Raw genomic sequence first — 57,671 nt, 5'->3', positions numbered from 1 at the left:
GCTCGCGCGATTCGGGATGTGCGTTGTGCCGCCCTGAAGCCATCAACGGAAAAGGAAGCTCATGGAAGTGTTTGTAGAGATCGGTGCCGTGGTTGCCGTGGTCGCGGCAGGCTATTGGTTTTACCGGCACAAGAAAGCCAAGGCCCTGCGCCTGAGCCCCCACGATGTCGCCCAGATCAATCGGGTCAATCTGGTGCTCAGGAGCGAACCGCTGCTGGCGCTGGACATCGCCCAACGCCTGGAAGGCCACGCACGGCAATTGGCGTTGCAGTATGTAGCGCCGGCACTGGTCAAGAATGGCCACCGCGAAGCCGGTTTCAAAGCCCTGGCCGAACTGGTCAAGCCCAACCACGCCGCCCCGCTGAAAACCATCCTCGAGATCCTTCTGGAACAAGGCGATCCCAAAGCCGCCCGGGAACTGCTGGATATCAAGGGGTCGCAACTGCCGATCGACGGGCATATCGTCGGCATCGACCTGGCCCTGGCCACCGACAACAAGGCCTCGGCGGTGCAACAACTCAAGGCCATCACCGAACTCCAGGAAGTCGCCGGAGCATTCGTCCTGTCGCGCGCCGACAGCCTGAAAATGGCGGCCCGCCAGCGCGCCATGCATATGAAGCAAGCCGCGTCCGTGAGCATCGCCTGGGCCTGGTCGACCCTGGGCGCCGATGGCACCCTGGACCGCCAGGAACTGCGCGCCATTCTCCAGGAGTTTTTTGCCCAGGACGGCGCCGCGCGGGTCATCGAACTCGCCGAGCAACTGCCCGAGGCCTACAAGGATTGCGCCGCCAGCGTGCTGTTTGAAGGTGGCGCACTGGAACCGGCCTTTATCCTGCTGGGCCAGGCCGGCGCGGAGCTGCCCTATGAAACCTACCCACAACTGCTGGCGCTGGCCCTCGCTGCCGAGCGCCTGGATGACGCCCTGCGCCTGATTGACGCGGATCCTGAGTACAACACCGACGATCTGCTGCTCACACTGCTGCAATGGCACGTGCAGCGCGGTGAAACCGCCGCCGCCGACGCCCTGATCCAGGCCCGCCTGAAAACACCCGAGCAGTACCTGACGCTGGGTCTGGAGCTGGCGACGTTCAGCCACGCCTACCAGCCGCAATGGAGCCTTGCCTTGCGCCAGCGCACCGAGCAACAGCTGGAGCATGTGCAGGGCGCGGAAAACGAGACGTGGTATCAGTTACTGGTGCTGGAAGGCCGGTTGCAGGCCCAGGCTCACCTGCCCGAAGCACGCCGCGATCAGGCGCTGATAGGCAACCTTCTGCAGCAGATCGCCGAGCTCAACGCCGCACTGGAAATGCCGGCCATCCAGGAGCGCTATGAAGCACAAGCCGCGCTGCTGCATGCCCTGGGCCAGGACGATGCTGCCAGCCAGCAGCTACAGATGCTCGCGCAGTACATCAAGGACCACCCGGACGAAGACGACGAGGACGAGGACGAGGACGAGGACGAGGACAAAGTCCCGGGCAGCTATGGCTTCAGCCAGAAACTGGACCTGGAATGCGTGGCCGAGGCCTACCTGCGTATCGACCAGCCGCTGCCCGCCATTGCTTTGCGCGATGAACTCGAACAGCAAGACTTTCCGTGCCGTGACGTGTCGCTGCAGATCGCGCTCAACCACATCCGCCACCAGCGCCTGGCACAAGCCATCGAGGCGATCGATGTGATCACCCTGACCGGCGGTGAAAACCTGCTGGCGCCGCTGCACCAGGCCATTGAACAGGTGCAGGCACAAGCCCCGACCCGCTATCGCGAGTTGCGGGAAAAGCTCCTCGACACCTTGATCAACGGCGATCTCGGCGCTCGGCCAACGCCATGACCCAGGCGCCCGCGCGTCGCTGACGGACGCGGGCGCCACCCGCCTTGCACAGGAACCCTCATGGACACACTCACAGGAACCGGGCTGGCCGTGGCCATTGCCGGCGTCGCGGCCTATAGCTTTTACCGCTACCGCAACGCCCTGGCCCTGCGCGTGACGGCGTCGCAGTGGGCGGTGATCAATCGGGCCCTGCTCCTGGCTCGCAGCAACCCCCTGGTCGGCCTTGAGATAGCCCGGCAGCTGGATGGCCATGCTCGGCAAATCGCCCTGCAAGGCCTGGCCCCGTTGCTGGTCGGTGCCGGCTACCGTCAGGAAGGCCTGCAAGCCCTGGGCGAGCTGGAAAAAAACAACCTGCCCCAGCCCCTCAAGGATGTGGTCGAGCTGCTGCTGGACCAGGGTGACCACCTGGCCGCACAGGCCCTGCTGGATCAGACCGGGGTACTGATGCCGGTCGACGGGCATATCGCGCTGATGAAGCTGCGGTTTGCCAAAGGCGACCAGGACGGCGCGCTGCAAATACTGAAGATGATCGGCAGCGTCCAGACCCAGTCAGGCGCGGACTTGATCTCGGCCCACGACAGCCTGCGCATCGCCCCGCTGCAACGCCAGTTCGGCCAGACCGAGTGCGCCGCCCTGAGCATCGCCTGGGCCTGGATCAACGCACGCGAGGCAGACGGCAGCCTGGCGCCGAAAAAACTGCGCGCCCTCTTGCACGAGTTCTACCTGCAGGACGGCGCTACGCGGGTGATTGAGCTGGCCCAGCAACTGCACGCAAGCGAGAAAGCCATCGCCGCCAGCGTGCTGTTCGAGTTCGGTGCTCTGGAAGCCGCCATGACTCTGTTGGGCGAAGCCGGCAAACACCTGGCTCACGACGCCTACGAGCAGTTGCAGCGCCAGGCCCTGGCTGCCGACGAGCTGGACAAGGCCGAACGTTTGATCGAACTCGCCCCCGCCTACGAACAACATGAATTGCTGCTGGGACTGATGAACTGGCACGCGAAACGCGGCGCCACCGCCCTCGCCGAGGAACTGCTGGAAACCCGTATCCACCCTGCCGAACAGCGCCTGGAGCTGCTGCTCAGGCTGGTAAAAATGAGCCATGCCAGCCAGCCGCAATGGAGTGCCGCACTACTGGATCGGGCCTCGGAGTTTCTGCCCGCGACGCCACACGGGGAGGCCGACAACTGGTATCGCCTGCTGATCCTGGAAGGCCAGTTGCAGGCCCAGGCCCGCCTGCCCGAGGCTCGTCGCGAGCAGAACCTGATCAGCCACAACCTGGCGCAACTGCAGGGGCTCAACCCGGACCTGAACCTGGAGGAAAAGCTCGATCGCTACTGCGCTCAGGCGCCACTGCTGCACCTGTTTGGCCAGACCGGATACGCTGTGCAGCTCCTCGATCACCTGGTGCAGCAACTTCGCGATAATCAGGAGGCGGATCCCATCGAGCAGCAGTTCGATCTGGAGCGAGTGGCGCAGGCCTATCTGAGCATCGACCAGGTCGAGCCGGCCATCGCGCTGCACGAGAGCCTGCGCACACTTGAGGCGCTCTACCGCCACGAACTGGCCCAGGGCATCGTGCTCAACCACGTCCAGCACCAGCGCTTTGCCGAAGCCATCGCCGCCATCGATTTCAGCATCCTGCTCGACCCGAACCGCGTGCTGACCGCCTTGCTCCAGGCCTTGCAGCACTTGCAGTTGCAGCAACCGGAGCAGGCCCGCGCCTTGCACCAGCATCTGCTCGACACCCTGATCCATAGCTCGCTGACCACAGGCACCCCGGACTGACATTCGCCTAGCCGCAACCCGGTGGTCCACGCCGGCCCTGACCCGTACCAGAGGAAAATCGAATCATGGAAGTGTTTATCATCCTGCTGCTCATCACCGGCGTGATCTCGCTGCTGGTGGTGTATGCCCACAAAAGCAGCAGCACCAGCCTGAGCCTGGGCATCACCGAGGGCGAGGCGGCGCAGATCAATCGCGCCGCCCACCTCAGCACCGTCGAACCCCAGGTGGCCTTGCAACTGGCCCAACGCCTGACGGGCAAAGCCCGGCAGTTGGGGCTGTTCCAGATACCCAGCGCGCTGTACAAGCAGGGAAATCAGGAACAGGCCCTGGAAGTACTGGCCGAACTCGATGAAACCTACCAGCCCATGGCGCTGAACCAACTGCTCGAAACCCTGCTCGACAAGGAGGGCCCCCAGGCGGTGCTGAGCCTGCTGGAGCGCCTGCAGCAACCCCTGCCGTCAGCGCCCCTGCTGCGCATCCCGCTGCTGGTGGCCATGGGTGAACACGAGCAGGCCCGCGCGCTGCTGGTGACCTTCGGCGTCGAGCAGTTGAGCCCGGACTCCCCCAGCGAGCACCGGCAGTTGGCTGCCCTGCAACGCAGCCTGGGCCTGGCGGATAAAGCCGCCATCAGCATCGGCCTGGCCTGGCAACTGCTGCTGAAACAGCCGGTCGACGAACTGGACGCCTATGAAGTGGAAGAGACCCTGCTCGAGTACCGTGCCCAGGGGCAGGATGCGCAGTTCCCGGCCATGGCCGCGCAGCTGCCCGAGGCAGTGCAGATCATCGTCGTGGTCCTGCTGATGCAGTCCGGGGAGTTCGACGCCGCGTTCGAGGTGCTGGCGCTGAATCCCGAGCCCGACGATTACTTGCGCTACCCGCCGCTGCTCAAGCTGACCCTGGACGCCAACCGCCCGGAACTGGCGCGACAGCTGATCGCCCAGGTGCCGGAAACCTGCGCCAGCGAGCTGCTGTTGAGCCTGTTGAACTGGCATGTCGCGCGCAATGAGATGGCCGAGGCCGAGGCGGCCTTGCAGGCCTGTGCCGTTTCGACCGGGCAGCGCATCTGGTGCCTGATCTGCCTGTGGGGCACCTACGTCGAGGAACACACGCAATGGTGCGCCCGCCTGCTGGAGCAAGCCTTGGCGGCACTGGAGACCTTGCGTGGCGATGAGCAATGGCCGTGGTTGCGCCTGCTGATCCTGGAAACCCAACTGCGGGTCCAGGCCGAGCTGCCGCGCCTGCGCCGCGACAGCTGGCTGATCCGCAACAACCTGGAAGAGATGGCCCGCCTCAACGCCCAGCTCGAATACGCCGACCGTCCGATGAAACAGGCCTTGCAGGCCAAACTGCTGCACGACCTGGAGCAGACCCGGCAAGCCGGCGAACTGCTGGACCAGGCCGTGCAGGCCCTCGACGACGACCGTCAGAATGGGGCGCTGGAACCTGGGGAAAAAAACTTGTATCTGGAACAGCTGGCGCTGAGCTACGTCTACATCGACGACCAGGCAAAAGCCGTCGCGCTGCAGACCCGCCTGGAACAACAGGCGGCCTTCACCCACCAGTTGAGCCAGGCCATGGTGCTGAACCATATCCGCCAGCAACGCTTCGAGGAGGCGATTGCCGGCCTGGAGCTGCGCAATCTGTTTATCGACGAAAACCCGGTGCAGCAGTTGCACCAGGCCCTGGAAACCCTGAGCCACAGTGCTCCGGAAAAAGCCCACGGGCTGCGCCAGAAACTGATCGACAGCCTGGCCGCCGAGAGCGCCTGGGGTTACCCGAACGCCGCCTGAGGCCTTGTGGGCGCCAGCCGCTGCACGCCTTAACGCGGCGCGTAGCGGCTCCAGAGTTCATTGAACTCCTTGAGATAACTGGCCACCAGTTGCGGATGGTCGATCACCAGCAGGTTTTCCTCGTTGCCGGTGGTGGCGCTGCGGGTCCAGTTGAAGCTGCCATTGAGCAAGGTTCGGCCATCGAACACGGCGAACTTGTGGTGCATGTGGAACGGTGTGTCGTCGATCCGCACCGGCACGCCGGCCTCGCGCAACGCGGCGATATCGCTGCCGACATCGAACTGCTTTTCACTGTCGCTGATCACCCGCACGGCCACGCCGCGCTGGTGGCAGGCGCGGATTTCGTCGCTCAATTGATCGTCGGAAATGGTGAACACGCAGATATCCACCGAGATTCGAGCCTGGCGACACAGATCGCGAATCTTGCGCCGGCAGTCTTCGCCAGGGCTGAAGTGGGCGCTCGCCATGTCCCGCACCGGGGCGTTGTTGGCGTCCAGGGTCTTGATCACCTGCTCCAGCCATTTCAATGCCGGCAGCACATTGGCGCTGTCGGCCAGGGCCAGCTCGCGCACCAGGTCAAAGGCGCGGTTACGCATGTAGCGCACCTGGTCCTGGCCCAGCTCACTGCCCAGCTGGCGCAGCTCGTCACGCTCTTCGTTGCTCAGCCGCAGGTCCTGCACGCTGTCGCGCAGCTGACGGTCCAGCCCTTCAAAATCCATGCAAACTCCCTGTTGTTCAGATCCACGCAAGTGGCGCCCGCAGCCTTGGCCCGGGCGCCTCGGTTCAAGGCTGCTTGTCGTCCAGGGTCGGCACCTGGCCATTGCCCAGCATCTGCCCCAGCTCATTGAGACGGTTGGAGATGTCGGTGATGCGGTGGTGGGTGTAGAGGTCGACGTCGATCTTCTTGTGCATGACCTTGATCAGCGGCAAGAAACTGCTCTCCAGGTTCACCGCCAGGCTTTCCAGAACCTCGCGCAGGCCCTTCTGCTCCGGCGCCAGCACTTCGACCTCGATGTTGGTCGGCTGGCGCCCCAACTGCTCCAGCCCGGCCAGCAGCTCGCGCCATGGCAAGCCGCCTTCGGCATGTTCGGCCGCAGGCTGACGCGCCAGGCCACGCACACCTTCCACCAGGTCGTTGAGCTGGGCCACCACGCGGCTGCCAACGTCGCTGTCGCTGCCGCCCATGGAGCGGTTGCGCTGGAAGTCGCGCTTGATCTGCGCCCAGCGCTGCACCTGCTCCGGGGTCTGGTTACCGCGCAGCTCGGCGAGCTTGAGCAGGTTTTCCTCGGCACCGGTGGTCAGCAGCTGGGACTCGCCCTGGTAGTGGTCGGCGAGCAGTTGCAAGAGCTCGGCGTCGTTCATCACCGCGGAAATCTTCTCCGCCATTTTGTTCATGTTGCGGTAGCTGCCCTGCAACTTGAACGGCGGTTCGGTGCGGTACTGGTCGGCCTGGGCCGCACTGGCGATGTACTGCTGGTTGACCTTGAGCACCACGTCGCGCACTTGCATCAGGCGCTGCAGGGTGGTGGTGATTTCGTTGATCTCGGCACCGCTGTAGCTGTGGCTCAACTCGTTGCTGGAGAACGGCTTGCCCTCGGCCTTGGCCACAAAACGATAGACGTCGGCCATGTCGCGGGTGGCCAGCGGCGCCAGCACCGGGTTGGAGGTCAGGCCGTTTTCGATGTAGCTCAGGGCGAAGGATTCCTGCATGCCGCCCAGGGTGTCGCCCAGGTTATAGATATCGGCCCGGTTGGCGAGCATGTCGGGGATCTTGAACACATCGCCGGACTCGGTGTACGGGTTGCCCGACATCACCACGCAGAACTTCTTGCCGCGCATGTCGTAGGTCTTGGTCCGCTCCTTCCATACGCCTTCGATGCGCCGAGTGCCGTCGCACAGCGAGATGAATTTCTGCAGGAACTCGGGATGGGTGTGCTGGATGTCGTCGACATACAGCATCACGTTGTTGCCCATCTCCAGGGCCAGGTTGAGTTTCTCCAGTTCCTGGCGCGAGGTGGCGTCCGGGGCCTGGGCCGGGTCCAGGGAACGCACGTCGTGGCCCAGGGCCGGGCCGTTGATCTTCATGAAGATCAGGCCCAGGCGGTGGGCGACGTATTCCATCAGGGTGGTCTTGCCGTAGCCCGGTGGCGAAATCAGCATCAACAGGCCCATGAGGTCAGTGCGCTTGTTCTCGCCGACCGTGCCCATCTGCTTGGCCAGGTTGTCGCCGATCACCCCCAGGTACACATCGTTGATCAGCTTGTTGCGCACGAAGGAGCTCAACGGACGCGGCTTGAATTCGCTCAGGCGCAAGGCCTCGCGCTCGCGGCCGATGATGCCCTGGCGCAATGCCTGGTAGCGTTGCAGGCCCGGCAGGAAGTGCTCGCGATGGCTGCGCAGGCGGGCGAAGAACTCGTCCACCGCCAGGGTCAGGCTGCGTTCCTTGATCCGTGGGTGTTCGCCCATCAGGTTGTCGACGCTGAAGCGCAGGTCGACTTCGGTAATGCGCTTGGCAAAATCCTGGGGCAGCAGCGACAGGGCCACGGCCTCGGGCACGTAGTCCGCCAATGCGGCCAGTTCCGCCTCCGAGCACAAACCATCGAGCCAGTTGCCGGCCAGTGCCCATTGCGCCGCCGGGCGATCCGCCAGCCGCGCCAGCGCCTGCTGGTAGTCGTCCCACATGCGCGCGCCCTGCAAGCGCACCTTGAGTGCTTCCTGCAGTTGCTTGGCGTACTTGCTGAAGGTGAATTCGATGCGTTCGGCGGCCAGTTCCTGGACCAGGTACTCGGCGGCCTCGGCCACTTGCGAGCCATTGAGCGCCAGGGGTTGTTCAAGCAAGAACTGCTGCATCGCCGTGGCGATTTCCGCCTGCAATTGGAGCAGCCCTTCGCGACGCCCGAACAGTTGCTGGATATGCCGGCTGGTGCGCGCCCGCTCCGGCCACTGCGCCGGGGCTTCGAGGCTGCGCTGCAGGTTCCAGAACACACTGGCGAACGCCCGTGGCAGCGGGCCATAGCGCAGCAGGCCGGCGCTTTCGCGCAGCGGCAGGAGCTGGATCAGAATCGCCGCCGCGTCGTGATCGTGGATGCCTTTTTCGTAGCCTTCCTTGTAGCGCGGCGCGGCGAAATCACGAATCACCCGTGCCAGTTCGTCCGGCTTTGCCAACAGCGGCTTGAGCAGCTCCAGGCTCAGGCCTTCCTGCCCGGCATCGGCCGCGTCCAGCACCTGGCCGGCGAGGTATTCGGCGCGGTACAGCTGGGCCGATTCGGACTCCAGCGCCACCTGCCAGAAGTCGCGCAGCGCTTCGAGTTCGGCATCGTGCAACGGCTCGAGGAAATCGGTGCCGGTCAGGTGCAGGTGCAGCGCGTCGCCCCGGGGCATCAGGGTCAGGTCGAGTTCCTGGGTGTTGACGCTGAAGCGATGGCGCGGGCCGAGCTTGATGACATTGCCGCCCTCCTCGAACAGCTCGGTCTTGTCGCGCAGGGCCCGTACCGCCTGGTCGCGGGCGCCTTTGAGGCGGGCCTCGACGTCGTCGGCCTTGACGCTGTCCTTGAGCTGGCGCAGGCGTTCGGCCAACTCGCGCAACTTGAGGATCAGCGGGTCGGCGGCGAAGAATGCATTGAGTTCTTCAGCTTGGGTGAACTTGGCGGTGCGCCGGGTCAGGCTGTCGAGAATCCGCCGCGCGGCGTCGAGCAGGCCCTGGGCCTTGCGCTGGCGTTCGTCGAGCAGGGATTGCTTGTGGGCTTCGAAGGTTTCCAGCAACTCCTCACGCTTAGTGAGGATGTCGCCCATGAATTGTTCGTGATCGCCGAAGCGGCTTTCCAGCTCCTCCAGCTGCACCAGCAGGCGCGACAATTGCTCGTCGCAACGCTCAGGGTCCTGGGCCTGGGCCAGGGCATTGGTGATGCCCTGGCTGAACAGTTTGAACTGGGCGCCGAACTGGGCCACGGTCTCGGTCGAGCCCAGGGCCTTGCGCCGCTGTTCGGCGCGGGCCTTGGCCTGGTTCAGGCGGGCGTAGATCTCGGAGATGGACTCGATGATCCGCGTGCGCTGGGTGGCGTCGTCGATCTGCAGCGACGCCATCAGCCCGGACAGCATGTCCAGGTCGGCGGCCATGGCCTGCAAGGCCTTCAGCGGCTCGGCCAACTGGGCCACGGTCTGGGCTTTCTGCGCCTCGCCGTCGAGGGCCTCCAGGCGCGTAACGAACGGCTGCAGCGCCTGCTCGCTGGCGAGGAAGGTCGCGGTGCCGGCGGCGGTGCGTTCCTGGGCCTGGAGCAGTTCGGCTTCCATGGCGTCGATGCGCACCACATCGATGTAGCGGTATTCGCGGATGGTCAGCAGCAGGCCACGCTGGGCGGTGATGGCGTTGAGCGCATCGACGAAGTTCTGCACCTGGTCCCAGCTGTCCACCAGCAGGCCGGCGAGCAGGGCTTTCTGCTTGTCTTCGGCGCTGAGCATGGCCTGGTCGGACTGGCGGCGAATGCCCTCGACCTTCTCGTACTCATCGAGCACCAGCTCCGAAGTGGCGGCCACTTCGCGCAGCAGCGGCGCCAGGCCGCCGACTTCTTCGCTGCCCAGCCAGTGGTAGACGTCGAACAGGCGACGGGTGTTCTGGCACAGCAGCGAATAACGCTGCACCGACACCGCCGGGGTGCCGATCTCGCGGCACAGGTCGTACAGGTCGGACACGCTGCGCACCAGCTCGGCATTGCCGATACGCCCCAGGAACCCGCTGCGCGCCGGCTGGCGGGCCGCGTACTCCTCGGTGAAAAACGGCGTCTGCCAGACCTGCATCGGGTGGATGCGGGTCGGCTCGTCGCCTTCAGCAGCAAAGATCACCATGCGCCCGTCTTCCAGGCGCGCGTAGCCGTGGCCGAACAAGGGGTTCTGCAACTGGCGGTTGATCATGTTGTAGGTGAGCAGTACCGAACGCCCCTGCTCGGGGTGATAGAAGATGTACTGCACGTCTTCGCCGTTGGGCGAGCGCACCGAGCGCTTGAAGCGCATGCCTTCCATCGATTGCTCGAAGGTCTTGTACTCGCCGCTCTGCAGGTAATAGCCACCGGGGAAGATGATGCCGTGGTCTTCCGGCAGCTGCACGCAGGCCAGGCCAATGGCGTCGATGCGCTCGACCTGGCGGGTCAGGCTGTTGAACACCAGGTAGCGCCACTGCTCTTCGCGGTACGGCAGGATCTTGAGCAGGATCAGGCTGCCCAGGCGGGCGAATTCGATCTGGCCGTCGTCCAGGGACTGGGTCTTGTCCAGCACCTCTTCGCGGTAGATGCCCAGGCCATCCTCGGTGTTGTTCTCGACCTTGACGGTGAGATCGCCGCCCATAGTTTCGACAAACACGGTGTCGAGGATGTTCATGTGCGGGAAACGGCCTTCGACGGCCATTTCCCGGGTTGCTTTACGCCACTCGAAATCGAACGGGGCCGGCAGCGCTATGTCGCGCTCGCCGCGGTTGTCGATGTAGCGCACGTCGCGCCCATCCAGGGAGATGGACCAACGGAACACCCGCACGTCGGTGATGCGTTCACCGATCTGGAAACTCGCCAGCAGCTTGCCGTCGCGAATCGCCAGTTGCAGCAGGCGGGTGTTCTTGTAATAGGTGTAGAGCTCGTTGAAGTCGTTGAGGAAGCCCTGGGCGGCAAGGAAAGTGCCTTCCAGCGGTACGGGTTCGGCCTCGTAGCCTTCGCCCTCTTCCACCAGCCGATAGAGGGAGAACACGTCGGCGACGCTGGTCTCCTTCTTCAGGCCGATAAACACGTTGTAGCCAAACAGCAGGCAGTCGCCGACCTGGACGATGTCCCGGGCGATGCAGTTGTTTTCGGTGCGGATGCGCACGCGCCCGACCACTTCCATGCGGCTGTTGCCGAACTCTTCCAGGCGGCGCTGGTTGAGGCCTTCGGCGGTTTTCCGCAGGCGTTGGCCCTGGTCCAGCAGGCGCTTTTGCAGCACCTCATAGGCGCCGCCTTCGGCGACGGCCTTGTCCAATACATCCTGTGCGGGAGTTGCGGCTTGTGCGTCCGACATCGTGGCCTTCCTGGATCTACGGCGGTGTACAAAAAAAGAAACTGAGCGCTGCTAGCTGATGCGATGGGCTGTAGTGGGCGTGGCGGCTGAAGGCTGAGAGCGCTGGCGCCTGACAAAGCGTTGATCTTCCGGAGTTACCCGGAGGGTTGTCAGGGCCAGCGCAGCCTCGCGGGCTCGGCAGCGACTACAGGTGCATCAGGCTTCAGCTGCCGGAGTGTCGAGCTTGCGCTCGGCAGCAGCGGCGGCCAGCTCGGCGGCTACGGCGGGAATGCCTTTGCCGTTGAGCAAGCGGGACAGGACGTCCTGGACCACCGGGCTCTTGCCGACCACGCCTTCGATGGCCTTGCCCACCGACAGCGACTTGGCGAAGGAGTTGAAGAAGTCGCCTTCGCCACCGACGATTTCGATCTTGGCCTTGCTGAGGGCGGCGGACAGCACTTGTGCCTGGTCCTTGGCGATGTCCTTGTTGGCGGCGATGGCAGCCATCGCTTCCTCGAAGTTCTTCTCCAGCTGCATGCGGAACTCTTCGTGCTGACGGGCGCTGTCGCTGAGGGAATCCAGGGCACCGAACTTCTTGCCCAGGCCTTCGGCTTCGGCGTTCAGGCGCTCCAGCAATACTTCGGCCTCGGCCGAACCCATGTCCTTGGTGGCCTGAGCCTTGGCCGCGCCCAACTGGGCTTCGCCACGGGCCTGGGCACCGAGCTTCTCTTCCATGACCTTGGCTTCGGCCAGGCCATCTTTCTCTTTGGCTTGCGCCTGGGCTTCCATGACGCGGGCGTCGGCCAGGCCTTTTTCCTGCTCGCCACGGGCTTCAGCGATCATCTGCTCCGCGCGAACCCGTGCCTGGGCCATGCCTTCCTTCTCTTGCGCGGCGACGGTGACTTCCAGAACCCGCGCATCGGCCAGGCCAGGTGCAGCGCGTTCGGCTTCCAGGCCTTCGGCCAGGCGTTTCTTGGCTTCGGACTGCTTGGATGCGGCTTCCAGATCGGCCTGGGCCAGGTTGTTGATTTCCACCGCGCGGTGCTTGGAGCGGGTTTCGTCGGCTTCGGCCTGTTTCACCTGGCGGACCATTTCCTGCTCGGCTTCGGCTTGCGCCTGGAGCACGACGACCTGCTTGGCACGTTCGGCCTGGGAGATCTCGCGCACTTCCTTGATCCGCTCTTCTTCCTGGGCCACGGTCTTCTCGACCGCTACGCGCTCACGAATCACCACGGCGATGTTCTTGCGCTGCTCTTCCAGGGCTTTTTCGCTGTCGATGCGTTGCAGCTCGACTTCACGCTCGCGCGAGACAATTTCCAGGTCTTTGGCGCGGGTGACTTTCTCCACCTCGATCACCACCGCACGCTGGCGGTTCTGCTGCGCCACTTCGACTTCGCGCTGATGGTTCTCGGTGCGTACGTCGATTTCCTGCTGGGTCTGGATGCGAGCCTGCTCGGACTTCAGGCGCTCCTCTTGCTGGACCTTGGAGGTCTCGGCTTCTTCGCGGGCGCGGATGGTTTCGATCTCGCGCTTCTGCCGCGCTTCGGCATCGGCCTGCTGGCGTTCGAGGGACAGCGAGGCTTCGCGGGTCTCGACGTTTTTCTTCTGGATCGCCAGTTCCTGGTTACGCTCCAGTTCGTTGGTGATCACGTTCTGCATGGCGGTCAGTTCGGTGATCTTGCGAATGCCCTCGGCGTCGAGAATGTTGCTCGGGTCCAGGGAGTGCTTGGCGGTCTGTTCCAGGTAATCGATGGCCACGTCTTCCAGCACATAGCCGTTGAGGTCGTTGCCGATCACTTCGATGATGCGATCGCGGAAATCCTGGCGGTTCTCGAACAGCTGCACGAAGTCGAACTGCTTGCCCACGGTTTTCAGGGCTTCGGAGAACTTGGCGTTGAACAGCTCGTTGACTGCCGAGCGATCGGAGGCACGATCGACACCGATGGCCTTGGCCACCTTGAGCACGTCTTCCTGGGTTTCATTGACCCGCAGGTAGAAGGCCACGGTGATGTCGGCGCGCATGTTGTCACGGCAAATCAGCCCGTCCTTGGCGCGACGGTCGACTTCCAGGGTCAGCAGGGAGATCTTCATGAACTCCTTGAGGTGGATGACCGGGTACACCAGGGCGCCGGTGAAATGCACCTTGGGTGTCGAGGACATGTCGTTGACGATCAGCGCGGTGCCCTGCGGAACCTTGATGTAGAACGCCTTGAACAGCGCCAGCAGGCCGAAGACCACCAGAACGACAAGGCCGACCCCGAACAGGATGGGCAGCAGTGACGGTAAGTTCATTGAAATCAATCTCCTTTGATCTGAGGGAGTCGGGGTCAGATGCCCCGGAACTCGGCCTCGGTAATGACCCGATAGGCGTGTTGCGCCTCCAGATACTCCAGTAACACGACGCGATCGCCGCGCTTGAAAGCCAGTGCCTCATCGGCACGCACGCGCAGGATCAGGCCCGCGCCACCGTCTTGCAAAATGGCTTCGCCGTGCTCCAGGGTGACCCGGCCACTGCGTATCACCGCCGTTTGGCCGATCACCGATCGGCTGTTGGGCGCTTCCATCTTGTGAAACAACGGCCGCAGCGGGCTGCATATCAGCGCACTGATGGGCGCGGCGATAAACAGCGCGATCACGGCCAGCACCAGGCCCAGGGGATAACGCAACAGCCCCAGGTCCAGGTGGCTGAGAACGAACAACTCGGCGAAATAGGTGATGAACCAACTGAAGAAAAACAGCAGGGTCAGGACCAGGGTCAGCGGAATGCCGTTGAGCTTGAATTTGATCAGCAGGCCGGCCAGGCCTTCGGCGTTGCCGGTGCCTTCGAGCAGCGAGTCGGCCTCGACGTCCAGCAGGTCGATGTCGATCATGCCCAGGGCGACGATGGCCCAGTAGATGACCGCCAGGCACAGCATGAAGCTGAACAGCACGGTGGGAAATGACAATACGGTCTGCAGGAAGATTTCCATCGCGTTCCTATCCCTGAAAAAAGCGCGCAAGGCCAGTTGGCCTTGCCCATCGACAACGGTGAATCAGGTCTTGCCCTGGTCCTTCAGACGCGCCAGCACGCTGTTGGCGCTGTGGCGGTCTTCAATGATCCCGGCGGCCCGCAGCTTGGCGTGCAGCGCGTCCTCGGGGCTGGCGGCGCTGGCCAACTCCTCGGCCGCCTCCATCTGCGCCGCGCGTTCAGCCTGCTGGCGCTTGATGCGCTCCAGGGACTCGACCGCGGTTTGCAGTTTGTTCTGGGTTCCGCCATAGCGCTGGGCCACGGCCAACTGGGCCTTTTGCACGCTTTCGGTGGCCTTGACCGTATCCACCTGTTGTTTCAAATGCTTGATATTGCCCTCGGTCTGATTCACCGCCTTGCGCAACTGACTGACGCTGGCGGCAAAGCCCTCGGCCTGTTCCCGCTCGGCACGCAACTCGGCTTCAAGCTGGGCGATCTTCTCTGCCACTTCCAGGGCCAGGGCTTCGTTGCCGACTTCCAGGGCCTTGAGCGCATGGGTTTCGTATTCACTGACCCGGGCTGCGGTGTTCTGCACCTGCTCGGAGGCCAGCTTCTGGCGCGCCATGATCTGTGCCAAAGACTCTCTGGATGAGCGCAACGCCTGCTCGGCATCGCGGATTTCCTGATCGAGAATACGCAGCGCCTGGCTGTCCACCAGGGCCTCGCCGGCTTCCGTCGCGCCGCCACGCAGGGCGGTGAGCAATTTGCTCCAAACGTTCATGTGCATTCCTCCAGATCAGGCCTGAGCCTTGAGATAGCCTTCGTAGGCCTCGGTCGCGCGAATCACGTTGCTGGCCAGGGTCTCGATCTCATACAGCACGTTGGACAGCAGCGAAGTCGCGCTCAACGCGCCGAACATGCTGTAGCAGCGCTCGCCATCGGCCTGGGTGTCCAGACCGATGCTCGACAGCGGAAACAGTTGGCGACTGAGCAGCACTTCCTCGTTGAAGGCTGCCACGTCACTCACCGCGCTCTGCGGCCAGAGCAGCGCCTCGACCAGGATCTGCCCTCCGTGCAAGGCCACGAACAGCGGCAAGTCGCCGTATTCATGCATGGTCACGTGGAGGCTGGCGTCGGCGCCGTCGAGCAACTCGACACTGGCATCGCCAGCGCTGAACAACTCGGTGCCGGCCAGGGCCTGGCACAGTGCTTGGGCATTCCAGGTTTGCGGCATGCTCATGTCTCCTTCCTTTTCCACCGGGCCCCGGTCATGCAGGCATTGGCGAAATATTCGTGGGTATTAACTGAGGACTCGGTTTGCATGGAAGAGAGATTAATTCATCACGCGTGAGAATTTCAATAGCATCACGCGTGATACTAAACAGACATTTTTTCGGCACGCAAAACAAAACCTCAGGGCACGCCTGAAGCCGGAAAAAGGGAGGGAGGTAAACAAGACACGAGGACCTTTCCCTGGTTTTCCGAAGCGCGCAATCCTTGGCAGACGGCAATTAAACCCGCTGGAGCCCTGAATGAGAAGCACCAATTGCCCGGCCACGCCACGCCGCCCAGGAAAAAGCCCAGCGCCCGGCAGTGCCCTAAACGCCATCAATGGTCTAGGCTAGGCGGATTTTCCTGCCTCGCGGACGCCCCATGGATACCCTCAGCAAGCCTCTCGCCGGATTGAAAGTGATCGAACTCGGCACCCTGATTGCCGGCCCCTTTGCCTCGCGCATCTGCGCCGAATTCGGGGCCGAGGTGATCAAAGTCGAGTCGCCGGATGGCGGCGATCCGTTGCGCAAGTGGCGCAAGCTGTATGAAGGCACTTCGCTATGGTGGTTTGTCCAGGCACGCAATAAAAAGTCCCTGACCCTCAACCTCAAACACCCCGACGGCCTGGCCATCCTCAAGCAGTTATTGAGCGATGCCGACATCCTGATCGAGAACTTCCGCCCCGGCGTCCTGGAAAAACTCGGCCTGGGCTGGGACGTCCTCCACGCCCTCAACCCGAAGCTGGTGATGGTGCGCCTCTCCGGCTTCGGCCAGACCGGCCCGATGAAGGACCAGCCGGGTTTTGGCGCGGTCGGCGAATCCATGGGCGGCCTGCGCTACATCACCGGCTTCGAGGATCGCCCACCGGTACGCACCGGGATCTCCATCGGCGATTCGATTGCCGCCTTGTGGGGCGTGATTGGCGCACTGATGGCGCTCCGCCATCGAGAGGTCAACGGCGGCCAGGGCCAGGTGGTCGATGTGGCGTTGTATGAAGCTATTTTCGCGATGATGGAAAGCATGGTTCCGGAGTTCGATGTCTTCGGCTTTATCCGCGAGCGCACCGGCAATATCATGCCCGGCATCACCCCCTCGTCCATTCACACCAGCGCCGACGGCAAACACGTGCAGATCGGGGCCAACGGCGATGCGATTTTCAAGCGCTTCATGCTGCTGATCGGTCGCGAAGACCTGGCCAACGACCCGGTCCTGGCCAGCAATGACGGGCGTGACAGCCGGCGTGACGAACTGTACGGGGTGATCGATCGCTGGGTCAGCTCGCTGCCTCTGGACCAGGTGGTTGAACAGTTGAACCGCGCCGAAGTGCCCGCCAGCCGGATCTTCAGCGCCGAGGACATGTTCAGCGACCCGCAGTTTCTGGCCCGGGAAATGTTCCTCCAGGCCAAGCTGCCGGACGGGAAAGATTTCAAGATGCCCGGCATCGTGCCGAAACTCTCTGAGACGCCAGGCACTTGCGAATGGGTCGGCGCGCAATTGGGCGAGCACACCACGCAGGTGCTGGACGCATTGGGTTATGACCGCGAGCAGATCAGCCGTCTGCGCGCAGCCGGGGCGATCTAGCCCCTGACGAGGATGCAGCAGGATGAATGTTTGCCACAGAGAATCGACCCCCTGATGGGCCCACGCAGCAGCCGGCGAACCACTTCCGTGAAGCGCATCCTGCCGCTGCTGCTGGTATTGAGCGGGTTTCCGCAGGTCGGCCAGGCCAAGGAAACCCTGCTCTGGCTGTTACGCGACCTGCCGCCGACCACGATTTTCGAAGGCCCGCAAAAAGACCAGGGTGTGGTCGATCAAATACTGCCCGCCCTGTTCGCCAGCCTGCCGGAATACGAACACACCATCGTCCACGTCAACCGCGCCCGCGGCATACAGATGCTCCGCGACTCGCCCTTCGCCTGCGACCCATCACTGATGCTGACCCCGCAGCGCGCGCAGTGGCTGGCGTTTTCAAAAATCAGTTTTCGCGCCTTCAGCAATGGCGTGGCGGCCCTGCGCCAGGACCATGCCAGCCTGCGACCCTTTATCCAGGACGGCCGGCTGGACCTGGCCGCGTTGCTGGCCAGCGGACCGCGTAGCGTCGGCATCGTCGCCGAGCGCAGTTATGGCGATCAGATCGACGGCCTGCTGGGCAAAGCCCCCAGCGACGCCCTCACCGCCCACTATGGCAACAGCGCCATCGGCAACCTGCTGCAGATGCAACGCCTGGGCAGGCTCAAGACCCTGATCGGCTACCAGCCGGAAATCCGCTTCCAGGCGCAGCAGCAAGGTATCGACCCGAGCAGCCTGGAGTTCTATCCGATTATTGGCGTACAAAAATACCAGGCGGTGCATGTCGGCTGCTCGAACACGGCCCAGGGGCGACACGCCATCGAGCGCATCAACCAGACCCTGCTGCAACTGCGCCAGAACCGCCTGATCGAGCTGTATGCCGCCTGGCTGGAGCCGCCGATACGCGAGGAGTACCGCAAGGATGCCCTGGCGCTTTTTCGGGAAAATCCCGAGCAGTGATAAACGCCGGACAAAAGAAACCCCGAGAAGTGGGGAGACGACTCGGGGTTAAACGTGGCCTACAAAGACCAGTACAACAAGCTACAAGCACCGGAGCACAATGCTTGATCCTGCTGATACAAGGTCTGACGACCCTGGGGCAGGAAGGTTCCGCAAAAAGTTAAATCAGGGCCTTCTGTCGAAAGCCTTTTCTTGCGCCGCATTGCGCAAAGCTGCAATCACGCAGGGTTCCAGACGCCCTTCGGCAATCAACAAATCTCGGTGCAGGCCATCCACGACATCGGTCAACAGGCGCTTATCGGTCAACTGCGCCTGATTGATCTCACGTTCGAGCACGATGGCGCCCTGCACATTTTTCAAGGTCACCAGGCATTCGCCGTGGGCACCCGACGGGGTCAGAGTTACCTGATACGGGCTCAAAGCTTCACCCAGCAATAGGCTGATACTTTCCATCTCGATCACCACTCAATAGTCCGAAAACACAGTGCTTTAGGGCGTGTCCACAATAAGTGACCACCGGCCCGAGAAGAAAGTTCGTCAGCAGGCCCCAGGTCATGTCGACCCGAGTCTTGCGAGCATGCACGGCAAAGATGACAGGGATAAAACACAGGCCGGGGTCCATCAGCACAATCCGCCTGGGCGACGCCCACAAAAAAGCCCGTCCGGAGACGGGCTTGAAAAGCTACGTGGCCTGCTCGATCAGAGCGGCTTGCCGCGATTACCGTGCTGGCTGACAAACCCCTGAACCGCTTTCAGGTCGTTGGCCAGGACCGTGCAGCGCTCCTCGCGCTCGAACAGATCGGACAGGTGCGCCGGCAGCTCCAGGGCCTTGCCAACACCGGCTTTCTCCACCGCTTCCGGGAACTTGACCGGGTGTGCGGTACCGAGGATCACCATCGGCGTATCCAGGCTGCGACGGCACTCGCGGGCCGCTTTCACGCCGATGGCGGTGTGCGGGTCCAGCAACTCGCCGCACTGGGCGAAGACTTCAGCGATGGTCTCGCAGGTCTGCGCATCATCCACGGCCAGGGAGTCGAACAGCTTGCGGGCTTCGGTCCAGCGCTCTTCTTCAACGCTGAAACCACCACCCTGCTTGAAGCTGTCCATCAGGCCGGCAATGGCCGCGCCGTTGCGACCGTGCAGGTCGAACAGCAGACGCTCGAAGTTCGACGAGACCATGATGTCCATGGACGGCGACAGGGTCGCGTGCAGGGTTTCCTTGACGTACTGATTGCCGCTCATGAAGCGGTGCAGGATGTCGTTGCGGTTGGTGGCGACGATCAACTGGTTGATCGGCAAGCCCATGTTGCGCGCCAGGTAACCGGCGAAGATGTCGCCGAAGTTGCCGGTCGGCACCGAGAACGCCACCGAACGTGCCGGGCCGCCCAACTGCAGGGCTGCGTGGAAGTAATAGACGATCTGGGCCATGATCCGCGCCCAGTTGATCGAGTTCACCGCCACCAGCCGCGTGCCCTTGAGGAAGCCCTGGTCAGCGAAGCTGTTCTTGACCATTTCCTGGCAGTCGTCGAAGTTGCCTTCGATGGCGATGTTGTGGATGTTCTCGCCAAAGATGGTCGTCATCTGCCGACGCTGCACTTCCGACACACGCTTGTGCGGGTGCAGGATAAAGATGTCGACGTTTTCGCAATGCTTGCAGCCTTCGATCGCCGCCGAACCGGTATCACCGGAAGTGGCGCCGATGATCACCACGCGCTCGCCACGCTTGGCCAGCACGTAATCGAGCAGGCGACCCAGCAGTTGCAGGGCAAAATCCTTGAACGCCAGGGTCGGGCCATGGAACAGCTCCAGGACCCACTCATTGCCATTCAGCTGACGCAATGGGGCGATGGCGCTGTGGGAAAACACACCGTAGGTCTCTTCCAGGATCTTCTTGAAATCCGCATCCGGAATGCTGCCGGCAACGAACGGGCGCATGACCCGAAACGCCAGCTCGTGATACGGCAGGCCGGCCCAGGAGGCGATTTCTTCCTGGGTGAAGCGTGGCAGGCACTCCGGCACATAGAGACCACCATCACTGGCCAGACCTGCCAGCAGCACATCTTCGAAATTCAGGGCCGGTGCCTGGCCACGAGTACTGATATAGCGCATAGGAGCAAACCTTCGGTTTGAGCTACAAGCCAGAAGCTGCAAGCTACAAGTGAAAAGCGCCTCCGCCCTCACTTGCAGCTTGAAGCTTGCCGCTTGCCGCTGCTGTTAATTCAGATGTTCGACACGGATGCGGACCACCGGACCCACGACACCCTGCAGGGCTTCCAGGGCGTTGATCGCATCATTGATGCGCTGCTCCACCACGCGATGGGTCAGCAGGATCATTGGCACCAGGCCGTCATGCTCTTCGACTTCTTTCTGCATGATCGATTCGATGTTGATGCCGCGCTCCGACAGAATGCTCGCCACCTGGGCCAGCACGCCAGGATGATCCTTGGCCTGGATCCGCAGGTAGTAGGCGCTTTCGCAGGCCTCGATCGGCAGGATCGGGTGGGCCGACAGCGAATCCGGCTGGAAGGCCAGGTGCGGCACGCGGTTTTCCGGGTCGCTGGTCATGGCGCGAACCACGTCCACCAGGTCGGCGATCACCGACGAAGCGGTCGGCTCCATGCCGGCGCCAGCGCCGTAGAACAGGGTCGAACCGGCGGCGTCGCCATTGACCATCACGGCGTTCATCACGCCGTTGACGTTGGCGATCAGGCGGTCAGCCGGGATCAGTGTCGGGTGCACGCGCAACTCGATGCCGGCAGCGGTGCTGCGCGCCACGCCCAGGTGCTTGATGCGGTAGCCCAGGGCCTCGGCGTAGTTCACGTCGGCGGTGGTCAGCTTGGTGATGCCTTCGGTGTAAGCCTTGTCGAATTGCAGCGGGATACCAAAGGCGATGGACGCCAGGATGGTCAGCTTGTGCGCCGCATCGATGCCTTCGACATCAAAGGTCGGGTCGGCTTCGGCATAACCCAGGGCCTGGGCTTCGGCCAGCACGTCTTCGAAGGTACGGCCCTTCTCGCGCATTTCGGTGAGGATGAAGTTACCGGTGCCGTTGATGATCCCGGCCACCCAGTTGATGCGGTTGGCCGACAGGCCTTCACGAATCGCCTTGATCACCGGGATACCGCCGGCCACTGCGGCTTCAAAGGCGACGATCACGCCCTTTTCACGAGCCTTGGCGAAGATTTCATTGCCGTGGACGGCAATCAGCGCCTTGTTCGCGGTGACCACGTGCTTGCCGTTTTCGATGGCCTTGAGCACCAGCTCGCGGGCCACGGTGTAGCCACCCATCAACTCGATGACGATATCGATTTCAGGGTTGGTGGCCACGGCGAAGACATCGTTGGTAATCGCAATACCGGTCGTCTGGAACTGAGGCTTTGGCGTACGCATGGCAATTTGTGCCACTTCGATTCCACGCCCGGCACGGCGGGCAATCTCCTCGGCGTTACGCTGAAGTACGTTGAGGGTGCCGCCACCGACGGTACCCAGCCCACAGATGCCTACTTTGACCGGATTCACTTTGAACTCCCCATAAAACGGCCGACTCAAGGTCGGCCGTGGAAATCAGCCGCAGACCGCGCGGCTCTCTATTAATGACGCAGCGCCCAAAAGCGCCACGCCATGATCGTCAAAGGCTCGACGACGCAGGATTATTTCGCACCCAGCGCCAGTTTGGCGACTTGTGGCGCAGGCTGGTAGCCCGGAATCACTTGGCCATCAGCCAAAACGATGGCCGGCGTACCGTTCACACCAATCGACTGACCCAGGGCGAACTGCTTGGAAACCGGGTTGGCGCACTTGGCCGCCTTGACTTCCTTGCCGTCGGTCATCTTGTCCATGGCGGCTTTTTTATCCGCCGAACACCAGACCGCCTGCAACTGTTCGTCGCCCGGCGAGCCGAGGCCCTGGCGCGGGAACGCAACATAACGCACTTCGACACCCAGCTTGTTCAGCTCGGGCACTTCGGCGTGCAGCTTGTGGCAGTAAGGGCAGGTGGTGTCGGTAAAGACGGTGATGTGGGTCTTGGTTTCGCCGATGGCCGGGTAAACCACGGTTTCCGCGACAGGGATACCGTTGATCAACTTGGCAATGCCCAGGCGTTCGGTTTTTTCGGTCAGGTTGACCGGCTTGCCGTCCTTGAGCTGAAACAGGTAGCCCTGCATCACGAACTGGCCGTCGGCGCTGGCGTACAGCACGCGGCTGCCCTTGAGCTTGACTTCATACAGGCCGGACAGCGGGCTTGGGCTAATGCTTTCGACCGGCGTTTCAAGCTGCAGGCTTTCAAGGCTCTTGCGAATATTTTTTTCAGCGCCGTCATCGGCAATGGCAAAGGTACTGACCAACGCAATGGCTGCGGCGGCGATAATCTGGGTCACGCGCATGGGAACTCCTGGAGGCGGACAAATGGGACGGGTAGAACGCCCGTACTGGAACACCGGGTCATAACCGCCCACTTTGCAAACCGGCAAAGCCTATCACATATGCCCGCAGGGGCCGACTACAGCTGACGCAAGAGCGTTGGCAGCGGTCGGTTATCGATCAGCCGCGCGGATGGTGCCGAGCGTGCAGATCCTGCAGGCGGGCGCGGGCCACATGGGTGTAGATCTGGGTGGTAGAGAGGTCGCTGTGCCCCAGCAGCATCTGCACCACGCGCAGGTCGGCGCCATGGTTGAGCAGGTGCGTGGCAAAGGCATGGCGCAAGGTGTGGGGCGACAGCGATTTACCGATCCCGGCGACCTTGGCCTGGTGCTTGATGCGATGCCAGAAGGTCTGGCGGGTCATCTGCTCGCCGCGCTGACTGGGGAACAACACATCGCTGGGACGCCCGCCAAGCAGCTCGCCCCGGGCATCGCGCATATAGCGTTCGACCCAGACAATCGATTCCTCGCCCATGGGCACCAGGCGCTCCTTGCTGCCCTTGCCCATCACCCGCAACACGCCCTGGCGCAGGTTGACCTGCTCCAGGGTCAGGCTGATCAATTCGGTGACCCGCAAGCCGCAGGCATACAGCACTTCGAGCATGGCGCGGTCGCGCTGGCCGATGGCGTCGCTCAAGTCCGGCGCGGCCAGCAGGGCTTCGACATCCGCTTCCGACAGCGACTTGGGCAGCGGCCGGCCGAGCTGCGGCATGTCGACTTGCAGGGTCGGGTCGACGCCGATCAGCTTTTCCCGCAGCAAATAACGGTAGAAGCCCCGCACCCCGGACAGAAAACGCGCGGTGGAACGCGGCTTGTACGCCTGCTCGACGCGCCAGGCCAGGTGATCGAGGATCAGCTCGCGCCCGGCATTGGGCAGCTCCAGCCCTTGCTCCTGCAACCAGCCGTTGAACAGCGCCAGGTCACTGCGATAGGCATCGCGAGTGTTGTCCGACAGGCCTTTTTCCAGCCACAGCGCATCGAGAAAACGGTCGATCAGGGGATGGTCGATGGCGGCCATAAATACTCGAAAGGCGCAGGCCAAAGGCCGCGCTTAAATAAATAGTGAACTGTGCAGAGGGTCGCTAGTCTTTCATAGCCGGCTATTTCAAGGAACAGGGAGCTTCAATGAACGAACAACAGATACTGCTGGCCATCGGCGGCATCGGCGTCACTGCCCTGGGCTGCCAATGGCTGGCCTGGCGCCTGAAGCTGCCGGCCATCCTGTTCCTGCTGCTGAGCGGGATCCTCGCCGGCCCGCTGCTCGGCTGGCTCGACCCGCAAGAACTGTTCGGCCCGTTGCTGATGCCCATGGTGTCGCTGGCGGTGGCGCTGATCCTGTTTGAAGGCAGCCTGACCCTGCGCCTTTCCGAGTGGCACGAAATCGGCCGCGTCGTGCGGCGCCTGGTGACCATCGGCGCCCTTTCGACCTGGGCCGTGATCAGCGTGGCCACCCATTGGTTGCTGGGTTTCGACTGGATGCTGGCCCTGCTGTTCGGCACCCTGACCCTGGTCACCGGGCCCACGGTGATCGTGCCGATGTTACGGGTGGTACGCCCCCGGGCCTCGATCGCCAACATCCTGCGCTGGGAAGGGATAGTCATCGACCCCATCGGCGCCCTGCTGGCGGTGGTGGTCTACAGCTTCATCATTGCCAGCGCTTCCGGCGACGGCTTGAGCCATAGCCTGCTGACCTTTGGCGGGGTGATCCTGTGCGGCAGCCTGTTCGGCATCGGCGGCGGCTGGGCCCTGGGCAGTGTCATGCGCCATCAATGGCTGCCGGAGTACCTGCACAACCTCGCCACCCTGGCCACGGTGCTGGGGATTTTCATTGCCGCCAACCAGGTGATGCACGAGTCGGGCCTGCTGGCGGTGACGGTGATGGGCATGTGGCTGGCCAATATGAAGGGCGTCGATGTGCGGCAGATCCTGCACTTCAAGGAAAACCTCAGCGTGCTGCTGATTTCCGGCCTGTTCATTCTGCTGGCGGCGCGCCTGGACCTACAGGCGCTGATGGCCCTCGGGCCGCTGGTGCTGATTCTGCTGCTGGTGATCCAGTTCATCGCCCGCCCGCTGAACGTCGTGCTGTCCACCGCCGGCTCAAGCCTGAACTGGCGCGAGCGCGCCCTGCTCTGCTGGATCGCCCCACGGGGCATCGTCGCCGCCGCCGTGTCGGCAATCTTCGCCATCCGCCTCGACCAGGCCGGCCACGAAGGCGCCTTGCTGCTGGTGCCGCTGACCTTTGCCGTGATCATTGGCACCGTGGTTCTGCAAAGCGCCACCGCACGCCCGCTGGCGCGCCTGCTGAAAGTCGCGGAGCCGGCGCCCAGCGGCTTCCTGATCGTCGGCGCCAATACGCCCGCGCGAACCATCGGCAAAGCCCTGCAACAACTGGGCAGCCGGGTACTACTCACCGACTCCAACTGGGAGAACATCCGCGCCGCCCGCATGGACGGCCTGCCGACCTACTTCGGCAACCCGGCGTCACAGCATGCCGACGCCCACCTGGACCTGGTCGGCCTCGGCCACCTGCTGGCGCTGTCTCCCGCCGGCGAGCTGAATGCCGTGGCCGCCATGCGCTTTCGTCACGACTTCGGCCACCAACGCCTGTTCACCCTGACCAGCGGCCTGGAAAACCGTCGCACCGACAAACACCGCGCCAGCCTTGAACACCGCGGGCACCTGCTGGGCAATGAAACCCTGACCTACAACAGACTGGCCAGCCTGCTGAACCAGGGCGCCGAGCTCTACAGCACGCACCTGACCACCGGCTTCACCTGGGATGACTACCAGGCCCTGCACGGCGAACGCGCGACCCTGCTCTTCGCCCGCGACAGCAGCGGCTGGGTGCACGTGGTCACGCCCGAGAGTGCATTGCAACCGGCTGCCGGTTGGACCTTGCTGGCACTGATCGAGAAAGACAGCGCCTGAGTCGTTGGTCAGGCAGCAAAACCCGGCAGCACCGGGACCGGGCGCTTGTCTTCATCAATCGCGACAAAGCTGAACAGGCCGTGAATGGCCTTTTCACGCCCATCGCAACTCATGCTTTCGACAAACACCTCGACCTCGACCTTGAGGCTGGTATTCCCCACTTTCACCACCCGCCCCACCAGCTCGACGATCGAGCCGGCGGCAATCGGGTGGTTGAAGTCGATGCGATCGGTGGACACGGTCACCAGCGGCAGGCGGCAGAAACGGGTCGCGGCAATAAACGACACTTCGTCCATCCAGGCCAGGGCGGTGCCGCCGAACAGGGTGTTGTGGTGGTTGGTGGTGGACGGGAAAACCGCCTTGGTCACACGGGTAACCGACAGCTCGGTCCGGCGCTGGATTTCTTGCTCACGAAGGGTCATGGGTCTACTGCCTGAATGGGTCGATCCGCGCATGGGCACGCTGCGGGCATAAAGGGCCGATGAGCGCTGCACGGCAGCGACCAGGGGCTCGATGGGAACAACGGGGTGGCCGCCCGCCTGTGGATAACAACAGGCCGGGACCGCCGGGAGGATGTGACGCACCCTCTGGCCCATGCAGGCTGCATGGCTCGGGCGATCACACTTTATTGGGGCGGCAAGTATATCGCCGCACGCCTGGGGCCGATAGAACCCGCCAGACGCCAGACGCGACGATCAGCCACAAAAAAATGCGATCATCCGCGCACCGAAAAAGGAGACCCCGCGCCATGGATACCCTGCCCACGCCCTCGCTCGTCGAACACCTGCTGCAACGCCTGAGCGCCGACAGAGCGGATCATCCTGCCTTCGTGGGCGCACCAATCGATATCAGCCCCCTGACACCCGCTCAACTGGGCAGCCTCTGGCCGGCCATCCGCCGGGCCCTGCGCGACTATGCAAACCCGGCTGCGCAACAGATGGCGACCTCGATCCTGCAACAGCTCACGCAGCTGGAACTGACCCCGACGCTCGATCAAGACACCCTGCTGGAGGCCCTGCGCACTTGCCTGAACTGGCAGGAGGCGGTGGAGCAACTGGCTTATGCCACCGGCCAGCCGAGCGCGGCATTGGCCAGCGAGCTGCGCAGGATCCTCGATGAACCTTCTGCGCACTGGGCGGCGAATTACCATCAGGCCTACGTCCTGGCGCAGTGGGTCGATGAAGAAGCCCAGGCCGCGCTGCGACGTTGCGTGCAAGAGCATTACGCCAATGCGCCCTATGCCCGGCAGGAGTTCGAGCTGCTCGGGCAACTCGAACCGCAATCACGGCTGGCCCTTGCCGGCAGCGATTACTGGACCGGTCATCACCACTTGAGCGCCGACCCGGCCAGGGTGCTGATGGGGGACGCCGCGTACGTCGAGTTCTCGCAACAGATCCTCAACCTCGCCGCCCGGCGCCTGGAAGATATCCACAGCGGTCACACGCCCTATGTGGCCGATGGCGCCTTCACCACCGATGACACGCCGGTGATCGCCCGCGCTGCCCGGGTGGCGTTAATGCGCGACGCCCCGTGGCTGCCGCCGCTGATGGACAGCTTGCTGCCCAGGGCCTGCGTCGCCCCGACCCAGGCCAAGACCGCGCCGTCGCAATCCCTGGCCATCGCCCTGGGTCACTGCATCGAGCAGGTCCCCACTCCGGAAAGTGTGCAGGCTCTGCGCAACGCCTTGAGCCTGGTGCGGCATGCCAGCGTCCAGAAAAAACTCACGCACAACCTCAAGCCCGCCGAACGCGGCCTGGCGCAACGCCCCGAAATCGCCCTGCGCCTGGCGCCGACCAGCGCTCCCGGCAAGGCCCAGCACGCGCTTCTGGCCAGTTGCCTGGAGTCCGGGCTGTGGCAGGCCTTTGAGCTGTCTTTTAGCGACTGGCGCGCACAACTGGCGGACTCCGCCGTAGGCTCGCCCTTTGCCCGCTCACTGGTATGGGTTGCCCATCAGGACCAGGGGCCAAATCGCAGCTTCGTGCTGGACGCCGACGCCCATGCGGTTGATGCCCAGGGCCAGCCGTTGACGCTGGATGCCGGGTGGCGGATTTCGCTGTGGCATCCATTGTCAGCCGACGCAGCGGAACGCCAAGCCTGGCAAAAGCTGATCATCGAACGCCGGCTCAAGCAGCCCGTGCGCCAGGTGTTTCGCGAGTACTACCTGCCGCTGGCAGAGGAGCTGGAGAGCGACAGCAGTCAGGCATTCGCCGGGCACAGCCTCTCCATCCGTCCACTGATTGGCCTGGCGCGTCGCGAAGGCTGGAAGATCGACCGCGACAGCGGCCTGAACCGCAACCTGGGGGATATCCAGGTGACCTTCGATGTGGGCGCCGAACTCTACCCGGGCCTGCAGGGGCACTGCCTGTCTGGCGCCGTGAGCTTCGCCCGGCGCAGCGCGCAACACTGGCAAACCGTGCGGCTGAAAAATGTGCCGCCGCTGGTGTTTTCAGAAGCCTGCCGGGCCATCGATCTGCTGGTCAGCGTCAGCAGTTTCGCCATCGAGGAACTGGCGCAGAACGCCGCTGGCGAGCCCATCAACCCAACGCCCCCAGGCAAGAGAGAGCAACGCCTGGAGCTTCTGGCCGGGCACAACCTCAACCAGATGACGCTGATGCGCCGACAGGTGCTGAGCACGGCCTTCGCCCCGCTGATCGAGCAGGGCAAGGTGGCGATGGATGGGCGTCATGTGCGGGTCGGGGATTACGCGGTGCACCTGGTCACCGGCCGTGTGACACGCGACGGAGCGCCGGCGGATGTGGCGCTGGCGGCGCAAAGTGGCAAGTTGGCTGCCCTGCCCTGGTTGCCGTATGACGAGGTGCTGCTGGAGAGGATCGCCAATACCGTCTGCGCCCTGCTGACGGCGTCAGGGCGCTAAATGCCAGGCAATAAAAAAGCAGCCCGTAGGCTGCTTTTTCTGCATCGGAAGCTGGACTTAAGCCAGTTTTTCCTTGATGCGAGCTGCTTTACCCGACAGGTCACGCAGGTAGTACAGCTTGGCTTTACGTACGTCACCGCGACGTTTAACAGCCATGCTGTCGATTTGCGGGCTGTAGGTCTGGAAAGTACGCTCTACGCCAACACCGTTGGAGATTTTACGAACAGTGAAAGCACTGTTCACACCACGGTTACGCTTGGCGATTACGACGCCTTCGAACGCTTGCAGACGCGAACGGTCGCCTTCCTTCACTTTCACCTGAACGACAATAGTGTCGCCCGGGGCAAAGGTAGGGATCTCTTTGGTCATCTGCTCTGCTTCGAGTGCAAGAATGATTTTGTTAGTCATGCTGTGCTCCTAAGGTAAATCGTCTGACTTACCATCGATACGTTGTTAACTATCGTCCCGCTCGCGGATGTATTCCTCGAGCAGCTTCTTCTCTTCTCCAGAAAGCGAGCGGCTTTCCAGAAGATCGGCGCGTCGTTCAAAGGTCCGACCAAGGGACTGCTGTAAACGCCAACGCCGGATGTGTGCGTGGTTGCCACTCAGCAACACGTCGGGAACACGCTGATCCGCATACACCTCCGGTCGGGTGTAATGCGGGCAATCAAGCAGACCGTCCGTAAAGGAATCTTCCTCGGCGGAGTCCGCATGCCCTAAAGCTCCAGGCAGCAGTCGTGTAACCGCATCTATCAGGACCATCGCCGGCAGCTCGCCACCGGAGAGTACATAGTCGCCAATCGACCACTCTTCATCGACATGAGCTTCAATAAAACGCTCGTCAATGCCTTCATAGCGGCCGGCAATCAGGATCAGTGCATCCTCATTCGCCAACTCGCGTACCGCCGACTGAGTCAGTTGACGGCCTTGGGGGGACAGGTAAATAACCTTCGCCGCCTCCCCGGCTGCTGCCTTGGCCTGAACCAGAGCATCTTCCAGGGGCTTGATCTTCATCACCATGCCCGGACCACCGCCAAATGGGCGATCGTCCACAGTGTGATGTCGATCCGTCGTGTAGTCTCGCGGATTCCAACAGGTGAGCTGCAACAGCCCCTGTTTCACCGCACGACTGGTGATGCCGTACTCGCTGATGGCGGAAAACATCTCGGGAAACAAACTGATCACTTCAACGCGCAAATTAGCCACGCTTAGAAGTCCGCGTCCCATTCCACCTTCATCTCGCCCGCTGCCAGGTCGACGGCCAACACGCATTGCCCGGTATAGGGCAACAAGCGTTCACGATCATCCAGGCTGCCAGCGCAAGGCTTGACCACCATTACATCATTGGCGCCGGTTTCCAGAAGATGATCGATTTTCCCGAGCAATTGCCCAAGTTGATCAATAACCTTCAGACCTTCCAGCTGGTACCAGTAGTACTCGCCGTCGGTCAATTCAGGGAACAGGTTGCGCGGCACACAAATCTCATAACCGGCCAGAAGACGAGCTTCTTCACGATCATCAAGACCCTTGAGCTTTGCGACCAGGAACTTGTCGCTCCCGCGTCCACTGACCAGCTCGACCTGTTTCACACTACCCTCGCGCTTGAGCGTCCAGGTTTTGTACTGCAACAGGTTTTCGGTTGGATCAGTAAAGGAATAAACCTTCACTTCGCCGCGAACGCCATGAACAGAATAAATCTTGCCGATAACGATCAAATCATCAGCAATGGCAGGCGTCGCGTTCATATTGCTCAGGCCGCAGCCTTAGATGCATCCTTCAACAACTGAGCAACGCGCTCAGAAGGTTGTGCACCAACGCTCAGCCAGTAGGCTACGCGCTCTTGGTTCACGGACAGGCGGACTTCTTGACCACGAGCGATCGGGTTGAAGAAACCAACTTGTTCTTTGTGCGAACCGTCGCGTGGGTTACGGCTGTCGGTCACGGTCAAGTGGTAAAACGGGCGCTTTTTGGAGCCGCCAAGGGCAAGACGGATTGTTAGCATGTGAACATCGTTCCTGTAGTCGGTGCTGCAAATCTAAATGCACAGCGGGCATAGGTGCCCGAAAGGCCGCATATTCTAAGGAATATCCGGACTTTTGCAAATGTCTTTTTCCGGCGCCTATCGGCTCGCCATCCAGATTTGCTATGGAGCCGTTGCGAACAACGGCTGGTCAGCGCCCCCAAGTGCGGGTTTGCTGGAGATTCCACGTCCCCGTGGAAAGCGCCGGCATGACTGCCGACGCGGATTCTTTACATCTTCGGCATGCCGCCGCCGGGCAACATTCCGCCCATGCCGCGCATCATTTTGGCCATTCCGCCCTTGGCGGAGAACTTCTTCATCATCTTCTGCATCTGCTTGTGCTGCTTGATCAAGCGACCGATGTCCTGCACCTGGGTGCCGGAACCCATGGCGATCCGACGCTTGCGCGAACCGCTGATCAGCTCAGGGTCGCGGCGCTCGGCCGGGGTCATGGAGTTGATGATGGCTTCCATCTGCTTGAATTGCTTCTCTGCCGCACCCTGGGCATTGCCCATTTGCGCCAGGTTGACGCCACCGATGTTCGGCAGCTTGTCCATGAGGCCGCCGAGGCCGCCCATGTTTTTCATCTGTTGCAGCTGGTCACGGAAGTCTTCGAGGTCGAAGCCCTTGCCCTTCTTCAGCTTCTTGGCCAGTTTGTCGGCCTTGTCCTTGTCGAGGGTCGCTTCAGCCTGTTCGATCAGGCTGAGCACGTCGCCCATGCCGAGGATCCGCGAAGCGATACGCTCAGGGTGGAACGGTTCGAGCGCTTCGCTCTTCTCGCCCATACCGATGAACTTGATCGGCTTGCCGGTAATCGCCCGCACCGACAGCGCGGCACCACCACGGGCATCGCCGTCGACCTTGGTCAGGATCACGCCGGTCAGCGGCAACGCATCGCCAAAGGCCTTGGCCGTGTTGGCGGCATCCTGACCGGTCATGGCGTCGACCACGAACAGGGTTTCTACCGGGTTGATCGCGGCGTGCAGGGCCTTGATCTCGCCCATCATCTCTTCATCGATGTGCAGGCGACCGGCGGTATCGACGATCACCACATCGATGAATTTGAGTTTTGCTTCTTTAATGGCTGCTTGCGCGATATCGACCGGCTTCTGGCTCAGGTCGGACGGGAAGAAGGTGACACCGACTTCGCCTGCGAGCATTTCCAGCTGTTTGATAGCGGCCGGACGATAAACGTCGGCGGACACCACCATCACCGATTTCTTTTTGCGCTCTTTAAGGAAGCGCGCGAGTTTGCCGGCGGTGGTGGTTTTACCCGCGCCCTGCAAACCGGCCATCAACACCACGGCAGGCGGTACGGCGCTGAGGTTCAGGTCCTCGTTGGCCGCGCCCATCAGGCTTTCGAGTTCGGCCTGGACGATCTTCACGAAGGCCTGGCCCGGTGTCAGGCTGCGCGACACTTCGGTGCCGACCGCACGTTCCTTCACCGAGTTGACGAAGTCCTTGACCACCGGCAGGGCGACGTCGGCTTCGAGCAACGCCATGCGCACTTCACGCAGGGTGTCTTTGATGTTGTCCTCGGTCAGCTTGGCCTTGCCGGTGACATGGCGCAGCGTCTGCGAGAGACGGTCGGTTAAGTTTTCAAACATTGCGCGATCCTTTCAGGCCCTGTGTAGACCGGGATAATGGCGGCCCAGACCGGAATCAACATGTGCTCGGCGAGCCTGCGGCGTGGGCAGGTCGCGGATTATAGCGAAGACTGCGCGCGGCGGACACCTCGCTGTCTGGTTGCGCGGTCTTTCGTGCCATAAGGGTTCTATGCCAAACTCAACGCCTTTCGGGCTTGTCTCACAGGATTTATGCTCCCCTTGTCACCCAGCTTGCTAACCACTCTCGCCGCCGCCTGTTTATATGCCGCTGCGACCTTCTATCAAGGCACTCGTCTGGCCAAGGGCGCCAAGGCGAACAAGCGCCTGCTGGTCACGCTGGGCATCCTCGCCCTGCTGGCCCATAGCGCCAGCCTTTTCACCCACCTGATGACTCCGGTAGGCCTCGGCCTGGACTTCTTCAGCGCCGCCAGCCTGATTGCCGCCGCTGTGATCGCGCTGACCCTGCTGGCCTGCTCGCGGATCCCGGTGGAAAACCTGCTGTTGCTGCTGTTCCCCTTGGGTGCGGCCACGGTGTTGCTGGCGCAGTTCGCCCCCACCGGCACGGTGCAGATCATCGACGAGGCGCCGGGGATTCTCGCCCACATCCTGCTGTCGATCCTGGCCTATGGCATGTTCACCATCGCCGTGTTCCAGGCCTTGCTGCTGCTGGTGCAGGACCATCAACTCAAAAACAAGCACCCTTCCGGGCTGATCAAGAACTTCCCGCCGCTGCAAACCATGGAAAGCCTGTTGTTCGGATTCCTCTGGGCCGGCTGGACCCTGCTCTCGCTGTCGCTGATTTCCGGCTGGCTGTTCGTCGAAAACCTGTTCGCCCAACACCTGGTGCACAAGACCCTGCTGGCCTGCCTGGCCTGGATCGTGTTCAGCGTGCTGCTGTGGGGGCGCAACCGCCTCGGCTGGCGCGGCCACAAGGCCATTCGCTGGACCCTGGCCGGTTTCTGCCTGCTGATGCTGGCCTATTTCGGCAGCAAGCTGGTCCGCGAATACATCCTGCATATCTGACGAGCAGCCATCATGGACAACTTGCCCATAGGGCCGATGCTCGCTGTATTGGCCTTGCTGGTTTTATGGTCGGCACTGTTCACCGCCATCGAAATCGCCCAGCAGCACCTGCTGACCCTGCGCAACGCCTCTCGCTCCGGCGACAGGCCCCTGGCCCGCCTGAGCTTCCCCCGCGAAAGCCTGATCCTGTGCAACACCCTGTGCCGGGTGCTGACGGTGATCCTCAGCACCCTGCTCGCGCTGTTCTACTGGGAACAGAACGGCCCGTGGATGGCCTGCCTGATCGCCACCTGCCTGCTCCTGGTGCTCGCCGACTACCTGCCGCGAGCCCTGGCCGTGCGCTACCCGGAAGGGGTTCTGGCCCTGGGCAACACCCTGCTGGGCGTGCCCCTGAAGATCATCTACCCGGGCGCCTGGCTGCTGAATGCCATCAGCCTGTTGCTGCTGCGCCCCTTCACCCCGAAAGTCGGCGTGGTCAAACACAGCGAGGATGACCTGGCGCCCGAGCCGGAGCACCCGTCGAGCCACGAGCCCGCCAACTGCCGCCCGCACCTGCTGTCGGGCATCCATGCCCTGGACAACATCACGGTCAACGACATCCTGGTGCCGCGCAGCGAAGTCGACGGGATCAACCTCGACGACTCCATCGAAGAGATCATCGAGCAGCTGCGGGTCTCCAAGCGCACTCGGCTGCCGGTGTTCCACAGCGATATCAACCAGGTCGAGGCGGTGCTCAACACCCGGCAAATCCGCCACCTGCTGCCGGATGCCAGCCTGACCAAGGACGCCCTGCTCAGCGCCTGCCACGAGCCCTACTTCGTGCCCGAAAGCACACCGCTGCAACTGCAACTGCTGAACTTCCACAAACAGCAGCGGCGCCTGGGCATGGTGGTCGACGAATACGGCGAAGTCCTGGGCATCGTGACCCTGGAAGACATTCTCGAAGAAATCGTCGGCGAGTTCGAAAGCGAGCACAGCCTCGACAACCCGCACATCCACCCGCAAGCCGACGGTCGCTACGTGATCGAAGGTGCCGCATCGATCCGCGAGCTGAACAAGAGCCTGGGCTGGCACCTGCCCAGCGATGGCCCGAAAACCCTCAACGGCCTGGTCACCGAAGCCCTGGAAACCATCCCCGACAGCGCCGTCTGCCTGAAGATCGGCCGCTATCGCCTGGAAATCCTCGAGACCGAAGACAACCGCATCAGCCGCGTATTGATCTGGCACACCAGCTCGACTCCCGCCACGAGATAAATCTCAAGGGAAGGCGAAATCAGCGCAAAACAGCCGCTTGATAGCGATTAAACCCGCAAGATAGCGGCTGTTTTCTTAAAAAAAACGCTGTTTTTCCCCCTTGTTGAATCGATAGCCCCCTTCCTATAATCCCCTGGCTTACCCAAGCCCCGCCCGACCGCGTGCTACCCGCACTCAGCGCGTCCAGGCACCGCTTTATTGTGTCTGAACGGTGTTTGCTCCCATCCCGAGCCACCCCGCGCACGCCCCTGACCCAGGGGTGTACGACTAATAATAATCCGCGTCCAAACGCGCAATGACCGTCAGGGATACTTCAATGAGCACCACCTATAACGAGGCCGCGACCGCCGCCCCGACCAACTCGACCGCTCGCGTTGCCACGGCGAGCATCGTTGGCACCGCCATCGAGTTCTACGACTTCTACATCTACGCCACGGCCGCCGCGCTGGTGATCGGCCCGGTGTTTTTCCCGCAAACCTCCGGCACGGCGCAGATGCTTGCCTCGTTTCTGACCTTCGGCATTGCCTTTATCGCCCGCCCCATGGGTTCGGCGCTGTTCGGCCATTTTGGCGATCGCATCGGCCGCAAATCGACCCTGGTGGCCTCCCTGCTGCTGATGGGGGTCTGCACCACGCTGATCGGCTTGCTGCCCGGCTATGACAGCATCGGGGCCTGGGCGCCGATCCTGTTGTGCGTACTGCGCTTCGGCCAGGGCCTGGGCCTGGGCGGCGAATGGGGCGGCGCGGCATTGCTGGCCACCGAGAACGCGCCAAAGGGCAAGCGCGCCTGGTTCGGCATGTTTCCGCAACTGGGCCCCTCCATCGGTTTCCTGGCAGCCAACGGCCTGTTCCTGATCCTGGCCATGAACCTCAGCGACGAGCAGTTCCGCAGTTGGGGCTGGCGCATCCCGTTCATCCTCAGCGCCGCGCTGGTGATGGTTGGCCTGTATGCCCGCTTGAAGCTGCATGAAACCCCGGTGTTTGCCAACGCGGTGGCCCACGAAGCGCCCGTCAAAGTGCCGCTGGTAGAGCTGTTCAGCCAGCATTGGTTGCCGGTGCTGCTGGGGGCGGCGTCGATGGTGGTGTGCTACGCGCTGTTTTACATCACCACGGCGTTTTCCCTGAGCTACGGCGTGTCTACCCTGGGCTACAGCCGTGAAACCTTCCTCGGACTCTTGTGCTTCGCCGTGCTGTTCATGGGCCTGGCGACACCGATTGCGGCCCTGGCCAGCGACCGTTACGGACGCAAGCCGGTGCTGATCGTCGGCGCGGTGCTGGCCATTCTGTCGGGCTTCACCATGGAGCCGCTGCTGACCCACGGTTCGACCTGGGCAGTGGCGCTGTTCCTGGCCCTGGAGCTGTTCCTGATGGGGGTGACCTTCGCCCCGATGGGCGCGATGCTGCCGGAGCTGTTCCCGACCCGCGTGCGTTATACCGGCGCTTCGGCGGCCTATAACCTGGGGGGAATTGTTGGCGCATCGGCGGCGCCCTTCTTTGCCACGAAGCTGGTGGCGATGGGTGGCCTGAGTTATGTCGGCGGGTATGTGTCGGCGGCAGCGTTGCTCAGCCTGATCGCTGTGCTGTGCCTGAAAGAGACGCGGGATAACGACCTGAATCGGGTCGCCTGAGAGAACCCATCGCCGGCAATCCGGCCCCTACATGGCTAACGCACGCCTGTAGGGGCCAACTTGCCGGCGCTGGCTTTAGAGCTCGACCACCACGGCTTGCGAAGCGCGGGTAGCCTTGGCCCGGGCGGCCTCGATTGACTCGTCACGTGCCAGGGCCACGCCCATGCGCCGCTGGCCATTGACTTCCGGCTTGCCGAACAGACGCAGGGCGGTGTCCGGCTCGCTCAGGGCGGCGCCCAGGTTGGCGAATGCGGTCTGGGTCGACTGGCCTTCCACCAGGATCACCGCCGAAGCCGATGGCCCGAACTGGCGAATCAATGGAATCGGCAAGCCCAGGATCGCCCGCGCATGCAGGGCAAACTGCGACAAGTCCTGGGAAATCAGGGTCACCAGGCCGGTGTCATGCGGGCGCGGCGACACTTCGCTGAACCACACCTGATCGCCCTTGATAAACAGCTCGACACCAAACAGGCCACGGCCACCCAGCGCCTCGGTCACGGCCTTGGCCACACGCTCGGATTCCGCCAGGGCTTTGGGGCTCATGGCCTGGGGCTGCCAGGATTCCTGATAGTCACCTTTCTCCTGACGGTGCCCGACCGGTGCGCAGAAGGTGGTACCGCCGATGTGACGCACGGTCAACAGGGTGATTTCGTAGTCGAAATCGATAAAGCCTTCGATGATCACCCGGCCCTTGCCGGCACGTCCGCCTTCCTGGGCGTAATCCCAGGCCTTCTGCACGTCATCGGTACTGCGCAGCAGGCTCTGGCCCTTGCCCGAGGAGCTCATGACCGGCTTGACCACGCAGGGGAAGCCCAGGTCTTGAACCGCCTTGGAATAGTCTTCGAAGGTGTCGGCGAAGTGGTAGGGCGAGGTCGGCAGGTCCAGCTCTTCAGCGGCCAGGCGGCGAATGCCTTCACGGTTCATGGTCAGCTGCGTGGCGCGCGCGGTCGGGATCACGGTGAAGCCTTCGGCTTCCAGTTCGACCAGGGTCGCCGTGGCGATGGCTTCGATCTCCGGCACGATAAAGTGCGGTTTCTCCGCCTCGATCACCGCCCGCAAGGCCGCACCATCGAGCATGTTGATGACGTGGCTGCGGTGAGCCACTTGCATCGCCGGCGCATTGGCGTAGCGATCCACGGCAATCACTTCAACGCCCAGGCGCTGCAGCTCGATCACCACTTCCTTGCCCAACTCGCCACAGCCACAAAGCAAAACGCGGGTCGCGGTTGGCGACAATGGAGTTCCGATACGGGTCATCTGCAGGTCCTCAAAAGGAGCGGATCATCGAGGGCCGCGCACCAGACGGGCGACCCATGGGGAGAAAGCGCGGCATTTTACATGAACCGCGGGGTTTGGCCTCAGCTGGCGCACGTCGCCTTGCGCAACCGCCAGGCCATGGCCAGCCAGACCACCGTCACGCCGGCGAATTTGGAGCCCAGGGCGGTGAGCACCACTCCAGGCGTCAGCGCGTCGATCAGGCCGAAGAAGATAAAGGTGTCCAGCGGGATGCTCAGCGCCGAACTGATCCATAGCCGGTCGTGCAGCGGGCGCTTGGTAATGCTGAACACCAGCCAGTCAATGCACTCGGAGACCGCGAATGCCGTGGCGCTGGCCAGGGCGATCGTCGGATCGGAGGTCACATAAGACAGCACCAGCGCCGCCAGCATGGCGACCAGAGCACCGTGGCCGAAGCGGGTCTGCACCATATCGCGCAGCACAAACACCAACCCGCCCCAGGCCGACCAGATGATGTCCAGGTGCGGGGCGCTGGAAAAGGCGTAGTTGATCAGCACGACGCTGCTGATGTAAGCAATCAGGAAGAGCATGGCGCGAAAGGTACCTGTAGATAAGGCGCACAGGGTACTTGAGCGGCCAGGCGCACGCAAAATCTGCCGCCCTCCACTCATCCCACTGGTGCCGCTGCCGCACGGGCTACAGGTCAGTTGGAGCTGCCCAGCATCCATACCAGGCCGCTGGCTTTGGCTCGCTCGTGGCACAGGCCGAGCACTTTGCGCCGCTCGCCGTTGTCCATGCGGCTCCAGCGGGTGATCTCATCCACGGTTCGCTGGCAGCCGGTGCAGATGTCGTCGTCATCCAGGGCGCAGATGCTGACGCAGGGCGAGGCAACCGGGCGCTCGGTGCTGGTCATTGTTCTTGCTCGACCAGGTCGCGGGCGTAGCGCTGGGCGTTGTGCACATAGTGCGCGGCACTGGCTTCGAGCATTTTCTTTTGCGGCTCGGTCAGTTCGCGCACCACTTTGCCGGGCGAGCCCATCACCAGCGAGCCATCGGGAATTTCCTTGCCTTCGCCAATCAGCGAATTGGCGCCGATGATGCAGTTTTTGCCGATTTTCGCCCCGTTGAGGATCACCGCATTAATACCGATCAGGCTGTAATCGCCAACGGTACAGCCATGCAGCATGGCGTTATGGCCGATGGTGACGCCGGTGCCGATGGTCAGCGGGTAGCCCATGTCGGTGTGCATCACTGTGCCATCTTGCACATTGCTGTTCTTGCCGATCAGGATCAGTTCGTTGTCGCCGCGCAACACCGCGTTGAACCAGACATTGGCACCCTCCTCCAGCTTGACCTTGCCCACCAGCGTGGCGTTCGGGGCGACCCAACTTTGCGGGTGGGTTTCAACTCGGGCATCGCCCAGGCGGTATTTCATCTTCTTATCCTCAGGGCTCAGGCGGCCGCGGGTTCATGCCATACGAGCGATGGCTTCAAATATTGATAGAGCTCTTGGGAGGGTGATGCAGGCTGATTTTGGCGTCATACAGCAGATTGATCAGTTCGACGATCATGATCGCCGTCAAACCCCAGATCTTGTATTCGCCAAAGCGATAACTGGGCACATACCAACTGCGGCCCTGATAGTCGATGCGGTGGGTATGCTCGCGCGGGTCCTGGCGGAAGAACTCCAGCGGCACACTGAACACCGCGGCAATCTCGGCGTCGTTGGCCAGGTATTCGACATAGTCGGGAATCACCCCGACATAGGGTGTGACCTTGATCCCGTGCAACGAAATCAGCGGGCTCAAGGGACCGATGACTTCCACCAGGCCCGGAGGCAGGCCGATCTCCTCTTGCGCCTCGCGCAGTGCGGTGAAGATCAGGTCGGGGTCTTCCGGGTCACGCCTTCCACCGGGAAACGCCACTTCACCGCCATGGGTCGAAAGCCCACTGGCACGCAGGGTCAGCACCAGTTCCGGCTCTTCACTGCGGGTAATAGGCACCAGCACCGCCGCCTCCGGAAAACGGCGATCGGTCTCCAGCGTTCGTGGCGTATGGTTGGTTACCCGATGAAGTAGCTCGTCCAGCATGAGTCATCTCGATCTGTTGGCTACCGTGCATCATGCACCAATCCCGGCATCGGCCCAACCCCCGGCCCCTGGCATGTCGCTTAACGACAACTTGCCGACAAACTGGCCGCACGCCAAGATAGGCCCAGCCTTTTCGGAAGCCCAGCATGAAATTTTGCAGCCAGTGCGGTAAACCGGTAACCCAGCGTATTCCCGAGGGCGACTCACGCCTGCGGTTTGTCTGCGACCACTGCCAGACCATCCACTACCAGAACCCGAATATCGTCGCCGGCTGCGTGCCGACCTGGGGCACCCAGGTGCTGCTGTGTCGCCGCGCCATCGAGCCACGCCGTGGCTACTGGACCCTGCCCGCAGGCTTTATGGAAAACGGCGAGACCATCGAACAGGCCGCCATCCGCGAAACCGCCGAAGAAGCCTGCGCCCGGGTCCGCAACCTGAGTATCTACACCCTGATCGACGTACCCCATATCAGCCAGGTGCACGTGTTTTTTCGCGCCGAGCTGGCGGACCTGGACTTTGCCGCCGGCGAAGAGAGCCTGGAAGTGCGCTTATTCGAAGAGTCGGAGATCCCTTGGTCCGAGCTGGCTTTCCGCACGGTCGGGCGTACCTTAGAATGCTTCTTCGCTGACCGGCACACCGAGGACTTCCCCGTGCGCTCCGAGTCGATTCCACCACTCTCTCAGTCTGCCATCACGTAGAACCTGTTCCCGATCCTGCGAGCGACGCTCAGGCTGGACAAAAAATGGCTGCGAACGCGCAATTTAGGCCGCTAAATGAGCCTGTCGAAGGCATTTTCAGCACCGCACGTGCCAAGCGCCGCAGATCGCGAACAGGCTCTTAAACAATAAAACGTACGCAGCACCGGTGTACGCCTAGGGATATCGTTTCAATGCGCTGGTTGTTTGCCCTTCTCTGCTTGTCGCTCACTGTTGCGTCCCACGCCTCTACGGTAGAAACCCTGGACGGCAAGATCATCGAAAAAGTGCTGGTCCTCAAGTCGGCCCACCAACTGCAACTGATCAACGACGGCAAGCCGCTCAAGACCTATCGCATTTCCCTGGGCAAGCAGCCCAAGGGGCCAAAACTGATGGAAGGCGATAAACGCACGCCGGAAGGCTTCTACTGGCTTGACTGGCGCAAGACCAGCGACCGCTTCAACCTGGCCATGCACATCTCCTACCCGAATATCAGCGACTCCGCCCGCTCACGCCGCGAAGGCGTGCCACCGGGCAGCATGATCATGATCCACGGCACGCCGGACAGCGAAGATTACCCCGAGCAGTTCTTCCATACCCTGGACTGGACCGACGGCTGCATCGCCATGCGCAACGTCGATATGCGAGAAGTCTGGGGTCTGGTCAAGGACGGCACCATGATCGAAATCCGCCCCTGAGCGCTTGCCCCGCCCCATGAAAAAGCCCGCTGACCGTTACCGGTTCAGCGGGCTTTTTTGCAATGGCGAGCCTAGAAGTCTTCCAGGCGCCAGACCTCATAAGCTGGCGTTTCGTAGGGATGGCTCTGTTTCAGGGCCATCACCACCGAACGGATCAGCTCATCGGCCACCACCAGCTCGACCTTCCACTCCTCGACCTGCTCGACCAGGCCGGTTTGCCCGAGAAACGGCTGGCTGCCGTCCAGCGGGCGAAACTGACCCTGGCCCAGCACCTGCCAGGCGCAGTGGTCGTAGGCACCGATCCGTCCGCCACCGGCGGCGAATACAGCGCTCTTGACCACGTCCACATGGCTGGGAGTAACGAAGAAGCTGAGCTTGTACATGCCCCTTAGTTCACCCAGACCCGAGCGTTACGGAACATGCGCATCCACGCTGCATCTTCGTTCCACTCTTCAGGGCGCCAGGAGTTCTGCACCGCGCGGAACACCCGCTCCGGGTGCGGCATCATGATGGTGACGCGACCGTCACGGCTGGTGAGGCCGGTGATCCCGCGCGGCGAGCCGTTCGGGTTGGCCGGGTAGTTCTCGGTGACCTTGCCGTGGTTGTCGACGAAACGCAGGGCCACGCAACCGGACAGATCGGCTTCAAGCAGAGCGTCTTCGTTGGCGAACTCGGCATGGCCTTCACCGTGGGCGATGGCGATCGGCATGCGCGAACCGGCCATGCCCTGGAGGAAGATCGAGTTCGACTTCTGCACTTCGACCATGGCCACACGGGCTTCGAACTGCTCGGAACGGTTACGCACGAAGTGCGGCCAGAACTCGCTGCCCGGGATCAGTTCGTGCAGGTTGGACATCATCTGGCAACCGTTGCACACACCCAGCGTGAAGCTGTCGGTACGTTCGAAGAAGCCCTGGAAGGCGTCCCGCGCACGGCTGTTGAACAGCGCCGACTTGGCCCAGCCCTCACCGGCACCCAGTACGTCGCCGTAAGAGAAGCCGCCGCAAGCAACCATGCCCTTGAAGTCGTTCAGGTCGACACGCCCGGCAAGGATGTCGCTCATGTGCACGTCGATCGCGTTGAAGCCCGCGCGGTCGAAGGCCGCAGCCATTTCCACCTGACCGTTGACGCCTTGCTCACGCAGGACCGCCACTTGAGGACGCACGCCCTTCTTGATGTAAGGCGCGGCAACGTCCTGGTTGACGTCGAAGGCCAGCTTGACGCTCAGGCCCGGGTTGTCTTCTTCCAGCAGCACGTCGAACTCTTGCTCGGCGCAGTCGGCGTTATCCCGCAGGCGCTGGATCTGGTAGCTGGTTTCAGCCCACTGGCGTTGCAGCAGACGGCGCTGGCCGGAGAATACGGTGTCGCCATTGAAGGTGATGCTGACTTCGCCATTGTTCAGTGGCTGGCCGATGACCGACACGCAGTCGCCCAGGCCGGCGGCGCTGAACTGTGCCAGCACGTCTGGCGTGGCGTCCTGGCGTACCTGGATCACGGCACCCAACTCTTCGTTGAACAGGATCGCGGCGATGTCGGCCGAGGTTTCAGCCACGCCGTCGAGGTTCAGGCTCAGGCCGCAGTGACCGGCGAAGGCCATTTCCACGGCGCTGGTCAGCAAACCACCGTCGGAACGGTCGTGGTAGGCCAGCAGGTGACCGTCGGCGTTGAGACCCTGGATCACTGCGAAGAAGGCCTTCAGGTCTTCGGCGTCATCGACGTCCGGTGCCTGCTTGCCGAGCTTGCCGTGAACCTGGGCCAGGATCGAGGCGCCCATGCGGTTCTGGCCACGGCCGAGGTCGATCAGGATCAGGTCGGTGATGCCCTTGTCCATGCGCAGCACGGGGGTCAGGGTCTTGCGGATATCCGCCACGGGCGCGAAGCCGGTGACGATCAGCGACAGCGGCGAGGTCACGCTCTTGTCGACGCCCTCGTCGCTCCAGCGAGTGGCCATGGACATCGAGTCCTTGCCCACCGGAATGGTGATTCCCAGCTCCGGGCACAGCTCCATGCCGACCGCTTTCACGGTGTCATACAGGCGCGCATCTTCACCCGGGTGGCCAGCAGCGGACATCCAGTTGGCCGACAGTTTGATGTCGGAGATTTTCTCGATGCGCGAAGCCGCGATGTTGGTCAGGGTTTCGCCAATCGCCATGCGCCCGGACGCCGGAGCGTCGAGCAGGGCCAGCGGCGTGCGCTCACCCATGGCCATGGCTTCACCGGTGTAGACGTCGAAACTGGTGGCGGTGACGGCCACGTCAGCCACGGGAACCTGCCACGGGCCGACCATCTGGTCGCGGGCAACCAGGCCGGTGATGGTGCGGTCGCCAATGGTGATCAGGAAGCTTTTGCTGGCCACGGCCGGGTGGTGCAGGACGCGCTCCACGCAGTCGTCGATGGACAGGCTGCTCGGGTCGAAATCATCGCCCAGCTCGGTCTCGCGAACCGCCGAACGGTGCATGCGCGGGGCCTTGCCCAGCAGCACTTCCAGAGGCATGTCCACCGGGCTGTTGCCAAAGTGGCTGTCGGTGACCGTCAACTGCGGCTCGGCGGTGGCTTCGCCCACTACCGCGAACGGGCAGCGCTCGCGCTCGCAGATCGCCTGGAAGCGTGCGAAATCTTCAGCGCCGACTGCCAGGACGTAACGCTCCTGGGATTCGTTGGACCAGATTTCGTGCGGGGCCATGCCCGGCTCGTCATTGGGAATATTGCGCAGCTCGAAACGGCCGCCACGGTCGCCATCGTTGACCAGTTCCGGAAAGGCGTTGGACAAACCGCCCGCACCGACGTCGTGGATGAAGCTGATCGGGTTCTTGTCACCCAACTGCCAGCAACGGTCGATGACTTCCTGGCAACGGCGTTCCATTTCCGGGTTTTCGCGCTGTACCGAGGCAAAGTCCAGGTCAGCCGAGCTGGTACCGGTGGCCATCGAGGAAGCAGCGCCGCCGCCCAGGCCGATCAGCATGGCCGGGCCGCCGAGCACGATCAGCTTGGAGCCGACGGTGATCTCGCCTTTCTGTACGTGTTCGGCACGGATGTTACCCATGCCGCCGGCCAGCATGATCGGCTTGTGGTAGCCACGAACCTCATCGCCACGGGGGGTGGTGATGGATTGCTCGAAGGTACGGAAGTAGCCGGTCAGGGCTGGACGGCCGAATTCGTTGTTGAACGCGGCGCCGCCCAGCGGGCCTTCGATCATGATGTCCAGCGCGGTGACGATGCGCTCGGGCTTGCCGTACGGCACTTCCCACGGTTGTTCGAAACCCGGGATCTGCAGGTTGGAGACGGTGAAACCGGTCAGGCCAGCCTTGGGCTTGGCGCCGCGACCGGTGGCACCTTCGTCACGGATCTCGCCACCGGAGCCGGTGGAGGCGCCCGGGAACGGGGCAATCGCCGTCGGGTGGTTATGCGTTTCGACCTTCATCAGGATATGCACCGGCTCCTGCACCGCGCCGTACTGGCGGGTCTCGGGGTCCGGGAAGAAACGGCCGGCAACGTTGCCGACGATCACCGAGGCGTTGTCCTTATAAGCCGACAGAACACCTTCGCTGTGCATCACGTAGGTGTTCTTGATCATGCCGAACAGGCTCTTGTCCTGGCTCTGGCCGTCGATGTCCCAGCTGGCATTGAAGATCTTGTGCCGGCAATGCTCGGAGTTGGCCTGGGCGAACATCATCAGTTCGATGTCGTGCGGGTTGCGCTTGAGGCCCTGGAAGGCACTCATCAGGTAATCGATTTCGTCTTCGGCCAGGGCCAGGCCCAGTTCGCGGTTGGCGCTTTCCAGCGCTTGGCGGCCACCGCCGAGGATATCGATGGCGGTCAGCGGCTTGGGCGTGGCATGGCTGAACAGGCCGGCAGCCTGTTCCAGGTTGCCCAGGACGATCTGGGTCATGCGGTCGTGCAGGACGTCGGCGATCTGTTGCGCCTGGACATCGCTGAACTCACCGGCCACGTAGAACGCAATACCGCGCTCCAGGCGCTGGATTTTTGCCAGGCCACAGTTGCGGGCGATATCACTGGCCTTGCTCGACCATGGCGAGATGGTGCCAAACCGCGGCAGCACCAGGAACAGGCGACCGGTCGGTTCTTGGACCGGTACGCTTGGACCGTACTTCAGAAGGCGCGCAAGCACCTGCTGTTCGTCGCCGGTCAGGTCGCCGGTGACTTCGGCGAAGTGAGCGAATTCAGCATACAAGCCACTGACAGCCGGAACAGATCGGCTCAGTTGCTCAAGGAGTTTGCTGTGGCGAAAGGCAGAAAGGGCAGGAGCGCCGCGCAGGATCAACATCTTCGGGACAGCCTCGGGAAGGGGTGTGCTTTGAGGCCGTGCATTCTAGCCTAAAGCGCCCGCCACGGCACCCGAAACGCTACGCGAGACTGTCGCCAGACGTCGGCCCAGGGGGCGCTGGCTATAACAAAGAGGCATCAGGCCCATTCAGAAGGGTTATTTTAAGCCTCACTTTGAGCAGCGAGCCGCCATTCACAAGGGCTCCAGCGCCGGCGGCGAATCTCTAGCAGACCCGCCCTTATCTGTCGAGATATGGCGGCCGTGGTCCTTTGCGTATACTGCGCAAATGTTTTCCCCTATGGCTTTACGTCCGCGCTGTGCCAGATGGCTCATCGCAACCGGACTCTTCCTGATGCTCGGTGCCTGTGTTGAAAAACCCAGCACCCTGGAGCGTATAAAGGAGGATGGTGTGCTGCGGGTGGTCACCCGTAACAGCCCGGCCACCTACTTTCAGGATCGCAATGGCGAAACCGGCTTCGAATACGAGCTGGTGAAACGTTTCGCCGACGATCTGGGCGTTGAGCTGAAGATCGAAACCGCCGACAACCTCGATGACCTTTTTGGCCAGCTGGGTAAACCTAACGGCCCGGTACTGGCTGCTGCCGGCCTGGTCAGCAGCGAGAAACGCCAGCAACAAGTCAGGTTTTCCCACCCTTACCTTGAAGTCACCCCGCAGATCATCTATCGCAACGGCCAGTCCCGGCCGACCAACGCCGCCGACCTGGTGGGCAAGCGCATCATGGTGCTCAAGGGCAGCACCCACGCCGAGCAACTGGCCGATCTGAAGCTGAAGTACCCCGGCATCGAATACGAAGAATCGGACGCGGTGGAAGTGGTCGACCTGTTGCGCATGGTCGACGAAGGGCAGATCGACCTGACCCTGGTCGACTCCAACGAAGTGGCGATGAACCAGGTGTACTTTCCCAACGTGCGCGTGGCCTTCGACCTCGGCGACGCCAGCAACCAGAGCTGGGCCGTGGCCGCCGGCGACGACAACAGCCTGCTCAACGAGATCAACGCCTACCTCGACAAGGTGCAGAAGAACGGCACCCTGCAACGTCTGAAAGATCGCTACTACGGGCATGTGGATGTTCTGGGCTACGTGGGCGCCTACACCTTTGCCCAGCACCTGCAACAGCGCCTGCCCAAATACGAGAAGCACTTCAAGGCCTCGGCCAAGCAGGAGAAAGTCGACTGGCGCCTGCTGGCGGCCGTTGGCTACCAGGAATCCATGTGGCAGCCCGCGGTGACGTCCAAGACCGGCGTACGCGGCCTGATGATGCTGACGCAAAACACCGCCCAGGCCATGGGCGTGTCCAACCGCCTGGACCCCAAGCAGAGCATCAGCGGCGGGGCCAAGTACCTGGCCTATATCAAGGAACAACTGGACGACAAGATCGAGGAGCCGGATCGCACCTGGTTCGCCCTCGCCGCCTATAACGTCGGCACCGGCCACCTGGACGACGCGCGCAAGCTGGCGGAGAAAGAGGGGCTCAACCCCAACAAGTGGCTGGACGTGAAGAAAATGCTGCCACGGCTGTCGCAGAAGCAGTGGTACAGCAAGACCCGGTACGGCTACGCCCGGGGCGGCGAGCCGGTGCATTTTGTGGCCAACATCCGGCGCTACTACGACATCCTGACCTGGGTCACGCAGCCGCAGCTGGAAGGCGACCAGGTCGCCGAAGGCAATCTGCACGTGCCCGGCGTCGACAAGACCAAGCCCCCAGCAGAAAACCCACCGCTCTAACGCCCCACTCCAAATACGCCCCGTAACCGCTGCCGAGCCCGCGAGGCGGCGCTGGCCATCCGCAACGGCATCAATCTACCGACACCACGGCGCCCATCACAGCCAGCGCCCAAACGCGGCCCGAGCCTGTCGGCAGCGGCTACAGCGCTGAGTCAGGCTTTGGCGGCGGCCAGGATCAGGGCCTTCATTTCCGCCACGGCGCCTTTGAAGCCGACGAACAAGGCATGGGCCACCAGGGCGTGACCGATGTTCAGTTCGTTGATGCCCTTGATTGCCGCCACCGCCTCGACGTTGTGGTAATGCAGGCCGTGCCCGGCGTTGACGATCAGCCCTTGAGCCAAGCCGATGGCCACACCCTCAGCCACGCGCTGCAACTCTTGCGCGACTTCGGTTGGGGTCTGCGCATCGGCGTAGCGTCCGGTGTGCAGCTCGATGGCCGGGGCGCCGACACGGCGGGAGGCTTCGATCTGCCGCTCATCCGCGTCGATGAACAACGACACTTCGGCGCCGGTTTTCGACAGGCGCTCGACCGCGGCCTTGATCCGCGCTTCCTGGCCCGCGACATCCAGACCGCCTTCGGTGGTCAGTTCCTGGCGGGTTTCCGGGACCAGGCAGATGTGCGCCGGACGGATGCGTTCGGCGAACGCCATCATTTCCTCGGTAACGCCCATCTCGAAATTCATGCGGGTCTGCAGCACGTCCTTGAGCAGCACGACGTCGCGCTCCTGGATATGCCGCCGGTCTTCGCGCAGGTGCACGGTGATGCCGTCAGCGCCCGCCTCTTCTGCATCCAGCGCGGCCTTGACCGGGTCGGGATAACGGGTGCCCCGCGCCTGACGCAAGGTGGCGACGTGGTCGATGTTCACGCCAAGAAGAATGCGATTGCTGGTGGTCACGGAAGCGCTCCTGAATAAATGAAGATTCGGCGCACAGCATACGGGGTGATCAGGGCTTGCGAAACAACTCGCGACTGACCAATGGCCGACCGCCCAGGTGCACCGCCAGGGCTTGGCGCATCAAGCGCTTGGCGGCCGACAGCGCGCCGGGGGCGCTCCAGTCGGCCTCGGCCATGGCCAGCAGCTCGGTGCCGTTGAACAGCCCCGGCTGCAGCAGGTAAACCTGTTCCAGCCCGGCATCCACCTGCAGGCGGTACAGGCCCTTGGCGTCTATCGGCTGGCCATGGATATCGCTGTCCAGGGCAAAGCCATAGCCCAGGTCATCCAGCAGCCGCCATTCGAACGCCCGCAACAAGGGCTCCAGTGGACGCCCCTCGGCCAGGGCCAGCAAGGTCGCGGCATAGTGATCGAAGACCGCCGGATGGGGATCCTCGGCAGGCAACAGGCGAATCAGCAATTCATTGAGGTAGAGCCCACTGAACAGCGCCTCGCCATTGAGCCAGGTGGAGACGCCGGCACTTTCCATGCGCCCGACGTTCTTCAGCTCGCCGCGCCCACGAAACTCGACTTCCAAAGGCACAAATGGCCGGGCCAGGGTTCCGGCCTTGCCGCGCGCACTGCGCAATACCGCACGCAGGCGGCCTTGGGGCGTGAGGAAGTCGACCAGGGCACTGGATTCGCGGTAGGCGCGACTGTGCAGGACATAAGCGGGTTGGCCGACAGGGGGGTGGGTAGACATCAGTGTCCGGTTCTCAGGTGAGAGAGGGTGAGGGAGCGCACTCCCCCACTCCAAGAGCCGGCGCTATTACAGGTCGCCGTAGCCCAGGGAACGCAGGGCGCGCTCGTCGTCGGACCAGCCGCCTTTGACCTTGACCCACAGGTTGAGCATGATTTTGGAGTCGAACAGCACTTCCATATCCTTGCGCGCCTCGGTGCCGATACGCTTGATGCGCTCGCCCTTGTCACCAATGATGATTTTCTTCTGGCCATCGCGTTCGACGAGAATCAGCGCATGAATATGCAGGGTTTTGCCCTGCTGCTTGAACTCTTCGATTTCCACGGTGATCTGGTACGGCAGCTCGGCCCCCATCTGGCGCATGATCTTCTCGCGCACCAGCTCGGCGGCGAGAAAGCGGCTGCTGCGGTCGGTGATCTGGTCTTCAGGGAAGAAGTGATCGTTTTCCGGCAGGTGCTCGGCGATCACTCGCTCCAGCGCTTCCAGGTTGTGCCCGTGCTGGGCCGAGATCGGCATGATCTGCGCGTTCGGCAACTGCTCCTGCAACCAGGACAGGTGCGGCATCAGCTCGGCCTTGTCTTCGATGCGATCGGTCTTGTTCAGCGCGACGATCAGCGGGCCGGTCACGTACTGCACGCGCTCGAGGACCATCTGGTCTTCGTCGGTCCACTTGGTGCGATCAACCACGAAGATCACCACGTCGACGTCTTTCAACGCCGCCGAAGCAGTCTTGTTCATGTAGCGGTTGAGGGCCTTTTCGCCACCTTTGTGCATGCCGGGGGTATCGACGTAGATCGCCTGGACAGCGCCCTCGGTCTTGATCCCGAGCATGTTGTGACGGGTGGTCTGCGGCTTGCGCGAGGTGATGGCCAGCTTCTGTCCGAGGATGTGGTTGAGCAGCGTCGATTTGCCCACGTTCGGGCGGCCGACGATGGCGACATAGCCACAGCGTGTTGCAGTTGAATCAGTCATGGCCATTCTCCACGCCCAGGGCAATCAGTGCTGCAGCGGCCGCTACCTGTTCGGCAATACGACGGCTCACACCCTGACCTCGGCTTTTTTCATTCAGTAAGGTGATTTCACATTCGACGAAGAACGTCCGGCAATGGGGCTCACCCTGGATATCCACCACTTCGTAACGTGGCAGGTCGCAGGCACGCGATTGCAGGAATTCCTGCAGGCGGGTCTTGGGATCTTTGTTGGTGTCGACCAGCGTCAGGCTGTCGAACTCGGAGGTCAGCCAGGCCAGCACGCGGTCACGCGCTGCGTCCATGCCGGCATCCAGGTAGATTGCACCGATCAAGGCTTCCAGGGCATCGGCAAGGATCGACTCACGACGAAAACCGCCGCTTTTCAACTCACCGGAGCCCAGGCGCAAGTACTCGCCCAGGTCGAAACCACGGGCCAGTACAGCCAGTGTTTCACCTTTTACCAGGCGCGCGCGCAAACGCGACAACTGGCCTTCGCGAGCCTGAGGGAAACGCTCGAACAGCGCCTCGCCGGCCACGAAGTTGAGAATGGCATCACCAAGGAATTCCAGGCGCTCATTGTTGCGCCCGGCAAAGCTGCGGTGAGTGAGGGCCAGGATCATCAGTTCCTGGTCCTTGAAGGTGTAGCCGAGCTGACGCTCGAGACGGCTCAAAGAAACGCTCACGGTTTACCCACGCTGAGTTCGTGGTCGAATTTCACCACCATAGGGAGGCATACAGTGCCTGTGGCAATTAACGCAGTGTTCAAATGCACATCCTGAATATCGTTGACTGCATGCTTCTGGCGCCTGGGCGATCCCGGTCGTTCGCCGTTATCCCCGCTCCAGAAAAGCATTCGGCGCTGTGTTCAACAGCGCCGTGGGTGTGATTACTTGATCAGGCCAACCCGCGAGAAATTCGGCAGGTGGCTGAGTTTCGGTTCGGGCCAGCTCATCCAGACTGCAAAGGCCTTGCCGACGATATTCTTGTCGGGAACCATGCCCAGCAAGTCCTTGGGAATGCTCGGGTCATCCCAGTAACGGCTGTCGTTGGAGTTGTCGCGGTTGTCGCCCATCATGAAGTAATGACCGGCGGGGACCACCCACTGACCATCGGTCGGGGCGTGGTAGCGACTCATCTCTTTGCGAATCAGGTGCTCGACTTCGCCGAGTTTTTCCTTGTAAAGCTCCGCACTGCCCAGGCTCCCGGGCTGCGAGCCCACCAACAGTTCAGCCACTGGCTGGCCATTGATGAACAGCTTCTTGTCGCTGGTGTAGCGCACTTCATCACCCGGCAGGCCGACTACACGCTTGATGTAGTTGACGTTGGGGTCGCTCGGGTAGCGAAACACCATCACATCGCCGCGTTTCGGATCACCGACTTCGATGACTTTCTTGTCGATCACCGGCAGGCGGATCCCGTAAGAAAACTTGTTCACCAGGATGAAGTCGCCCACATCCAGGGTTGGCATCATCGAGCCCGAAGGGATCTGGAACGGCTCCACCAGAAACGAACGCAGCACCAATACGATGAACAGCACCGGAAAGAACGACTTGCCGTATTCAACCAGCAACGGCTCTTTGTTCAGTTTCTCGACCACCACCCCATCCGGCTCGCTGACGCTGCCCTGATAGTTGGCGATGGCCGCACGCCGACGTGGCGCCAGAAAGATCAGATCGAGCAACGCCAGGAAACCGCAAACGGCGACAGCGATGACCAGCAACAGCGGGAAATTTAGTGACATAGGACCTAACTATCCAACCTGAGCACTGCAAGGAAGGCTTCTTGTGGAATTTCCACGTTACCGACTTGCTTCATGCGTTTTTTACCGGCCTTCTGCTTTTCCAACAGCTTGCGCTTACGGCTAACGTCACCGCCGTAGCATTTGGCCAATACGTTCTTTCTGAGTGCCTTGACGGAGGTCCGCGCAATGATCTGCCCGCCAATGGCGGCCTGGATCGCGACGTCGAACATCTGGCGCGGAATCAGTTCTTTCATCTTCTCGGTCAACTGGCGACCTTTGTAGTGCGCGTTATCCTTGTGCACGATCAGCGCCAGGGCGTCGACCTTGTCACCGTTGATCAGCACATCCAGTTTCACCAGATTAGCCGACTGATAACGATCGAAATGGTAATCCAGCGAAGCATAACCACGGCTGGTGGATTTGAGACGATCGAAGAAGTCCAGGACCACCTCGTTCATCGGCAAATCGTAGGTCACCTGGACCTGGGAGCCGAGGAACAGCATGTCGTGCTGCACGCCACGCTTTTCGATACACAGGGTAATGACGTTGCCCAGGTGCTCTTGCGGCACAAGAATATTGGCGCGAACGATGGGCTCGCGCATGTCTTCAATGGACGACAAGTCTGGAAGCTTGGACGGGTTGTCGACGTAAATCGTTTCACCGGTTTTCAGCAACAGCTCGAAAATAACGGTCGGCGCGGTGGTGATCAGGTCCAGGTCGTACTCGCGCTCGAGGCGCTCCTGGATGATTTCCATGTGCAGCATGCCGAGGAACCCGCAACGGAAGCCGAAGCCCAGGGCGTCGGAGCTTTCCGGGGTGTACTGCAGCGACGAGTCGTTCAGGGTGAGCTTTTGCAGGGCTTCACGGAAGTCTTCGAAGTCGTCGGAGCTGACCGGGAACAAACCGGCATAGACCTGCGGCTGGATCCGCTTGAAGCCTGGCAGCACATCAACATCGGGCGTCGAGCTCAAGGTCAGGGTATCGCCCACTGGCGCACCGTGAATGTCCTTGATACCGGCAATGATGAAGCCCACTTCACCGGCCTTCAGGTCGGTGGTGGCGGTGTGTTTCGGGTTGAACACACCGACGCTGTCCACCAGGTGGATCTTGCCGGTGGACTTGACCAGGATCTTGTCGCCCTTCTTCACCCGGCCATGGCGCACACGCACCAGGGACACAACGCCCAGGTAGTTGTCGAACCAGGAGTCAATGATCAACGCTTGCAGCGGATCTTCGTAGTTGCCGGTTGGCGCAGGAATAGTCTTGACCAGACGCTCGAGCACTTCATCGACGCCCAGGCCGGTCTTGGCACTGCACTCGACCGCGTCGGTGGCATCGATGCCGATGATTTTCTCGATTTCTTCTTTGACCCGATCCGGATCGGCCTGTGGCAGGTCGATTTTGTTCAGGACAGGCATGACTTCCAGGCCCTGTTCGATCGCCGTGTAGCAGTTCGCAACCGACTGCGCTTCAACGCCTTGACCGGCGTCCACCACCAGCAATGCACCTTCACAGGCCGCCAGCGACCGGCTGACTTCATAGGTGAAGTCGACGTGGCCCGGGGTATCAATGAAGTTCAGCTGGTACTTGATGCCATCGCGGGCGGTGTAATACAGGGTGACACTGTGGGCCTTGATGGTGATACCGCGCTCACGCTCAAGGTCCATGGAGTCCAGGACCTGGGCTTCCATTTCGCGTTCGGCCAGGCCGCCGCACATCTGGATGAAGCGATCAGCCAGAGTCGACTTGCCATGGTCAATGTGGGCGATGATGGAGAAATTGCGGATATGACTCAAATCACTCACAGGTCAACACTCAAAAAGGCTGCAGGCATAGCCCGCCGAAAAATAGCCGGGAATTGTACCTGAAACACCGCGCTAGCGTCACGTTCGCCTGTCAGCCACCGGCAAATGCACAAACGCCCCGATCTTGCGACCGGGGCGTTTGTCATCCTGCAGCGCCTGGCGGCGGCGTCATCAGCCGGCGCGACGCAACAGCCAGAAGCCGGCCAGGGTGCAAATAGCGGCAGGCACCAGCACCGCGAACAGCGGCGAGAAGCCGAACACCAGGCTCGACGGCCCCAGCAGGTCCTGGGCGATGCGGAAGGTAAAGCCCACCAGCACCCCGGTGAACACCCGCTGCCCCAGGGTTACCGAGCGCAACGGGCCGAAAATGAAGGAAATCGCCATCAGCACCAAGGCGGCGGTGACCAGCGGTTGCAGCACCTTGACCCAGAACGCCAGCCAGTACCGGCCGTTGTTCAGCCCCTGGTCCGCCAGATAGTGGATATAACCCCACAGGCCGGTGATCGACAGCGACTCCGGGGCCATGACCACGGTGCTCAGCAACTGCGGGCTCAACGCTACGTCCCAACGCTCATCCGGGGCGCTGATGACCTCGGTGTGGCCTTCGCGGAAGTAGGTGGTGGTGACATCCGTCAGCTGCCAGTAATCCTTGTCGAACTTGGCATGCTTGGCGAAGCTCGAGGACAGCAGGTGGCGTTCCTTGTCGAAGTGGTAACGGGTCACGCCGTACAGCAAACCATTGGGCTGGACCGCGTTGATGTGAATGAATTCATCACCCTGGCGGTGCCACAGGCCGTGCTTGGAGCTTTGCGCATCGCCCGAACCCTGGGCCAGGGCGCGATTGGCCTGGGCCTGGCTTTCGGTGGCGGGTGCCACGTATTCGCCCACCAGCACGCCGACCAGCATCAGCACCAGCATCGGCTTCATCACCGCCCAGACGATACGCCCGACCGAAACACCGGCCGCACGCATGATGGTCAGTTCGCTGTTGCTGGCCAGGCTGCCCAGGCCGATCAGGCAGCCGATCAGCGCGGCCATCGGCAGCATCTCGTACACCCGACGCGGCGCGGTCAGCAATACGAAGCCCAGCACGTCCATCACGGTATAACTGTCGCTGACGCTGCCCATCTCATCGATAAATGCGAACAACGACGCCAGGCCGAGAATAATCCCCAGCACTGCCAGGATGGCCATGAATACACTGCTACCAATGTAGCGATCGAGCTTAACCACGGGCCATCTCCTGCACGCTGCGGCGACTCGCCAGTTTCAAGCGCAAAGGCTCCCAATACAGCAGGGCCAGGCCGACCAGCAGGAACAACACATGCACGCCCCACAAGCCCAGCGCTGGCGGCAACTTGCCCTTCTCCAGGGAACCACGGGCGGCAATCAGGATAGTCAGGTAAGCCATATAAAGAAGAATCGCCGGAATCAGCTTGAGGAAACGCCCCTGTCGCGGATTGACCCGCGCCAATGGCACGGCCATCAGGGTCACGATAAACACCAGCAACGGCAGCGACAGGCGCCATTGCAACTCGGCCACGGCCCGCAGGTCGGTCTTGCCGAACAGGTCGCGGGTCGGCATGGCGTCGCGGTCGGTGACTTCGTCGCTGACGTCCGGCTTGGCCAGCAATACGCCGTAGGTGTCGTACTTGATCACCCGGTAATTGGCCTCACCCGGGTTGCCGTCGTAGCGATAGCCGTTTTCCAGGATCAGGTAGCGGTTGCCGTCCGGACGGATGTCCTGGTGGCCCTTTTCGGCGACCAGCACCGAAATCCCCTGGTCCTTCTTGTCCTTGTTCAGGCGTTTTTCCGAAATGAACACGCCGCCCAGATTGGCCCGGTCCTCGGACAACTGCTCGGTGTAGGTCACACGAGTACCGTCGTTGAGCGCCTGGAAGCGACCCGGCACCAGGGTGTCGAACTCGGTCATGGCGTCCTGCTTGTTGAGCAGCAGCTGGAACTGATTCGCCCCCTGCGGCGCCAGGCCCAGGCTCAACCAGCCGACCAGCACGGCGATCAGCGTGGCCGGAATCATGGTCATGCCCAGCAGACGCTGCTGGCTCATGCCCGTGGCCGAGAGCACGGTCATTTCACTTTCGAGGTACAACCGGCCATAGGCCAGGAGAATGCCGAGGAACAGGCCGAGCGGCAGAATCAGTTGCAGGAACCCGGGCAGACGAAAGCCCATGATCAGGAACAGCGAACCCGGATCCAGCGCCCCCGAGGCAGCTTGGGCCAGGTATTTGACGAAGCGCCCGCTCATGATGATGACCAGCAGCACCGCGCTCACGGCGCTCAGGGTCAGCAGGACTTCGCGAGATAGATAACGAAAGACGATCAAACCAGACACTCCAGGGCTGTCAGGCTAAGGCGGCCAAACAAGCAAACGTATCGAGCCGGCCCGCCAAGGCAGGCCGCCGAAAAAAGATGGCGCATTATCCTGTGAATGCGTGCGCCTGTCACTGCACATGCTCATGCAGGCCTCTAAAGCGGCGAAGTTCGCACGCTGGAGGGTTGTCAGGCTCGGGCGGCGAGGTTCAAACTGGCGGCTTTGTCGTCGCTGGCTGACGATACTTTCTTCTATATATAGATACGCCCCGCGCAGGGCATCGACCTTGCGCTCTTTGACCATTACCTCAGGGATCCGGACATGGAACTGGTTGTAAAAAGCGTTAGCCCAGAAACCTTGAAGACCGCCACTCTGGTGGTCGCCATCGGCGAAGGCCGCAAGCTCGGCACGGTCGCCAGCCAACTCGACGAACTCAGCGGCGGCGCCATCAGCGCCGTCCTCAAGCGCGGCGACCTGACCGGCAAGGTCGGCCAGAGCCTGCTGCTGCACAACGTGGCCAACCTCAAGGCCGAACGCCTGCTGCTGGTCGGCATCGGCAAGGACGCCGAACTCGGCGACCGCCCGTTCCGTAAAATTGCCAGCGGTGTGCTCAATACCCTCAAGGGCCTGGGCGGCAGTGATGCCGTACTGGCGCTGGACGAAGTGGTGGTCAAGGGCCGCGACAGCTACGGCAAGTCCCGGCTGCTGGCCGAAACCCTGATCGATGGCGGTTATGTCTTCGACCAGTTCAAGAGCCAGAAGGCCGAACCTCGCGCCCTGAAGAAAATCACCCTGCTGACCATCAAGGCCGCCCAGGCTGAAGTCCAGCGCGCAGTCACCCACGCCACGGCCATCGCCAATGGCATGGCTTTCACCCGCGACCTGGGCAACCTGCCGCCGAACATCTGCCACCCGACCTTCCTCGGCGAGCAGGCCAAGGCCCTGGGTAAAGAGTTCAAGGGCCTGAAAGTCGAAGTGTTCGACGAGAAGAAGATCAAGGAACTGGGCATGGGCTCGTTCTATGCCGTGGGCCAGGGCAGCGACCAGCCTCCACGCCTGATCGTCATGCAATACAACGGCGGCAAGAAATCCGAGAAGCCGTTTGCCCTGGTCGGCAAAGGCATCACCTTCGACACCGGCGGCATCAGCCTCAAGCCGGGCGCGGGCATGGATGAAATGAAGTACGACATGGGCGGCGCGGCCAGCGTCTTCGGCACCCTGCGCGCGGTCCTCGAGCTCAAGCTGCCGATCAACCTGGTGTGCATCCTGGCCTGCGCCGAGAACATGCCAAGCGGCGGCGCGGCGCGTCCGGGCGACATCGTCACCACCCTGAGCGGCCAGACCGTGGAGATCCTCAACACCGACGCCGAAGGCCGCCTGGTGCTGTGCGATGCCCTGACCTACGCCGAACGCTTCAAGCCGCAATCGGTGATCGATATCGCCACCCTGACCGGCGCCTGCATCGTAGCCCTGGGCTCCCACACCTCCGGCCTGCTGGGCAACAACGACGAGCTGATCGGCCAACTGTTGAGCGCCGGCCAGCAAGCCGACGACCGCGCCTGGCAACTGCCGCTGTTCGACGAGTACCAGGAGCAACTGGACAGCCCGTTCGCCGACATCGCCAACATTGGCGGACCGAAAGCCGGCACCATCACGGCGGCCTGCTTCCTGTCGCGCTTCACCAAGAACCTGAACTGGGCGCACCTGGACATCGCCGGCACCGCCTGGACCAGCGGCGGCAAAGACAAGGGCGCCACTGGCCGTCCGGTTCCCCTGCTGACCCAGTACCTGCTGGATCGCGCCAAAGCCTGAAACCCATGACCTCGGTCGGCGCCGCTTGCGGGCGGCGCCAGCCCAGGCTCAGGAATCGCAATGACCAAAGTCGACTTTTATATCCTTCCCAGCGCGGATCCTTCAGCGCGCCTGGATTTTGCCTGCAAGCTCACGGAAAAAGCCTGGCGCATGGGCCACCGCATCTACCTGCATTGCAGCGATGCCGCCCAGCGCGAAGACCTGGATGCCCGCCTGTGGCGCTTCAAGGGTGAGACCTTCGTGCCCCACGGCCCCGCCGAAAACGAGCCGGAGGGCTTGATTGTCCTTGGCCTGGGCGATGACTGCGGCGCCCACCAGGATCTGCTGGTGAACCTGGACCTGAAAGTCCCGGCCTTTGCCAAGGCGTTTGCCCGGATCGCCGAAGTCGTGGTCGAAGACCCGACGATTCGTCAGGCCGCCCGCGAGAGTTTCCGTTTCTATCGCGAACAGGGCTATCCTCTGCAAGATCACCGTTTACAGCGACTCTGAGCACCCGATGGACACTCCAAAACCGCAGCAAAAGTCCGCGCATCTGCTGGACGACCTCGAGTCGATCCGCCAACTGCTCGGCGATGACAACCTGCAACCGCCGCTGCTCACCGAGACCGTGAACGGCGACGTGCAAATCCCCCTGCTGTTCGACATGGTCGGCGGCAAGCAACCCGAAGCGGCCGTTGAGCCCGCCCCCGCCGCCCCCGTCGAGGCGCCAG

General features: G+C 62.3%; 47 protein-coding genes and 1 pseudogene. 16 read left to right on the top strand and 32 right to left on the bottom strand.

Features of this window, described 5'->3' with window-relative positions; all coding sequences use genetic code 11:
* The first annotated feature begins 61 nt into the window (after nucleotides 1-61).
* The 3 genes from CF161_RS22900 to CF161_RS22890 all read left to right on the top strand — a co-directional run bounded on the left by CF161_RS22900 (nucleotide 62) and on the right by CF161_RS22890 (nucleotide 5,403).
* Entirely contained in the window at nucleotides 62-1,828 is a 1,767-nt protein-coding gene (locus tag CF161_RS22900) for a hypothetical protein (RefSeq protein ID WP_020298996.1), read from the top strand.
* A 60-nt stretch (nucleotides 1,829-1,888) separates the two neighbouring features.
* Nucleotides 1,889-3,613 (top strand): hypothetical protein, encoded by a 1,725-nt coding sequence (locus CF161_RS22895; protein WP_020298995.1) that lies wholly within the window; start codon nucleotides 1,889-1,891, stop codon nucleotides 3,611-3,613.
* 65 nt (nucleotides 3,614-3,678) lie between these two features.
* Nucleotides 3,679-5,403: a hypothetical protein gene (locus CF161_RS22890; RefSeq protein ID WP_020298994.1), complete on the top strand. Its 1,725-nt coding sequence runs from the start codon at nucleotides 3,679-3,681 to the stop codon at nucleotides 5,401-5,403.
* Between the two features lie 29 nt (nucleotides 5,404-5,432).
* Here CF161_RS22890 and CF161_RS22885 read toward each other — a convergent pair whose 3' ends face one another.
* From CF161_RS22885 to CF161_RS22860, 6 genes are all read right to left on the bottom strand, one after another.
* Nucleotides 5,433-6,122, bottom strand: a complete 690-nt coding sequence (locus tag CF161_RS22885) for a phospholipase D-like domain-containing protein (protein WP_020298993.1) — start codon at nucleotides 6,120-6,122, stop codon at nucleotides 5,433-5,435.
* Between the two features lie 64 nt (nucleotides 6,123-6,186).
* Entirely contained in the window at nucleotides 6,187-11,439 is a 5,253-nt protein-coding gene (locus tag CF161_RS22880) for a DNA repair ATPase (protein WP_020298992.1), read from the bottom strand.
* Between the two features lie 195 nt (nucleotides 11,440-11,634).
* Entirely contained in the window at nucleotides 11,635-13,710 is a 2,076-nt protein-coding gene (locus CF161_RS22875; RefSeq protein ID WP_020298991.1) for a flotillin family protein, read from the bottom strand.
* Between the two features lie 35 nt (nucleotides 13,711-13,745).
* Nucleotides 13,746-14,387, bottom strand: coding sequence for a hypothetical protein (locus tag CF161_RS22870; RefSeq protein WP_020298990.1), 642 nt, complete (start codon nucleotides 14,385-14,387; stop codon nucleotides 13,746-13,748).
* Nucleotides 14,388-14,450: 63 nt separating this feature from the next.
* Entirely contained in the window at nucleotides 14,451-15,146 is a 696-nt protein-coding gene (locus CF161_RS22865) for a PspA/IM30 family protein (protein WP_020298989.1), read from the bottom strand.
* A gap of 15 nt (nucleotides 15,147-15,161) precedes the next feature.
* Nucleotides 15,162-15,656 (bottom strand): YjfI family protein, encoded by a 495-nt coding sequence (locus CF161_RS22860; RefSeq protein ID WP_256206479.1) that lies wholly within the window; start codon nucleotides 15,654-15,656, stop codon nucleotides 15,162-15,164.
* A gap of 362 nt (nucleotides 15,657-16,018) precedes the next feature.
* Here CF161_RS22860 and CF161_RS22855 point away from each other — a divergent pair, with 362 nt between their 5' ends.
* Nucleotides 16,019-17,218 (top strand): CaiB/BaiF CoA-transferase family protein, encoded by a 1,200-nt coding sequence (locus CF161_RS22855; RefSeq protein WP_020298987.1) that lies wholly within the window; start codon nucleotides 16,019-16,021, stop codon nucleotides 17,216-17,218.
* A 54-nt stretch (nucleotides 17,219-17,272) separates the two neighbouring features.
* Nucleotides 17,273-18,166: a TIGR02285 family protein gene (locus tag CF161_RS22850; protein WP_020298986.1), complete on the top strand. Its 894-nt coding sequence runs from the start codon at nucleotides 17,273-17,275 to the stop codon at nucleotides 18,164-18,166.
* Nucleotides 18,167-18,331: 165 nt separating this feature from the next.
* Here the strand turns inward: CF161_RS22850 and CF161_RS22845 are convergent, their stop codons facing one another.
* The 5 genes from CF161_RS22845 to xerD form a co-directional block, all read right to left on the bottom strand.
* Nucleotides 18,332-18,619: a DUF3509 domain-containing protein gene (locus tag CF161_RS22845; RefSeq protein WP_020298985.1), complete on the bottom strand. Its 288-nt coding sequence runs from the start codon at nucleotides 18,617-18,619 to the stop codon at nucleotides 18,332-18,334.
* A 246-nt stretch (nucleotides 18,620-18,865) separates the two neighbouring features.
* Nucleotides 18,866-20,275: a threonine synthase gene (thrC, locus tag CF161_RS22840; RefSeq protein ID WP_020298984.1), complete on the bottom strand. Its 1,410-nt coding sequence runs from the start codon at nucleotides 20,273-20,275 to the stop codon at nucleotides 18,866-18,868.
* A gap of 105 nt (nucleotides 20,276-20,380) precedes the next feature.
* Nucleotides 20,381-21,685, bottom strand: coding sequence for a homoserine dehydrogenase (locus tag CF161_RS22835; protein WP_020298983.1), 1,305 nt, complete (start codon nucleotides 21,683-21,685; stop codon nucleotides 20,381-20,383).
* A 131-nt stretch (nucleotides 21,686-21,816) separates the two neighbouring features.
* Nucleotides 21,817-22,548, bottom strand: a complete 732-nt coding sequence (locus CF161_RS22830) for a thioredoxin fold domain-containing protein (RefSeq protein ID WP_020298982.1) — start codon at nucleotides 22,546-22,548, stop codon at nucleotides 21,817-21,819.
* Nucleotides 22,549-22,705: 157 nt separating this feature from the next.
* Nucleotides 22,706-23,602 (bottom strand): site-specific tyrosine recombinase XerD, encoded by an 897-nt coding sequence (gene xerD / locus CF161_RS22825; protein ID WP_020298981.1) that lies wholly within the window; start codon nucleotides 23,600-23,602, stop codon nucleotides 22,706-22,708.
* A gap of 107 nt (nucleotides 23,603-23,709) precedes the next feature.
* Here xerD and CF161_RS22820 point away from each other — a divergent pair, with 107 nt between their 5' ends.
* The gene (locus tag CF161_RS22820; RefSeq protein ID WP_020298980.1) at nucleotides 23,710-25,512 is read left to right on the top strand and encodes a sodium:proton antiporter; all 1,803 of its coding nucleotides are present in this window, start codon (nucleotides 23,710-23,712) and stop codon (nucleotides 25,510-25,512) included.
* Nucleotides 25,513-25,520: 8 nt separating this feature from the next.
* Here CF161_RS22820 and CF161_RS22815 read toward each other — a convergent pair whose 3' ends face one another.
* A complete protein-coding gene (locus tag CF161_RS22815) occupies nucleotides 25,521-25,934 on the bottom strand; it encodes an acyl-CoA thioesterase (RefSeq protein ID WP_020298979.1) in 414 nt (137 codons plus the stop codon).
* A 326-nt stretch (nucleotides 25,935-26,260) separates the two neighbouring features.
* On the opposite strand from CF161_RS22815, the gene CF161_RS22810 reads away from it, so the two are divergent.
* Nucleotides 26,261-28,387: a DUF4132 domain-containing protein gene (locus CF161_RS22810; protein WP_020298978.1), complete on the top strand. Its 2,127-nt coding sequence runs from the start codon at nucleotides 26,261-26,263 to the stop codon at nucleotides 28,385-28,387.
* A 57-nt stretch (nucleotides 28,388-28,444) separates the two neighbouring features.
* Here CF161_RS22810 and rplS read toward each other — a convergent pair whose 3' ends face one another.
* From rplS to ffh, 5 genes are all read right to left on the bottom strand, one after another.
* Nucleotides 28,445-28,795 (bottom strand): 50S ribosomal protein L19, encoded by a 351-nt coding sequence (rplS, locus tag CF161_RS22805; RefSeq protein WP_003175895.1) that lies wholly within the window; start codon nucleotides 28,793-28,795, stop codon nucleotides 28,445-28,447.
* Nucleotides 28,796-28,840: 45 nt separating this feature from the next.
* Nucleotides 28,841-29,614 (bottom strand): tRNA (guanosine(37)-N1)-methyltransferase TrmD, encoded by a 774-nt coding sequence (gene trmD / locus CF161_RS22800; RefSeq protein WP_177326797.1) that lies wholly within the window; start codon nucleotides 29,612-29,614, stop codon nucleotides 28,841-28,843.
* Complete coding sequence (gene rimM, locus CF161_RS22795; RefSeq protein WP_020298976.1) at nucleotides 29,596-30,132, bottom strand: ribosome maturation factor RimM; 537 nt, start codon at nucleotides 30,130-30,132, stop codon at nucleotides 29,596-29,598. The genes trmD and rimM overlap by 19 nt, the downstream gene beginning before the upstream one ends.
* Before the next feature lie 5 nt (nucleotides 30,133-30,137).
* Entirely contained in the window at nucleotides 30,138-30,389 is a 252-nt protein-coding gene (gene rpsP, locus CF161_RS22790; RefSeq protein ID WP_003209587.1) for a 30S ribosomal protein S16, read from the bottom strand.
* Nucleotides 30,390-30,637: 248 nt separating this feature from the next.
* On the bottom strand, nucleotides 30,638-32,014 hold the full coding sequence (gene ffh / locus CF161_RS22785; RefSeq protein WP_003209589.1) for a signal recognition particle protein: 1,377 nt from the start codon (nucleotides 32,012-32,014) through the stop codon (nucleotides 30,638-30,640).
* Between the two features lie 210 nt (nucleotides 32,015-32,224).
* Between ffh and CF161_RS22780 the strand changes: the two genes are divergently transcribed.
* The 3 genes from CF161_RS22780 to CF161_RS22770 all read left to right on the top strand — a co-directional run bounded on the left by CF161_RS22780 (nucleotide 32,225) and on the right by CF161_RS22770 (nucleotide 35,918).
* Nucleotides 32,225-33,037, top strand: a complete 813-nt coding sequence (locus CF161_RS22780; RefSeq protein ID WP_020298975.1) for an inner membrane protein YpjD — start codon at nucleotides 32,225-32,227, stop codon at nucleotides 33,035-33,037.
* A gap of 12 nt (nucleotides 33,038-33,049) precedes the next feature.
* The gene (locus tag CF161_RS22775) at nucleotides 33,050-34,291 is read left to right on the top strand and encodes a transporter associated domain-containing protein (protein WP_043230164.1); all 1,242 of its coding nucleotides are present in this window, start codon (nucleotides 33,050-33,052) and stop codon (nucleotides 34,289-34,291) included.
* A 316-nt stretch (nucleotides 34,292-34,607) separates the two neighbouring features.
* Nucleotides 34,608-35,918, top strand: a complete 1,311-nt coding sequence (locus CF161_RS22770) for an MFS transporter (protein WP_020298973.1) — start codon at nucleotides 34,608-34,610, stop codon at nucleotides 35,916-35,918.
* A 75-nt stretch (nucleotides 35,919-35,993) separates the two neighbouring features.
* Here the strand turns inward: CF161_RS22770 and purT are convergent, their stop codons facing one another.
* From purT to CF161_RS22745, 5 genes are all read right to left on the bottom strand, one after another.
* Nucleotides 35,994-37,175, bottom strand: a complete 1,182-nt coding sequence (purT, locus tag CF161_RS22765) for a formate-dependent phosphoribosylglycinamide formyltransferase (RefSeq protein ID WP_020298972.1) — start codon at nucleotides 37,173-37,175, stop codon at nucleotides 35,994-35,996.
* 101 nt (nucleotides 37,176-37,276) lie between these two features.
* Complete coding sequence (locus tag CF161_RS22760; protein ID WP_020298971.1) at nucleotides 37,277-37,744, bottom strand: VUT family protein; 468 nt, start codon at nucleotides 37,742-37,744, stop codon at nucleotides 37,277-37,279.
* 113 nt (nucleotides 37,745-37,857) lie between these two features.
* On the bottom strand, nucleotides 37,858-38,067 hold the full coding sequence (locus tag CF161_RS22755; RefSeq protein WP_020298970.1) for a DUF1289 domain-containing protein: 210 nt from the start codon (nucleotides 38,065-38,067) through the stop codon (nucleotides 37,858-37,860).
* Nucleotides 38,064-38,588 carry a gamma carbonic anhydrase family protein gene (locus CF161_RS22750; RefSeq protein ID WP_020298969.1) on the bottom strand — a complete coding sequence of 175 codons (525 nt, stop codon included), beginning with the start codon at nucleotides 38,586-38,588 and terminating at the stop codon, nucleotides 38,064-38,066. The genes CF161_RS22755 and CF161_RS22750 overlap by 4 nt, the downstream gene beginning before the upstream one ends.
* A gap of 55 nt (nucleotides 38,589-38,643) precedes the next feature.
* The gene (locus CF161_RS22745; protein ID WP_020298968.1) at nucleotides 38,644-39,243 is read right to left on the bottom strand and encodes a CoA pyrophosphatase; all 600 of its coding nucleotides are present in this window, start codon (nucleotides 39,241-39,243) and stop codon (nucleotides 38,644-38,646) included.
* Nucleotides 39,244-39,389: 146 nt separating this feature from the next.
* Here CF161_RS22745 and CF161_RS22740 point away from each other — a divergent pair, with 146 nt between their 5' ends.
* Both CF161_RS22740 and CF161_RS22735 read left to right on the top strand, forming a co-directional pair.
* On the top strand, nucleotides 39,390-39,941 hold the full coding sequence (locus CF161_RS22740; RefSeq protein ID WP_020298967.1) for an NUDIX hydrolase: 552 nt from the start codon (nucleotides 39,390-39,392) through the stop codon (nucleotides 39,939-39,941).
* Between the two features lie 191 nt (nucleotides 39,942-40,132).
* Nucleotides 40,133-40,636 (top strand): murein L,D-transpeptidase family protein, encoded by a 504-nt coding sequence (locus tag CF161_RS22735; RefSeq protein WP_020298966.1) that lies wholly within the window; start codon nucleotides 40,133-40,135, stop codon nucleotides 40,634-40,636.
* A gap of 71 nt (nucleotides 40,637-40,707) precedes the next feature.
* Here the strand turns inward: CF161_RS22735 and CF161_RS22730 are convergent, their stop codons facing one another.
* Both CF161_RS22730 and purL read right to left on the bottom strand, forming a co-directional pair.
* Entirely contained in the window at nucleotides 40,708-41,019 is a 312-nt protein-coding gene (locus CF161_RS22730) for a YqfO family protein (RefSeq protein WP_020298965.1), read from the bottom strand.
* Between the two features lie 5 nt (nucleotides 41,020-41,024).
* Nucleotides 41,025-44,921: a phosphoribosylformylglycinamidine synthase gene (gene purL, locus CF161_RS22725; protein ID WP_020298964.1), complete on the bottom strand. Its 3,897-nt coding sequence runs from the start codon at nucleotides 44,919-44,921 to the stop codon at nucleotides 41,025-41,027.
* Between the two features lie 286 nt (nucleotides 44,922-45,207).
* Here purL and mltF point away from each other — a divergent pair, with 286 nt between their 5' ends.
* Nucleotides 45,208-46,668 carry a membrane-bound lytic murein transglycosylase MltF gene (gene mltF / locus CF161_RS22720; protein WP_020298963.1) on the top strand — a complete coding sequence of 487 codons (1,461 nt, stop codon included), beginning with the start codon at nucleotides 45,208-45,210 and terminating at the stop codon, nucleotides 46,666-46,668.
* Nucleotides 46,669-46,820: 152 nt separating this feature from the next.
* Here mltF and pdxJ read toward each other — a convergent pair whose 3' ends face one another.
* From pdxJ to lptF, 8 genes are all read right to left on the bottom strand, one after another.
* Complete coding sequence (pdxJ, locus tag CF161_RS22715; RefSeq protein ID WP_020298962.1) at nucleotides 46,821-47,564, bottom strand: pyridoxine 5'-phosphate synthase; 744 nt, start codon at nucleotides 47,562-47,564, stop codon at nucleotides 46,821-46,823.
* 49 nt (nucleotides 47,565-47,613) lie between these two features.
* On the bottom strand, nucleotides 47,614-48,303 hold the full coding sequence (gene recO / locus CF161_RS22710; protein WP_020298961.1) for a DNA repair protein RecO: 690 nt from the start codon (nucleotides 48,301-48,303) through the stop codon (nucleotides 47,614-47,616).
* A gap of 66 nt (nucleotides 48,304-48,369) precedes the next feature.
* Entirely contained in the window at nucleotides 48,370-49,272 is a 903-nt protein-coding gene (gene era / locus CF161_RS22705; RefSeq protein WP_020298960.1) for a GTPase Era, read from the bottom strand.
* Nucleotides 49,265-49,954 carry a ribonuclease III gene (gene rnc / locus CF161_RS22700; RefSeq protein WP_020298959.1) on the bottom strand — a complete coding sequence of 230 codons (690 nt, stop codon included), beginning with the start codon at nucleotides 49,952-49,954 and terminating at the stop codon, nucleotides 49,265-49,267. Before rnc ends, era begins: the two co-directional genes overlap by 8 nt.
* Before the next feature lie 203 nt (nucleotides 49,955-50,157).
* Nucleotides 50,158-51,012, bottom strand: coding sequence for a signal peptidase I (gene lepB / locus CF161_RS22695; RefSeq protein WP_020298958.1), 855 nt, complete (start codon nucleotides 51,010-51,012; stop codon nucleotides 50,158-50,160).
* Between the two features lie 5 nt (nucleotides 51,013-51,017).
* Complete coding sequence (lepA, locus tag CF161_RS22690; RefSeq protein WP_020298957.1) at nucleotides 51,018-52,817, bottom strand: translation elongation factor 4; 1,800 nt, start codon at nucleotides 52,815-52,817, stop codon at nucleotides 51,018-51,020.
* 171 nt (nucleotides 52,818-52,988) lie between these two features.
* Complete coding sequence (gene lptG, locus CF161_RS22685) at nucleotides 52,989-54,050, bottom strand: LPS export ABC transporter permease LptG (RefSeq protein WP_020298956.1); 1,062 nt, start codon at nucleotides 54,048-54,050, stop codon at nucleotides 52,989-52,991.
* Nucleotides 54,043-55,161, bottom strand: coding sequence for an LPS export ABC transporter permease LptF (lptF, locus tag CF161_RS22680; RefSeq protein WP_020298955.1), 1,119 nt, complete (start codon nucleotides 55,159-55,161; stop codon nucleotides 54,043-54,045). Before lptF ends, lptG begins: the two co-directional genes overlap by 8 nt.
* A gap of 309 nt (nucleotides 55,162-55,470) precedes the next feature.
* On the opposite strand from lptF, the gene CF161_RS22675 reads away from it, so the two are divergent.
* The 3 genes and pseudogenes from CF161_RS22675 to CF161_RS22665 all read left to right on the top strand — a co-directional run.
* Nucleotides 55,471-56,961, top strand: a complete 1,491-nt coding sequence (locus tag CF161_RS22675; RefSeq protein ID WP_020298954.1) for a leucyl aminopeptidase — start codon at nucleotides 55,471-55,473, stop codon at nucleotides 56,959-56,961.
* A gap of 60 nt (nucleotides 56,962-57,021) precedes the next feature.
* Nucleotides 57,022-57,450: a DNA polymerase III subunit chi gene (locus CF161_RS22670; protein ID WP_020298953.1), complete on the top strand. Its 429-nt coding sequence runs from the start codon at nucleotides 57,022-57,024 to the stop codon at nucleotides 57,448-57,450.
* A gap of 7 nt (nucleotides 57,451-57,457) precedes the next feature.
* Nucleotides 57,458-57,671 (top strand): annotated as a pseudogene (locus CF161_RS22665) (DNA polymerase III subunit chi); the annotation flags it as partial.

This window comes from Pseudomonas sp. CF161 (assembly GCF_000416215.1).
GTDB lineage: Bacteria > Pseudomonadota > Gammaproteobacteria > Pseudomonadales > Pseudomonadaceae > Aquipseudomonas.
Note: the sequence above shows the minus strand (reverse complement) of the source record. Positions and strands in the feature narration are given on the sequence as shown.

Bases quoted from the DNA above. Each gene is read 5' to 3' on its own strand.
- CF161_RS22900 (WP_020298996.1), top strand. From the start codon at position 62: ATGGAAGTGTTTGTAGAGATCGGTGCCGTGGTTGCCGTGGTCGCGGCA.
- CF161_RS22895 (WP_020298995.1), top strand. From the start codon at position 1,889: ATGGACACACTCACAGGAACCGGGCTGGCCGTGGCCATTGCCGGCGTC.
- CF161_RS22890 (WP_020298994.1), top strand. From the start codon at position 3,679: ATGGAAGTGTTTATCATCCTGCTGCTCATCACCGGCGTGATCTCGCTG.
- CF161_RS22885 (WP_020298993.1), bottom strand. From the start codon at position 6,122: ATGGATTTTGAAGGGCTGGACCGTCAGCTGCGCGACAGCGTGCAGGAC.
- CF161_RS22880 (WP_020298992.1), bottom strand. From the start codon at position 11,439: ATGTCGGACGCACAAGCCGCAACTCCCGCACAGGATGTATTGGACAAG.
- CF161_RS22875 (WP_020298991.1), bottom strand. From the start codon at position 13,710: ATGAACTTACCGTCACTGCTGCCCATCCTGTTCGGGGTCGGCCTTGTC.
- CF161_RS22870 (WP_020298990.1), bottom strand. From the start codon at position 14,387: ATGGAAATCTTCCTGCAGACCGTATTGTCATTTCCCACCGTGCTGTTC.
- CF161_RS22865 (WP_020298989.1), bottom strand. From the start codon at position 15,146: ATGAACGTTTGGAGCAAATTGCTCACCGCCCTGCGTGGCGGCGCGACG.
- CF161_RS22855 (WP_020298987.1), top strand. From the start codon at position 16,019: ATGGATACCCTCAGCAAGCCTCTCGCCGGATTGAAAGTGATCGAACTC.
- CF161_RS22850 (WP_020298986.1), top strand. From the start codon at position 17,273: ATGGGCCCACGCAGCAGCCGGCGAACCACTTCCGTGAAGCGCATCCTG.
- CF161_RS22845 (WP_020298985.1), bottom strand. From the start codon at position 18,619: ATGGAAAGTATCAGCCTATTGCTGGGTGAAGCTTTGAGCCCGTATCAG.
- thrC (WP_020298984.1), bottom strand. From the start codon at position 20,275: ATGCGCTATATCAGTACTCGTGGCCAGGCACCGGCCCTGAATTTCGAA.
- CF161_RS22830 (WP_020298982.1), bottom strand. From the start codon at position 22,548: ATGCGCGTGACCCAGATTATCGCCGCCGCAGCCATTGCGTTGGTCAGT.
- xerD (WP_020298981.1), bottom strand. From the start codon at position 23,602: ATGGCCGCCATCGACCATCCCCTGATCGACCGTTTTCTCGATGCGCTG.
- CF161_RS22820 (WP_020298980.1), top strand. From the start codon at position 23,710: ATGAACGAACAACAGATACTGCTGGCCATCGGCGGCATCGGCGTCACT.
- CF161_RS22815 (WP_020298979.1), bottom strand. From the start codon at position 25,934: ATGACCCTTCGTGAGCAAGAAATCCAGCGCCGGACCGAGCTGTCGGTT.
- CF161_RS22810 (WP_020298978.1), top strand. From the start codon at position 26,261: ATGGATACCCTGCCCACGCCCTCGCTCGTCGAACACCTGCTGCAACGC.
- rplS (WP_003175895.1), bottom strand. From the start codon at position 28,795: ATGACTAACAAAATCATTCTTGCACTCGAAGCAGAGCAGATGACCAAA.
- trmD (WP_177326797.1), bottom strand. From the start codon at position 29,614: ATGGGACGCGGACTTCTAAGCGTGGCTAATTTGCGCGTTGAAGTGATC.
- rimM (WP_020298976.1), bottom strand. From the start codon at position 30,132: ATGAACGCGACGCCTGCCATTGCTGATGATTTGATCGTTATCGGCAAG.
- rpsP (WP_003209587.1), bottom strand. From the start codon at position 30,389: ATGCTAACAATCCGTCTTGCCCTTGGCGGCTCCAAAAAGCGCCCGTTT.
- ffh (WP_003209589.1), bottom strand. From the start codon at position 32,014: ATGTTTGAAAACTTAACCGACCGTCTCTCGCAGACGCTGCGCCATGTC.
- CF161_RS22780 (WP_020298975.1), top strand. From the start codon at position 32,225: ATGCTCCCCTTGTCACCCAGCTTGCTAACCACTCTCGCCGCCGCCTGT.
- CF161_RS22775 (WP_043230164.1), top strand. From the start codon at position 33,050: ATGGACAACTTGCCCATAGGGCCGATGCTCGCTGTATTGGCCTTGCTG.
- CF161_RS22770 (WP_020298973.1), top strand. From the start codon at position 34,608: ATGAGCACCACCTATAACGAGGCCGCGACCGCCGCCCCGACCAACTCG.
- purT (WP_020298972.1), bottom strand. From the start codon at position 37,175: ATGACCCGTATCGGAACTCCATTGTCGCCAACCGCGACCCGCGTTTTG.
- CF161_RS22760 (WP_020298971.1), bottom strand. From the start codon at position 37,744: ATGCTCTTCCTGATTGCTTACATCAGCAGCGTCGTGCTGATCAACTAC.
- CF161_RS22755 (WP_020298970.1), bottom strand. From the start codon at position 38,067: ATGACCAGCACCGAGCGCCCGGTTGCCTCGCCCTGCGTCAGCATCTGC.
- CF161_RS22750 (WP_020298969.1), bottom strand. From the start codon at position 38,588: ATGAAATACCGCCTGGGCGATGCCCGAGTTGAAACCCACCCGCAAAGT.
- CF161_RS22745 (WP_020298968.1), bottom strand. From the start codon at position 39,243: ATGCTGGACGAGCTACTTCATCGGGTAACCAACCATACGCCACGAACG.
- CF161_RS22740 (WP_020298967.1), top strand. From the start codon at position 39,390: ATGAAATTTTGCAGCCAGTGCGGTAAACCGGTAACCCAGCGTATTCCC.
- CF161_RS22735 (WP_020298966.1), top strand. From the start codon at position 40,133: ATGCGCTGGTTGTTTGCCCTTCTCTGCTTGTCGCTCACTGTTGCGTCC.
- CF161_RS22730 (WP_020298965.1), bottom strand. From the start codon at position 41,019: ATGTACAAGCTCAGCTTCTTCGTTACTCCCAGCCATGTGGACGTGGTC.
- purL (WP_020298964.1), bottom strand. From the start codon at position 44,921: ATGTTGATCCTGCGCGGCGCTCCTGCCCTTTCTGCCTTTCGCCACAGC.
- mltF (WP_020298963.1), top strand. From the start codon at position 45,208: ATGTTTTCCCCTATGGCTTTACGTCCGCGCTGTGCCAGATGGCTCATC.
- recO (WP_020298961.1), bottom strand. From the start codon at position 48,303: ATGTCTACCCACCCCCCTGTCGGCCAACCCGCTTATGTCCTGCACAGT.
- era (WP_020298960.1), bottom strand. From the start codon at position 49,272: ATGACTGATTCAACTGCAACACGCTGTGGCTATGTCGCCATCGTCGGC.
- lepB (WP_020298958.1), bottom strand. From the start codon at position 51,012: ATGTCACTAAATTTCCCGCTGTTGCTGGTCATCGCTGTCGCCGTTTGC.
- CF161_RS22675 (WP_020298954.1), top strand. From the start codon at position 55,471: ATGGAACTGGTTGTAAAAAGCGTTAGCCCAGAAACCTTGAAGACCGCC.
- CF161_RS22670 (WP_020298953.1), top strand. From the start codon at position 57,022: ATGACCAAAGTCGACTTTTATATCCTTCCCAGCGCGGATCCTTCAGCG.